This is a genomic window from Mycobacterium sp. 852002-51163_SCH5372311 (assembly GCF_001667115.1).
Classification (GTDB): domain Bacteria; phylum Actinomycetota; class Actinomycetes; order Mycobacteriales; family Mycobacteriaceae; genus Mycobacterium.
In genome coordinates this window covers 57672-115342 of sequence record NZ_LZIJ01000090.1, presented here as the reverse complement: position 1 = coordinate 115342, position 57671 = coordinate 57672, and the positions used below count along the sequence as shown (strand labels likewise).

General features: G+C 65.5%; 55 protein-coding genes and 1 tRNA gene (2 of these 56 cut by a window edge). 37 read left to right on the top strand and 19 right to left on the bottom strand.

Annotation, left to right across the window (positions count from 1 at the left end):
• The 10 genes from A5791_RS12790 to xerD all read left to right on the top strand — a co-directional run.
• Positions 1-712 carry the 3' portion of an HAD-IIA family hydrolase gene (locus tag A5791_RS12790; protein ID WP_067236612.1) on the top strand. 290 nt of this gene lie to the left of the window's left edge, so the window shows 712 of its 1002 coding nt (coding positions 291-1002); its start codon lies beyond the left edge, outside the window; the stop codon is at positions 710-712.
• A 23-nt stretch (positions 713-735) separates the two neighbouring features.
• Positions 736-921 carry a hypothetical protein gene (locus tag A5791_RS12785; RefSeq protein ID WP_067236609.1) on the top strand — a complete coding sequence of 62 codons (186 nt, stop codon included), beginning with the start codon at positions 736-738 and terminating at the stop codon, positions 919-921.
• Positions 922-929: 8 nt separating this feature from the next.
• Positions 930-1739: a TlyA family RNA methyltransferase gene (locus A5791_RS12780; protein WP_067236605.1), complete on the top strand. Its 810-nt coding sequence runs from the start codon at positions 930-932 to the stop codon at positions 1737-1739.
• Positions 1736-2656, top strand: coding sequence for an NAD kinase (locus A5791_RS12775; protein ID WP_067236600.1), 921 nt, complete (start codon positions 1736-1738; stop codon positions 2654-2656). Before A5791_RS12780 ends, A5791_RS12775 begins: the two co-directional genes overlap by 4 nt.
• Positions 2657-4414 carry a DNA repair protein RecN gene (gene recN / locus A5791_RS12770; RefSeq protein ID WP_067236597.1) on the top strand — a complete coding sequence of 586 codons (1758 nt, stop codon included), beginning with the start codon at positions 2657-2659 and terminating at the stop codon, positions 4412-4414.
• 175 nt (positions 4415-4589) lie between these two features.
• Positions 4590-5771: a putative cytokinetic ring protein SteA gene (gene steA, locus A5791_RS12765; RefSeq protein WP_067236594.1), complete on the top strand. Its 1182-nt coding sequence runs from the start codon at positions 4590-4592 to the stop codon at positions 5769-5771.
• 20 nt (positions 5772-5791) lie between these two features.
• Positions 5792-6736: a copper transporter gene (locus tag A5791_RS12760; RefSeq protein ID WP_067236590.1), complete on the top strand. Its 945-nt coding sequence runs from the start codon at positions 5792-5794 to the stop codon at positions 6734-6736.
• A gap of 170 nt (positions 6737-6906) precedes the next feature.
• The gene (locus A5791_RS12755) at positions 6907-8667 is read left to right on the top strand and encodes a CTP synthase (RefSeq protein WP_067236587.1); all 1761 of its coding nucleotides are present in this window, start codon (positions 6907-6909) and stop codon (positions 8665-8667) included.
• A complete protein-coding gene (locus tag A5791_RS12750) occupies positions 8660-9283 on the top strand; it encodes an NUDIX hydrolase (protein ID WP_067236584.1) in 624 nt (207 codons plus the stop codon). Before A5791_RS12755 ends, A5791_RS12750 begins: the two co-directional genes overlap by 8 nt.
• Positions 9235-10230 (top strand): site-specific tyrosine recombinase XerD, encoded by a 996-nt coding sequence (xerD, locus tag A5791_RS12745; protein ID WP_067236581.1) that lies wholly within the window; start codon positions 9235-9237, stop codon positions 10228-10230. The genes A5791_RS12750 and xerD overlap by 49 nt, the downstream gene beginning before the upstream one ends.
• 21 nt (positions 10231-10251) lie before the next feature.
• Here the strand turns inward: xerD and A5791_RS12740 are convergent, their stop codons facing one another.
• Positions 10252-11004 carry an O-methyltransferase gene (locus A5791_RS12740; RefSeq protein WP_067236576.1) on the bottom strand — a complete coding sequence of 251 codons (753 nt, stop codon included), beginning with the start codon at positions 11002-11004 and terminating at the stop codon, positions 10252-10254.
• Between the two features lie 87 nt (positions 11005-11091).
• Between A5791_RS12740 and A5791_RS12735 the strand changes: the two genes are divergently transcribed.
• The 9 genes from A5791_RS12735 to A5791_RS12695 all read left to right on the top strand — a co-directional run bounded on the left by A5791_RS12735 (position 11092) and on the right by A5791_RS12695 (position 18884).
• Positions 11092-12159, top strand: coding sequence for a PrpF domain-containing protein (locus A5791_RS12735; protein ID WP_231995882.1), 1068 nt, complete (start codon positions 11092-11094; stop codon positions 12157-12159).
• Positions 12160-13257 (top strand): AbrB family transcriptional regulator, encoded by a 1098-nt coding sequence (locus tag A5791_RS12730; protein WP_067236568.1) that lies wholly within the window; start codon positions 12160-12162, stop codon positions 13255-13257.
• A gap of 84 nt (positions 13258-13341) precedes the next feature.
• Positions 13342-14205, top strand: a complete 864-nt coding sequence (locus A5791_RS12725) for a ParA family protein (protein ID WP_067236565.1) — start codon at positions 13342-13344, stop codon at positions 14203-14205.
• Positions 14202-15008 (top strand): segregation/condensation protein A, encoded by an 807-nt coding sequence (locus A5791_RS12720; protein ID WP_067236562.1) that lies wholly within the window; start codon positions 14202-14204, stop codon positions 15006-15008. Before A5791_RS12725 ends, A5791_RS12720 begins: the two co-directional genes overlap by 4 nt.
• Positions 15005-15691 (top strand): SMC-Scp complex subunit ScpB, encoded by a 687-nt coding sequence (gene scpB, locus A5791_RS12715; RefSeq protein WP_067236557.1) that lies wholly within the window; start codon positions 15005-15007, stop codon positions 15689-15691. The genes A5791_RS12720 and scpB overlap by 4 nt, the downstream gene beginning before the upstream one ends.
• Positions 15691-16452 (top strand): pseudouridine synthase, encoded by a 762-nt coding sequence (locus A5791_RS12710; RefSeq protein WP_067236553.1) that lies wholly within the window; start codon positions 15691-15693, stop codon positions 16450-16452. Before scpB ends, A5791_RS12710 begins: the two co-directional genes overlap by 1 nt.
• Before the next feature lie 116 nt (positions 16453-16568).
• Positions 16569-17252, top strand: a complete 684-nt coding sequence (cmk, locus tag A5791_RS12705) for a (d)CMP kinase (protein WP_067236549.1) — start codon at positions 16569-16571, stop codon at positions 17250-17252.
• Positions 17249-18640: a ribosome biogenesis GTPase Der gene (gene der / locus A5791_RS12700; protein WP_067236748.1), complete on the top strand. Its 1392-nt coding sequence runs from the start codon at positions 17249-17251 to the stop codon at positions 18638-18640. Before cmk ends, der begins: the two co-directional genes overlap by 4 nt.
• Positions 18641-18810: 170 nt before the next feature.
• Positions 18811-18884 (top strand) — tRNA-Pro (locus tag A5791_RS12695).
• Positions 18885-19340: 456 nt separating this feature from the next.
• On the opposite strand, the gene A5791_RS12690 is transcribed toward A5791_RS12695, so the two are convergent.
• On the bottom strand, positions 19341-21722 hold the full coding sequence (locus tag A5791_RS12690; protein WP_067236547.1) for an arylsulfatase: 2382 nt from the start codon (positions 21720-21722) through the stop codon (positions 19341-19343).
• 767 nt (positions 21723-22489) lie between these two features.
• On the opposite strand from A5791_RS12690, the gene A5791_RS12685 reads away from it, so the two are divergent.
• From A5791_RS12685 to A5791_RS12675, 3 genes are all read left to right on the top strand, one after another.
• Positions 22490-22741 carry a hypothetical protein gene (locus tag A5791_RS12685; RefSeq protein WP_067236744.1) on the top strand — a complete coding sequence of 84 codons (252 nt, stop codon included), beginning with the start codon at positions 22490-22492 and terminating at the stop codon, positions 22739-22741.
• Positions 22742-23025: 284 nt separating this feature from the next.
• Positions 23026-24342, top strand: a complete 1317-nt coding sequence (locus tag A5791_RS12680) for a phosphatase PAP2 family protein (RefSeq protein WP_082966889.1) — start codon at positions 23026-23028, stop codon at positions 24340-24342.
• Positions 24343-24567: 225 nt separating this feature from the next.
• Positions 24568-24927: a hypothetical protein gene (locus tag A5791_RS12675; RefSeq protein ID WP_067236544.1), complete on the top strand. Its 360-nt coding sequence runs from the start codon at positions 24568-24570 to the stop codon at positions 24925-24927.
• Positions 24928-24997: 70 nt separating this feature from the next.
• Here the strand turns inward: A5791_RS12675 and A5791_RS12670 are convergent, their stop codons facing one another.
• Positions 24998-25459 carry a DUF4383 domain-containing protein gene (locus tag A5791_RS12670; RefSeq protein WP_067236540.1) on the bottom strand — a complete coding sequence of 154 codons (462 nt, stop codon included), beginning with the start codon at positions 25457-25459 and terminating at the stop codon, positions 24998-25000.
• A 137-nt stretch (positions 25460-25596) separates the two neighbouring features.
• A complete protein-coding gene (locus tag A5791_RS12665; protein WP_231995881.1) occupies positions 25597-26571 on the bottom strand; it encodes a GlxA family transcriptional regulator in 975 nt (324 codons plus the stop codon).
• Between the two features lie 105 nt (positions 26572-26676).
• Between A5791_RS12665 and A5791_RS12660 the strand changes: the two genes are divergently transcribed.
• Entirely contained in the window at positions 26677-27327 is a 651-nt protein-coding gene (locus A5791_RS12660; RefSeq protein WP_067236537.1) for an HD domain-containing protein, read from the top strand.
• Positions 27328-27352: 25 nt separating this feature from the next.
• Here A5791_RS12660 and A5791_RS12655 read toward each other — a convergent pair whose 3' ends face one another.
• The 9 genes from A5791_RS12655 to A5791_RS12615 all read right to left on the bottom strand — a co-directional run bounded on the left by A5791_RS12655 (position 27353) and on the right by A5791_RS12615 (position 39579).
• Positions 27353-28909 (bottom strand): succinic semialdehyde dehydrogenase, encoded by a 1557-nt coding sequence (locus A5791_RS12655; RefSeq protein WP_067236533.1) that lies wholly within the window; start codon positions 28907-28909, stop codon positions 27353-27355.
• An 85-nt stretch (positions 28910-28994) separates the two neighbouring features.
• Positions 28995-29693 (bottom strand): glycoside hydrolase, encoded by a 699-nt coding sequence (locus tag A5791_RS12650; RefSeq protein ID WP_156661200.1) that lies wholly within the window; start codon positions 29691-29693, stop codon positions 28995-28997.
• A gap of 82 nt (positions 29694-29775) precedes the next feature.
• Positions 29776-30039: a YdeI/OmpD-associated family protein gene (locus A5791_RS12645; RefSeq protein ID WP_067236526.1), complete on the bottom strand. Its 264-nt coding sequence runs from the start codon at positions 30037-30039 to the stop codon at positions 29776-29778.
• 23 nt (positions 30040-30062) lie between these two features.
• Entirely contained in the window at positions 30063-30740 is a 678-nt protein-coding gene (locus A5791_RS26760) for a peptidoglycan recognition family protein (protein ID WP_231995880.1), read from the bottom strand.
• A gap of 127 nt (positions 30741-30867) precedes the next feature.
• Positions 30868-31944 carry a PDR/VanB family oxidoreductase gene (locus A5791_RS12635; protein WP_067236520.1) on the bottom strand — a complete coding sequence of 359 codons (1077 nt, stop codon included), beginning with the start codon at positions 31942-31944 and terminating at the stop codon, positions 30868-30870.
• An 11-nt stretch (positions 31945-31955) separates the two neighbouring features.
• Positions 31956-33659, bottom strand: coding sequence for an SDR family oxidoreductase (locus tag A5791_RS12630; protein ID WP_067236518.1), 1704 nt, complete (start codon positions 33657-33659; stop codon positions 31956-31958).
• An 18-nt stretch (positions 33660-33677) separates the two neighbouring features.
• A complete protein-coding gene (locus A5791_RS12625) occupies positions 33678-34586 on the bottom strand; it encodes a metal-dependent hydrolase (protein WP_067236514.1) in 909 nt (302 codons plus the stop codon).
• A 45-nt stretch (positions 34587-34631) separates the two neighbouring features.
• Positions 34632-37883 (bottom strand): thioester reductase domain-containing protein, encoded by a 3252-nt coding sequence (locus A5791_RS12620; RefSeq protein WP_067236511.1) that lies wholly within the window; start codon positions 37881-37883, stop codon positions 34632-34634.
• 676 nt (positions 37884-38559) lie between these two features.
• Positions 38560-39579 (bottom strand): diacylglycerol kinase family protein, encoded by a 1020-nt coding sequence (locus tag A5791_RS12615; protein WP_067236508.1) that lies wholly within the window; start codon positions 39577-39579, stop codon positions 38560-38562.
• 210 nt (positions 39580-39789) lie between these two features.
• On the opposite strand from A5791_RS12615, the gene A5791_RS12610 reads away from it, so the two are divergent.
• From A5791_RS12610 to A5791_RS12595, 4 genes are all read left to right on the top strand, one after another.
• Positions 39790-40659, top strand: a complete 870-nt coding sequence (locus A5791_RS12610; RefSeq protein ID WP_067236504.1) for an oxidoreductase — start codon at positions 39790-39792, stop codon at positions 40657-40659.
• A 181-nt stretch (positions 40660-40840) separates the two neighbouring features.
• Complete coding sequence (locus tag A5791_RS12605; protein ID WP_369828063.1) at positions 40841-41773, top strand: DMT family transporter; 933 nt, start codon at positions 40841-40843, stop codon at positions 41771-41773.
• 345 nt (positions 41774-42118) lie between these two features.
• Positions 42119-42979, top strand: a complete 861-nt coding sequence (locus A5791_RS12600; RefSeq protein WP_231995879.1) for a CDP-alcohol phosphatidyltransferase family protein — start codon at positions 42119-42121, stop codon at positions 42977-42979.
• Positions 42976-43614, top strand: coding sequence for a lysophospholipid acyltransferase family protein (locus tag A5791_RS12595; protein ID WP_067236498.1), 639 nt, complete (start codon positions 42976-42978; stop codon positions 43612-43614). Before A5791_RS12600 ends, A5791_RS12595 begins: the two co-directional genes overlap by 4 nt.
• A gap of 7 nt (positions 43615-43621) precedes the next feature.
• Here the strand turns inward: A5791_RS12595 and A5791_RS12590 are convergent, their stop codons facing one another.
• The 3 genes from A5791_RS12590 to A5791_RS12580 all read right to left on the bottom strand — a co-directional run bounded on the left by A5791_RS12590 (position 43622) and on the right by A5791_RS12580 (position 45818).
• Positions 43622-44215, bottom strand: a complete 594-nt coding sequence (locus tag A5791_RS12590) for a hypothetical protein (protein ID WP_156661198.1) — start codon at positions 44213-44215, stop codon at positions 43622-43624.
• Between the two features lie 10 nt (positions 44216-44225).
• Complete coding sequence (locus A5791_RS12585; RefSeq protein ID WP_067236490.1) at positions 44226-45131, bottom strand: phosphatidate cytidylyltransferase; 906 nt, start codon at positions 45129-45131, stop codon at positions 44226-44228.
• Positions 45132-45254: 123 nt separating this feature from the next.
• Positions 45255-45818: a hypothetical protein gene (locus A5791_RS12580; protein ID WP_156661195.1), complete on the bottom strand. Its 564-nt coding sequence runs from the start codon at positions 45816-45818 to the stop codon at positions 45255-45257.
• A gap of 184 nt (positions 45819-46002) precedes the next feature.
• On the opposite strand from A5791_RS12580, the gene A5791_RS26480 reads away from it, so the two are divergent.
• The 7 genes from A5791_RS26480 (at position 46003) to A5791_RS12550 (ending at position 52933) form a co-directional block, all read left to right on the top strand.
• The gene (locus A5791_RS26480; RefSeq protein WP_156661193.1) at positions 46003-46161 is read left to right on the top strand and encodes a hypothetical protein; all 159 of its coding nucleotides are present in this window, start codon (positions 46003-46005) and stop codon (positions 46159-46161) included.
• A 94-nt stretch (positions 46162-46255) separates the two neighbouring features.
• Complete coding sequence (locus tag A5791_RS12575; protein ID WP_231995878.1) at positions 46256-48190, top strand: serine/threonine-protein kinase; 1935 nt, start codon at positions 46256-46258, stop codon at positions 48188-48190.
• Positions 48191-48244: 54 nt separating this feature from the next.
• On the top strand, positions 48245-48736 hold the full coding sequence (locus A5791_RS12570) for a nuclear transport factor 2 family protein (protein WP_231995877.1): 492 nt from the start codon (positions 48245-48247) through the stop codon (positions 48734-48736).
• The gene (locus A5791_RS12565; protein ID WP_067236478.1) at positions 48733-49665 is read left to right on the top strand and encodes a TIGR03619 family F420-dependent LLM class oxidoreductase; all 933 of its coding nucleotides are present in this window, start codon (positions 48733-48735) and stop codon (positions 49663-49665) included. The genes A5791_RS12570 and A5791_RS12565 overlap by 4 nt, the downstream gene beginning before the upstream one ends.
• A gap of 190 nt (positions 49666-49855) precedes the next feature.
• Entirely contained in the window at positions 49856-50653 is a 798-nt protein-coding gene (locus A5791_RS12560) for a thioesterase family protein (protein ID WP_067236725.1), read from the top strand.
• A complete protein-coding gene (locus A5791_RS12555) occupies positions 50650-52221 on the top strand; it encodes an AMP-binding protein (protein ID WP_067236475.1) in 1572 nt (523 codons plus the stop codon). The genes A5791_RS12560 and A5791_RS12555 overlap by 4 nt, the downstream gene beginning before the upstream one ends.
• A 151-nt stretch (positions 52222-52372) precedes the next feature.
• Positions 52373-52933 carry a TetR-like C-terminal domain-containing protein gene (locus A5791_RS12550; RefSeq protein WP_231995876.1) on the top strand — a complete coding sequence of 187 codons (561 nt, stop codon included), beginning with the start codon at positions 52373-52375 and terminating at the stop codon, positions 52931-52933.
• A 15-nt stretch (positions 52934-52948) separates the two neighbouring features.
• Here the strand turns inward: A5791_RS12550 and A5791_RS12545 are convergent, their stop codons facing one another.
• Both A5791_RS12545 and A5791_RS12540 read right to left on the bottom strand, forming a co-directional pair.
• Positions 52949-53431, bottom strand: a complete 483-nt coding sequence (locus A5791_RS12545) for an SRPBCC family protein (protein WP_067236467.1) — start codon at positions 53429-53431, stop codon at positions 52949-52951.
• Between the two features lie 25 nt (positions 53432-53456).
• The gene (locus A5791_RS12540; RefSeq protein WP_156661190.1) at positions 53457-54275 is read right to left on the bottom strand and encodes a hypothetical protein; all 819 of its coding nucleotides are present in this window, start codon (positions 54273-54275) and stop codon (positions 53457-53459) included.
• A 229-nt stretch (positions 54276-54504) separates the two neighbouring features.
• Between A5791_RS12540 and A5791_RS12535 the strand changes: the two genes are divergently transcribed.
• Both A5791_RS12535 and A5791_RS12530 read left to right on the top strand, forming a co-directional pair.
• Complete coding sequence (locus A5791_RS12535) at positions 54505-55416, top strand: Rieske 2Fe-2S domain-containing protein (protein WP_067236461.1); 912 nt, start codon at positions 54505-54507, stop codon at positions 55414-55416.
• Positions 55413-55892: a hemerythrin domain-containing protein gene (locus A5791_RS12530; RefSeq protein ID WP_067236457.1), complete on the top strand. Its 480-nt coding sequence runs from the start codon at positions 55413-55415 to the stop codon at positions 55890-55892. Before A5791_RS12535 ends, A5791_RS12530 begins: the two co-directional genes overlap by 4 nt.
• A 23-nt stretch (positions 55893-55915) precedes the next feature.
• Here A5791_RS12530 and A5791_RS12525 read toward each other — a convergent pair whose 3' ends face one another.
• Positions 55916-57040 (bottom strand): FAD-dependent oxidoreductase, encoded by a 1125-nt coding sequence (locus A5791_RS12525; RefSeq protein ID WP_067236453.1) that lies wholly within the window; start codon positions 57038-57040, stop codon positions 55916-55918.
• Positions 57041-57137: 97 nt separating this feature from the next.
• On the opposite strand from A5791_RS12525, the gene A5791_RS12520 reads away from it, so the two are divergent.
• Positions 57138-57671, top strand: the 5' portion of a protein-coding gene (locus tag A5791_RS12520) for a hypothetical protein (RefSeq protein ID WP_231995875.1). Its footprint extends 348 nt past the window's final position; 534 of the gene's 882 nt are visible here — the first part of the coding sequence; it begins with the start codon at positions 57138-57140; the stop codon falls past the right edge of the window.

Sequence of the window (57671 nt, the reverse complement as noted above, 5' to 3'; positions counted from 1 at the left end):
GGCGTTGGCCGACGAGATCGCCGCCGTCGGTCTTTGCCCGGTGCGTCGCTGGGACGACGAGCCGGTGGCCGTCGTACAGGGCCTTTCCACCGCCATCGGCTGGGCCGAGCTGGCCGAAGCGGCACTGGCGATCCGGGCCGGCGCCGTGTGGGTGGCGGCCAACGTCGACCCGACTCTGCCCACCGAGCGCGGCTTGCTGCCCGGTAACGGGTCCCTGGTGGCCGCGCTACGAACCGCCACCGGTGCCGAACCGCAGGTAGCGGGCAAGCCGGGGACACAACTGATGACCGACGCGGTGGGTCGGGGCGACTTCCGTGCGCCGCTGGTGGTCGGGGACAGATTGGATACCGACATTGAAGGGGCCAACGCGGCGGGGCTGCCCAGCTTGATGGTGCTGACCGGGGTCAACAACGCACGGGACGCGGTCTACGCCGAGCCGGCGCACCGGCCCACCTATATCGGCCAGGACCTGCGCTGTCTACACAAGCAGGCCAAGCAGCTCGCGGTAGGTCCGCAGCCCGGCTGGCACGTCGACGTCAGCGACCACGCGGTGACGGTCAGCGCGGCCGGCGACCAGGACGGTGACGGCTTGTCGATCGTGCGTGCCGTCGCCGGCGCGGTGTGGGAAGCGGACCGATCGGTGCAGATCGAGGCCGGTGACGACCGCGCTCGTGATGCGCTGCTCCGCTGGTCCCTGGTGCAGACCGACTAGCCGGTGACTAGCGTAGGAGCGCAATGACTATCGACCCCGACCAAATCCGCGCCGAAATCGAGGCCCTGATGGCTCAGCTGCCGGATCCCGCCCATCCGGCCGACAACGAGAACGGGCCGTCGCTCGCCGAGCTCGAAGAGATCGCGCGTCGTCTTTCCGAGGCGCACGATGTGCTGCTGCGGGCGCTGGAGTCGGCGGAGAAGGGCTGAGTGCGCGCGTGCCTCGGCGTGCCCGCGTCGACGCCGAACTGGTCCGGCGTGGCCTGGCGCGGTCCCGTCAGCAGGCCGCGGAGTTGATCGGGGCCGGCAAGGTGAGCATTGACGGCCTGCCCGCGGTCAAGCCGGGTACCGCCGTCGCGGTCACGGCGGCGTTGACGGTCGCGGACGACGGCGAACGCGCCTGGGTGTCGCGGGGAGCGCACAAACTCATCGGCGCACTGGATGCTTTCGGCATTTCCGTCGACGGCCGGCGCTGCCTGGATGCCGGCGCGTCGACGGGCGGGTTCACCGACGTGTTGCTGGACCGCGGTGCCGCGGAGGTGGTTGCCGTCGACGTCGGGTACGGCCAGCTGGCCTGGTCGCTGCGCAGCGATCCGCGGGTGACCGTCGTCGAGCGCACCAACGCCCGCGATCTGACATCCGAGGCGATCGGCGGCCAGGTTGACCTGGTGGTGGCAGACCTCTCGTTCATCTCGCTGGCCACCGTGTTGCCCGCGCTGGCTGGATGCGCTTTGCCTACCGCGGATATCGTTCCCATGGTGAAGCCGCAGTTTGAGGTGGGGAAGGGCCTGGTCGGTTCCGGCGGGGTGGTCCATGACGCGCAATTGCGAGCCGACTCGGTGCTGGCCGTCGCGCGGCGGGCCGGGGAGCTGGGTTGGCACACCGTCGGTGTCACGGCCAGCCCGCTGCCGGGGCCGTCGGGCAATGTCGAGTACTTCTTGTGGCTGCGCGCCCGAACCGATCGCGCGCTGGTTGGCGACGGGTTGGTGGCTGCGGTCGAGCGTGCGGTCGAGGAGGGCCCGCGATGAGCGAGCGTACCGTCCTGCTCATCGTGCACACCGGACGTGACGAAGCCACCGATACCGCGCGACGTGTCGAGAAAGTCTTGGACGACAAAGGAATTGGGCTGCGCGTGTTATCCGCCGAAGCGGTAGACCGGGGATCGCTGCACCTGGCCCCCGACGATATGCGCGCACTGGGCGTCGACATCCAGGTGGTCGACGCCGACCCGCATGCCGCCGAGGGCTGCGAGCTGGTGATGGTGCTCGGCGGAGACGGCACCTTCCTGCGCGCGGCCGAGCTGGCCCGCAACGGGGGCATTCCGGTGCTGGGCGTCAACCTGGGCCGGATCGGGTTCCTGGCCGAGGCCGAGGCCGAGAATATCGACCGGGTCCTCGAACACGTCGTCGCGCGCGACTATCGGGTGGAGGAGCGCCTGACGCTCGACGTCGTGGTGCGCCACGAGGGACGCGTCATCGAACAGGGCTGGGCGCTGAACGAGGCCAGCCTGGAGAAGGGGCCGCGCTGGGGCGTGCTGGGGGTGGTCGTCGAAATCGACGGCCGTCCGGTGTCTACGTTCGGCTGCGACGGGGTGCTGATATCCACGCCGACCGGATCCACCGCCTACGCGTTCTCGGCGGGCGGCCCCGTGTTGTGGCCCGACCTGGAAGCGATCCTGGTGGTACCCAACAACGCTCACGCGCTGTTCGGCAGGCCGATGGTCACCAGTCCCGACGCCTGCATCGCGATCGAGACCGAAGCGACCGGGCACGATGCCCTGGTGTTCTGCGACGGTCGGCGAGAAATGGTGATACCGGCTGGCGGCCGACTCGAGGTGACCCGCTGCGGCACCCCGGTCAAATGGGCACGCCTGGACAGCGCGCCGTTCACCGACCGCCTGGTGCGCAAGTTCCGGTTGCCGGTGACCGGCTGGCGCGGAAAGTAAATGCTCACTGAGATCCGCATCGAGTCGCTGGGCGCAATCAGCGTCGCGACCGCCGAGTTCGACCGCGGCCTGACCGTCCTGACCGGCGAGACCGGCACCGGCAAGACGATGGTGGTGACCGGGCTGCACCTGCTCGGCGGCGCCCGCGCGGACGCCACGCGGGTTCGCTCGAGCGCCGACCGCGCCGTTGTCGAAGGTCGTTTCACCACAACCGATCTCGACGATGCCGTGACGGCGCAGCTGGACCGGATCCTGGACTCGTCGGGGGCCGAGCGGGACGAGGACGGCAGCGTGATCGCGCTGCGCTCGGTCAGCCGTGACGGGCCGTCGCGCGCCTATCTGGGCGGCCGAAGCGTGCCGGCCAAGTCGCTGAGCGGCTTCACCACCGAACTGCTGACTCTGCACGGGCAGAACGACCAGCTGCGGTTGATGCGGCCCGAGGAGCAACGGGGTGCATTGGACCGTTTCGCGGGCGCAGGTCCGGCGGTAGAGCGCTATCGCAAGCTGCGCGACGCCTGGCTGACGGCGCGACGCGATCTCACCGACCGTCGCAGCCGGACGCGGGAACTCGCGCAGGAGGCCGACCGGCTGAAGTTCGCGCTCAACGAGATCGACACCGTCGACCCGGAAGCCGGCGAGGACGACGCGCTGGTCGCCGACATCGTCCGGCTCTCCGAACTGGACACGCTGCGCGAGGCCGCAAACGCGGCGAGACAGGCCCTGTCCGGACTGCCCGACGAGGCGGACGGTTCCGGAGGTGCGGAGAGCCTTGGACGGGCAAGGGCCGCGCTGGAATCGACCGATGACACGACGCTGCGGGCGCTGGCCGAACAGATCGGCGAGGCGCTGACGGTGATTGTCGAGGCGAACCGCGAACTCGGGGAATATCTGGAAGCGCTTCCGGCGGATGCCAGCGCGCTCGAGTCCAAGCTGGCCCGTCAAGCCGAGCTGCGCTCGTTGACCCGCAAATACGCCGCGGACATCGACGGCGTGCTGCGGTGGGCAACGGAGTCGCGGGAACGGCTCGCCCAACTCGACGTGTCCGAAGAGGGGTTGGCGGTACTGGAACGTCGCGTCGACGAGCTGGCGCGCGAATTAGCCAGAGCCGCAGACGATCTGAGCAAGATGCGCCGCAAAGCCGCCAAGCGGCTGGCCAAAGAGGTGACGGCGGAGCTATCCGCGCTGGCGATGGGAGACGCCGAATTCACCATTGCCGTCACCACCGATCCGGTTGGTCCCGACGACCAGGCCGCCCTGATGTTGAGCTCCGGCGAGATGGCCCGGGCCGGCGGCGACGGGGTGGACCAAGTCGAGTTCGGCTTCGCCGCGCACCGCGGCATGACCGTGCTGCCGCTGGCCAAGAGCGCGTCCGGCGGCGAGCTGTCCCGGGTGATGCTGGCGTTGGAGGTCGTGCTGGCCACCTCCCGGATAAACGCGGCAGGGACCACGATGGTGTTCGACGAGGTCGACGCCGGCGTCGGCGGCCGGGCGGCGGTGCAGATCGGGAGGCGTCTGGCGCGGCTTGCCCGCACGCATCAGGTCATCGTGGTCACGCACTTGCCGCAGGTCGCGGCCTATGCCGACGTGCACCTTGTCGTGCACGCCGGGCCCAAGGGTGCCAGCGGCGTGCAGCGAGTGGCCGACGACGACCGCGTGGCCGAGCTGGCTCGCATGATGGCCGGGCTCGGCGAGTCCGACAGCGGCCGCGCGCATGCCCGCGAACTTCTCGACGCCGCCCAGAACGACTTGCTTGCTTAGCCGCGAGCGTGCACATTTGCACGCCGCAACCCAGTCAAACGCGTACATTTGCGCACCTTCGTCATCATTGAGATGACGTCGAACTGTTACAGATGTGACACTAGATAACTTCTGGGACAGATGTTACGGCGCGCCTCCCCGCTAGCGTCGCGCTTCACCGACAGAATCGCACCCCATGAGGATGTCCACACTTCTGACTCGTAACACCACCCGGCCGGGCCTCGTCGGTACGGCTCGGGTGGACAGGAACATCGACCGATTGCTGCGCAGAGTGTGCCCCGGCGACATCGTGGTCCTCGACATCCTGGACCTGGACCGCATCACCGCCGACGCGCTCGTCGAAGCCGACATCGCCGCCGTCGTCAATGCGTCGCCCTCGGTTTCGGGCCGCTATCCCAACCTGGGTCCGGAGGTACTGGTCAACAACGGCGTCACCCTGATCGACGAGACCGGTCCGGAGGTCTTCAAGAAAGTCAAGGACGGCGCCAAGATCCGCCTGTATGAAGGCGGGGTCTATGCCGGCGACCGCCGCCTGGTCCGCGGCACGCAGCGCACCGACCATGACATCGCCGACCTGATGCGAGAGGCCAAGGGTGGACTGGCCGCCCATTTGGAGGCGTTCGCCGGCAACACGATCGAGTTCATCAAGAGCGAAAGCCCGCTGCTGATCGACGGCATCGGCATCCCTGACATCGATGTGGACCTGCGCCGCCGCCACGTGGTGGTCGTCGCCGACGAGCCCTCCGCCGCCGACGACCTCAGAGCCCTCAAGCCGTTCATCAAGGAGTACCAACCGGTGCTTGTCGGCGTCGGAACCGGTGCGGACGTATTGCGGAAGGCGGGTTATCGCCCGCAAATCATTGTCGGCGACCCCGACCAGATCAGCACCGACGCCCTGAAGTCCGGTGCGCAGGTGGTGTTGCCCGCCGACGCCGACGGCCACGCGCCCGGCCTGGAGCGAATTCAGGACCTGGGTGTCGGAGCGATGACGTTCCCGGCCGCCGGCTCGGCAGTTGACCTGGCCTTACTGCTGGCCGACCATCACGGCGCCGCGCTGCTGGTCACCGCCGGTCACACGGCCAACATCGAGACGTTTTTCGACCGGACGCGGACCCAGAGCAACCCGTCGACCTTCCTCACCAGGCTGCGGGTAGGGGAGAAGCTGGTGGATGCCAAGGCCGTTGCCACCCTGTATCGCAACCACATGTCCGGCGGCGCCATCGCGCTGCTGGCGCTGACGATGCTGATCGCCGTCATCGTCGCCCTGTGGGTGTCACGCGCCGATGCCACCGTGCTGCATTGGGTTGTCGACTACTGGAACCGCTTCTCCCTCTGGGTCCAGCACTTGGTGTCTTAGGGTTCCGGGCGGTTGCATTCATGATCTCGTTACGCCAACATGCGATCTCGCTGGCCGCGGTCTTCCTGGCGCTGGCCATCGGGGTGGTGCTGGGTTCCGGCTTCCTGTCGGACACGCTGTTGTCCAGCCTGCGTGACGAGAAGCGGGACCTGCACACACAAATCAACGGGCTCAACGACCAGAAGAATGCGCTGACCCAAAAGCTCAGTGCGGCAAACAACTTCGATCGCCAGCTGGCCGGCCGGATGATGCGCGACGCGCTGGCGGGCAAGTCCATAGTCCTCTTCCGCACCCCGGACGCAAGAGACGACGACATCGCCGCGGTGTCGAGAAACGTCACCCAGGCGGGCGGAACGGTGGTCGGGACGGTGTCGCTGACCCAGGAGTTCGTGGAGGCCAACTCGGCGGAGAAACTGTTGACCGTGGTGAACTCGTCGATCCTGCCGGCCGGCACGCAGTTGAGCACCAAGCTTGTCGACCAGGGTTCGCAAGCCGGAGACCTGTTGGGCATTGCGCTGTTGATCAATGCCAACCCGTCCGCGCCGGCGATCGACGAGACCCAGCGTGCGACCGTCCTCGCGGCGCTACGCGACACCGGTTTCATCACCTATCAGCCCAGCGACCACTTCGGGGCGGCAAACGCCGCGATCGTCATCACCGGGGGCGGTCTTCCCGCGGATGCCGGCAATCAGGGCGCCAGCGTGGCCCGATTTGCCGCCGCGCTTGCGCCACACGGGTCTGGCACGCTCCTCGCCGGCCGAGACGGTTCGGCGACGGGGACCGCCGCGGTCGCGGTGACCCGCGCCGACGGCGGCATGGCTGGCACCATCAGCACCGTCGACGACGTCGATTCCGAGGCGGGGCGGATCACCGCAATCCTGGGCCTGCACGAACTGATCAACGGCGGCCATACCGGGCAGTACGGCACCGGCCATGCGGCCACGTCGATCACCGTGCCGAATTAGGGCGGCTTAAGCGCCGCAAGAGGGGCCAGCCGGCGGCGCGTTGCCCGTTGCCGGGCGTGTACGCCGCAGCGTGCCGTCGCGGGTGTTAGGGTGGGATTCCGTGGTCGGCAGGCCCAGCTGGTATGTCCCCAGGCAAACCAAAGCCCTGCCCGTCTTCACGGAGGTCGCCTGTGCGGAAGCACCCGCAAACCACCACCAAACACCTCTTCGTCAGCGGTGGGGTAGCTTCCTCGCTCGGCAAGGGTCTGACCGCCAGTAGCCTCGGCCAGTTGCTGACTGCCCGCGGCTTGCATGTGACGATGCAGAAGCTCGACCCGTACCTCAACGTCGACCCGGGCACCATGAACCCGTTCCAGCACGGCGAGGTCTTCGTCACCGAGGACGGTGCCGAAACCGACCTCGACGTCGGACACTATGAGCGGTTCCTGGATCGCGATCTGTCCGGTTCGGCGAATGTCACTACCGGGCAAGTGTATTCGACGGTCATCGCCAAGGAACGTCGTGGTGAATACCTCGGCGACACCGTCCAGGTCATTCCCCACATCACCGACGAGATCAAGCGGCGCATCCTGGCGATGGCCGAACCGGATGCCGACGGCAACCGGCCCGACGTCGTCATCACCGAAATCGGCGGCACCGTAGGCGATATCGAATCGCAGCCCTTTCTTGAGGCGGCGCGGCAGGTCCGGCACGACCTCGGCCGGGAGAACGTTTTCTTCCTACATGTGTCGCTGGTGCCCTTCCTGGCTCCGTCGGGCGAACTCAAGACCAAGCCCACCCAACATTCGGTGGCGGCGTTGCGCAGCATCGGTATCACACCGGATGCGCTCATCCTGCGCAGCGACCGAAACGTTCCTGAAGCGCTGAAGGACAAGATTGCCCTGATGTGCGACGTTGACATCGACGGCGTCATCTCCACCCCGGATGCACCGTCGATCTATGACATCCCCAAGGTGCTGCATCGCGAAGAACTGGACGCCTATGTGGTGCGAAGACTCATGCTGCCGTTCCGCGACGTGGACTGGACCGAATGGGACGACCTGCTGAGGCGCGTTCACGAGCCGCATGACAACGTCCGAATTGCCTTGGTAGGCAAATATGTCGAGCTTTCCGACGCCTACCTGTCGGTCACCGAGGCTTTGCGCGCCGGCGGGTTCAAACACCACGCGAAAGTCGAGATGCACTGGGTGGCCTCCGACGACTGCGAGACGCCCAGTGATGCCGCGGCGGCGCTGGGCGACGTGCACGGTGTGTTGGTCCCCGGCGGATTCGGCATCCGGGGAATCGAGGGCAAGATCGGCGCCATTCGGTATGCCCGAACGCACGGGCTGCCCGTGCTGGGGCTGTGCCTGGGCCTGCAGTGCATCGTCATCGAGGCCGCTCGCGCGATCGGGCTCGCGGAGGCCAACTCGGCCGAATTCGAGCCCGCCACACCAGATCCCGTGATCTCGACGATGGCCGATCAGACGCAGATCGTGGCGGGCGAAGCGGATCTGGGCGGCACGATGCGGCTGGGATCCTATCCGGCCGTGCTGGAACCGGATTCGATTGTGGCGCAAGCCTATGGGGCGACTCAGGTTTCCGAGCGGCATCGGCACCGCTACGAGGTCAACAACGCCTACCGCGACCGGATCGCCGAAGGCGGCCTGAGGATTTCGGGTACGTCGCCCGACGGGCATCTGGTCGAGTTCGTCGAATACTCGCCGGACGTGCATCCGTTCATCGTCGGCACGCAGGCGCACCCCGAGCTGAAGAGCCGGCCCACCCGGCCGCACCCGTTGTTCGTCGCGTTCGTCGCGGCGGCCATCGAATACAAGAACGCCGAACTTCTGCCCGTCGATATCCCAGAGGTCCCGGAGCAAACGTCCAACGGCAACCAGCATCGAGACGGTGTCGCACAGCAGTTACCCGAACCAGCCACCCGTGGCTGAGCACGTTTTCGAGACGACATCGTCCGAAACCCTGCACACTGGAAAGATATTCGCGTTACGCCGGGACCGGGTTCGGATGCCTGGCGGCAAGATTGTCACCAGGGAGGTCGTCGAGCACTTCGGCGCCGTGGCGGTGGTGGCGCTGGATGACGACGGCAACATCCCAATGATCTACCAATACCGGCATGCGTTCGGCCGCCGGCTGTGGGAGTTGCCGGCCGGCCTGCTCGACGTGCACGGTGAGGCACCGCATCTCACCGCCGCCCGGGAGCTCAGGGAAGAGGCCGGCTTGGAGGCCGCCACCTGGAGGGTGCTTGTCGATCTCGACTCGACACCCGGGTTCAGCGACGAGTCGGTGCGGGTCTACCTGGCCACCGGGCTCACCCAGGTCGAGCGGCCCGAAGCGCATGACGAAGAAGCCGACATGACGTTGCAGTGGTATGCCCTTGCCGATGCGGCGCGCAAGGTGCTCAGCGGCGAAGTCGTCAATGCCATTGCGGTTGCGGGAATTTTGGCCGCGTATGCCGTGACGACCGGCTTCGCTGAGGCGCGTCCGCTGGACAGCCCATGGACCGACAAGCCAACGACGTTCGCGTCGCGGCAGGCCACGCCGTGACGACGGGGACGACGCTGCCGCTCGAGTCGCAGGTGCAGGGCTATCTCGACCATCTGACCATCGAGCGGGGCGTGGCGGCCAACACGCTGAGCTCGTATCGTCGGGACCTGCGTCGTTACTCGAAGCATTTGGCGGAGCGCGGCATTCACGATCTGGCCAAGGTCGGCGAGACCGATGTCAGCGAATTCCTGATGGCATTGCGCCGGGGGGATCCCGATTCCGGGACCGTGGCGCTGTCCGCGGTGTCGGCGGCCCGGGCGCTGGTCGCGGTGCGCGGGTTGCATCGGTTCGCCGCCGCCGAAGGGCTGACCGAACTGGACGTGGCGCGCGCAGTCCGGCCGCCGACACCGGGCCGTCGGCTGCCCAAGAGCCTCACCATCGACGAGGTGCTGGCGCTGCTGGAAGGCGCGGGCGGAGACAGCCCAGCCGACGGTCCGCTGGCGTTGCGCAACAGGGCGCTGCTCGAGCTGCTGTACTCCACCGGAGCGCGGATCTCGGAGGCCGTCGGCCTCGACGTCGACGACATCGATACCGAGGCCCGATCCGTGCTGTTGCACGGCAAGGGCGGCAAACAACGGTTGGTGCCGGTGGGACGTCCCGCCGTGCAGGCGCTGGACGCCTATCTGGTGCGAGGGCGTCCGGAGTTGGCGCGCCGTGGACGTGGAACTCCGGCGATCTTCCTCAATGCGCGCGGAGGCCGGTTGTCGCGGCAAAGCGCATGGCAGGTTCTGCAGGAAGCCGCCGAGCATGCCGGGATCACCTCGGGTGTCTCGCCACACATGCTGCGTCACTCCTTCGCAACCCACCTGCTCGAGGGCGGCGCCGACGTGCGCGTGGTACAGGAGCTCCTCGGGCACGCGTCGGTGACGACCACGCAGATCTACACCCTGGTGACCGTGCACGCGCTGCGCGAAGTGTGGGCCGGGGCCCACCCGCGGGCTCAGTAGCGAGCGCCGGGCAGTCCGCGACTAGCCCAGGTACTCCGACTCGAGGACCAGGTCGGAGACCAGACTCTGGTACTCCATATGTGTCTTGTGCTCGATGGTCTGCCAATGATCGCCCTGCTGCTGACGCATGTATTCCCGGTACTTGGGCGCGCCAGGCACCCGGACATTGTCGGCAACCACGATCGAGCCCGCATGCAACCAGCCACGGTCGAGGATGCTGAGCAAGTCGGTCAAATAGGCGTCTTTGTCGTGGTCGAGGAACACGAAATCCAGTGCCTCAGTGGTAAATCCGTAATCATTAGCAAGCACGTCCAAGGTTCGCCCGCCGTCGCCTACCGTGCCGACCACACACGTGACCCGGTCCCCGACCCCGGCATGCTCCCAGATTCGGCGGGCATTGGCCGCATTGGCTGCGGCAAGTTCCACCGAGTACACCTGGGCGTTCGGCGCGGCGCGGGCGATCCGAAGCGCACCGTAACCGCAGTAGGTGCCCAGCTCGAGTGCCAGCTTCGGGGCGGCTTTGCGTACGGCGGCGTCGAGCAGCAGGCCCTTTTCGTCACCGATGTTGATCAGCATCGACTCTTCGTAGGCGAACTTGTCCAGGGTGGACAGGACGTCATCGATGTCGCCGGCGGCGGCGTTCTGCAGGACGTAGTCGACCGCGGCTGCTTCGCGTCCGTCGCCGATCTGGCCGGTGATGTTGATGTTGCGGATACCGGGGGCCATCCGCCACACCGACCAGCGGAGTAGGGGGATCCGTCGCTTCAGACTCATAGAACCCAACGATAGGCGTTGCGGCATTTGTCAAGTCGTGTGGATCGGTGAATGCACGCTGCGTGCTGCGCCCCGTAGAGAGATGTAGTGATTTCCTTGCGCGCCATGATGATGCGTGGCGGTACGTCCAAAGGGGTTTACCTGCTGAAGTCCGATCTGGATGGAACGGGCTTGCATCCGGATGTGCTGCTTCCGGCCCTCATGGGTTCGCCGGACCTCCGGCAGATCGACGGGCTCGGCGGCGGCAGCTCGACGACCAGCAAGGTCGCGGTCGTCGGCCCGTCGAGCCGCCCGGATTGCGACGTCGACTATCTGTTCGCTCAGGTTGCGATCTCGACATCGCGGGTGGACTGGACGCCGACTTGTGGAAATCTGCTCACCGGGGTCGGACCGTTCGCGATCGAACGCGGCCTGGTCGCACCCGCCGACGGGCACACCGCGATGCGGCTATATCTGGTCAATACCGGTGCGGCAGTAGATATTTCGGTGTCGACGCCCGACGGGTGCATCAGCTATGCGGGTGGCTGGGAGATCAGCGGCGTGACCGGGCACGCCGCGCCGATAGACATGGTCTTCAGCGACTTCTGCGGTGGGCGGACCGGAACACTGTTCCCCACCGGAAGCCCCGTCGATCACGTCGAAGGAGTGAGGATTACGGCGATCGACGCGGGAGTGTGCGCGGTGATCGCCGGGGCCGGCGAGTTCGGGATCGCCGGTGACGAACCACCGCACCAGCTCAACAGCGATGGAGCACTGCTGGAGCGGCTGGAATACGTGCGTCAGCGCGCGGCGTTGGCGATGGGCCTGGGCGATGCACGAGGATGCGTGGTGCCGAAGGTCATGCTGGTGTCCAAATCGGTTCGCGGGCATATTCGTTCACGGTATTTCATGCCGGACAGCTGCCATCCCGCCCACGCGGTGTCCGGGGCCATCTGTCTGGCGACAGCGGCCACCGTCGACGATACGGTGGTCGCCAGACTGCTCGAACAGCCCTTCCGGTCCGGGCAATTTGTGATCGAACATCCTGCGGGCCTGATGAGTATCGAAATCATCCGTCCCGATGAAGGTTTCGGACTGCGGGCGGGAGTGCGCAGCACCGCACGAAAGTTGTTCGACGGCTACGTGTTTGCCGACCTGAGCCGCAGGACGGGTTGAATGCGGGCCGGGGCATGCACGCTCCTACTGACGGCTGGGCTGGGCTGGCTCTTCTGCGCGCTGCGGGTGCCGTCGGGATGGCTGATCGCCGCGCTGATAAGCGCCGGGGCAGTGGCGGTGCTGAGGGGCCGTCAGCTGATCCCAGCCCGCACACTGCTCCGGCCGGCACAGGGCTGCATCGGGTTGCTGGCCACCGAGCCGCTCGCCGAAGAGGCCGCGTCGACGACGGTTCGCTATCTGGGTATCGCGGCGGTGTGTTCGGGTTTCACGCTGGTCGTCTGCTTGTTGTGCACCCTGATTCTGGTTCGGGTCGCCAAGACGCTGACGCCGGCGACCGCGCTGCTGTCCACCCTGGCCGGCGGCGCCAGCGGAATATCGACGATGGCGCCCGATTTGCCGGTGGACCACCGGTACGTGGCGCTATCGCAATACCTGCGCCTGGTCGTCGTCACATTGACCCTTCCCGTTGTCCTCGCTGTCGTCGGGACCCCACCCGTTGTGCCGCAGACAGCATGGGGCGGTGTCTCGGTGTTCACCTCGGCGTCGGCGGCAGCGGTCATCGCCGGCGCGGGGTACGCCGCGCTGAAACTGCACTGGCCCGCACCGTTCCTGCTGGGCCCCATGGTCGCCGGGCTGCCGATCGCTTCAATTGCCTCTGCTGCCCAGCACCACCTCGTCCTCGGAATGCCGCCCCTGATCAACACCGCCGCCTACGTCGTGATCGGCTGGCAAGCCGGCGGCTCGTTCACCCGGGGCGCCATCCGCCGATTTCTCGAGCTGATGCCGCTGACCTGTACTTTCATCGGCATGACGATTGGCGGATGTGTCGGCTTGGCCGTGCTGCTGGCGCATTGGACCAGATTGTCGTTTTCGCAGGCGTACCTGGCGACCACTCCCGGTGGGATCTACGCGGTTCTGGCAACGGCGGCGGACTCGAGAGCGGGCCCGATGGTGGTGACGATGCAGATATTTCGTCTGCTGGTGATGTATCTCGTCGCTGTGATCGGAACCAAACTGCTGCGCACCCCCACGGAGTCGACGCGTGCGGCCAAGAAGCTGTCCCCGTCGCGCACCTCCTCGCGAGTATTCGCTGGTTGAATTGCCTGCGGGTCGCCCGGCGCAGGCGTGCGGACCCGTTAGACTTCCTGCGATGTTCACGCGTTGGACCACGAGCGACAGGGCATGACCGACCAACCCGACAGCGCTCCCGAGATCGGCCTGACCGGGCGGCCGCCGCGGGCGATCCCGGAACCCGAGCCGCGCACCTCGCACGGCCCGGCCAAGGTCGTGGCGATGTGCAATCAAAAGGGCGGCGTCGGGAAAACCACCTCGACCATCAACCTGGGCGCTGCCATCGCGGAGTACGGCCGCCGGGTGCTGCTGGTGGATCTGGACCCGCAGGGCGCACTCTCGGCGGGCCTGGGTGTGCCGCATTACGAACTGGACCAGACCATCCATAACCTGCTGGTGGAGCCGCGGGTGTCGATCGACAACGTGCTGATCCACACCCGGGTCAAGAACATGGACCTGGTGCCGAGCAATATCGATTTGTCGGCCGCCGAAATCCAGCTGGTCAACGAGGTGGGCCGGGAGCAGACGCTGGCCCGCGCGCTGCACCCGGTGCTGGACCGCTACGACTATGTCCTGATCGACTGCCAACCGTCACTGGGCCTGCTCACCGTCAACGGCCTGGCCTGCTCTGACGGCGTGGTCATCCCCACCGAGTGCGAGTTCTTCTCGCTGCGCGGTCTGGCGCTGCTCACCGACACCGTCGACAAGGTGCGCGACCGGCTCAACCCGAAGCTGGACATCAGCGGCATCCTGATCACCCGCTACGACCCGCGCACGGTGAATTCGCGCGAGGTCATGGCCCGCGTCGTGGAGCGGTTCGGTGACCTGGTGTTCGACACGGTGATCACCCGCACGGTGCGCTTCCCCGAGACCAGCGTCGCCGGCGAACCCATCACGACCTGGGCGCCGAAGTCGGGCGGGGCTATCGCCTACCGTTCGCTGGCCCGCGAGTTCATCCACCGATTCGGCGCGTGAACGCTGTCGAGAACGGCGAGGCGGCACAGCAGAGCGGCTTCCAGGTCCGGCTGACCAACTTCGAGGGACCGTTCGATCTGCTGCTGCAGCTGATCTTCGCCCACCGCCTCGACGTCACCGAGGTCGCGCTGCACCAGGTCACCGACGACTTCATCGCCTACACCCGCCAGATCGGCTCCCAGCTGGGTTTGGAGGAGACCACCGCCTTCCTGGTGGTCGCGGCCACCCTGCTCGATCTCAAAGCCGCCCGGTTGCTGCCGGCCGGCCAGATCGACGACGAAGAGGATCTCGCGCTGCTCGAAGTGCGCGATCTGCTCTTCGCGCGGCTGTTGCAATACCGGGCGTTCAAGCACGTCGCGCAGATGTTCGCCGAGCTGGAGGCCGCCGCACTGCGCAGCTATCCGCGCGCGGTGTCGCTGGAAGACCGGTTCGCCGACTTACTTCCCGAGGTAATGCTCGGCGTCGACGCCGAACGGTTCGCCCAGATCGCGGCGATCGCGTTCGTCCCGCGCCCGGTCCCGACGGTGGGCACCGAACATCTGCATGAGGTGAAGATCTCGGTTGCCGAACAGGCCCAGCACTTGCTGCGGATGCTGCAATCGCGGGGCAGCGGCCATTGGGCGTCGTTTTCCGAGCTGGTCGCGGACTGCGGGGCGCCGATCGAGGTCGTCGGGCGGTTTTTGGCGCTGCTCGAGTTGTATCGATCCAGGGCGGTAGCATTCGAGCAGTCCGAGCCGCTTGGCTTGCTCCAGGTTTCATGGACCGGGGAACGGCCGACCAGCGAAGTGCGAGACGAATCATGACCGACCAGCCACCTGATCTGGAACTGGGCCTCCCGGAGATCGCCGAGCCGGCGGAGCTCGATCCCGAGGAGCTTGCCTCGGTGCTGGAAGCGTTGCTGCTGGTGGTGGACACTCCGGTGACCGCAGAGGCGTTGGCCGCGGCCACCGAGCAGCCCGTCTACCGGATCGCCGCCAAGCTGCAACAGATGGCCGACGAGCTCACCGACCGCGACAGTGGCATCGACTTGCGGAAAACCGGCGAGGGCTGGCGGATGTACACGCGCGCCCGATTTGCCCCATACGTGGAGAAGCTGCTGCTGGACGGGGCGCGGTCCAAACTGACCCGGGCTGCGCTGGAGACGTTGGCCGTCGTCGCCTACCGCCAGCCCGTGACACGCGCGCGGGTGAGCGCCGTTCGTGGTGTCAATGTGGACGCCGTCATGCGGACGCTGCTGGCCCGCGGCCTGATCACCGAAGCGGGTTCAGACGCCGATACCGGAGCGGCGACGTTCGTGACGACCGAACTTTTTCTGGAACGCCTGGGGTTGTCGTCGCTGACCGAGCTGCCCGACATCGCACCGCTGCTTCCCGACGTCGACACCATCGATGATTTGAGCGAATCCCTGGACAGCGAGCCACGTTTCATCAAACTCAACGGTGGGCAGGCGCCAGAGCCAATAGCGTTCGACGTGGACCAGGATTGATGGCCGAGAGCTGCGACGCGGGGGACGTCAGGGGAGTCCGCCTGCAAAAAGTGTTGTCCCAGGCCGGGATTGCGTCACGGCGGGCAGCCGAGAAGCTGATCGCCGACGGTCGCGTCGAGGTGGACGGTCAGCTGGTGACCGAGCTGGGTACTCGGGTCGATCCTGATATGTCGGTGATCCGCGTCGACGGGGCCAGAGTGGTGGTCGACGAGTCGCTGGTGTACCTCGCGCTCAACAAGCCGCGCGGCATGCACTCGACCATGTCGGATGACCGCGGCCGGCCGTGCATCGGCGACCTGGTCGAGCGCCGGGTGCGCGGCACCAAGAAGCTGTTTCACGTCGGGCGGCTGGACGCCGACACCGAGGGGCTGATCCTACTGACCAATGACGGTGAGCTGGCACACCGATTGATGCATCCCTCCCATGAGGTACCCAAAACGTATCTGGCGACGGTCGCGGGATCGGTACCACGCGGGCTGGGCAAGAAATTGCGGGCGGGCATCGACTTGGACGACGGCCCGGCGCGCGTCGACGATTTCGCGGTGGTGGACGCCATTCCGGGAAAGACTTTGGTGCGCTTGACGTTGCACGAGGGACGCAATCGCATTGTGCGGCGGCTGTTGGCGGCGGCGGGCTTTCCGGTGGAGTCGCTGGTGCGCACCGAAATCGGCGCGGTTTCATTGGGCAAGCAGCGTCCGGGCAGCATCCGGGCTCTGCGTCATGACGAGATCGGGCAACTTTACAAAGCGGTTGGCCTGTGAGCGGAACGAGCGGAACGAACGCAGTGAGTGACGGGAGTGCAGCGAACCATCAGCCTGTGAGCGGAACGAGCGGAACGAACGCGGTGAGCGACGGGAGTGCAGCGAACCATCAGCCCGTGAATGACGTGGTAGTGGCCATCGACGGACCGGCGGGAACCGGAAAGTCCTCTGTGTCGCGAGGATTGGCGCGTGCATTGGGAGCGCGTTACCTGGATACCGGGGCGATGTACCGGATCGTTACTCTGGCAGTGCTGCGCGCCGGCATCGACCCAGCCGACGCCGAGGCGGTTGGAGAGCGTGTCGAGGATGTGCCGCTGTCGCTCGATCGCGAGCCCGACGGGGACCGCTGTTACCTTGCCGGAGAAGATGTTTCGTCGGAAATCCGCGGCGACGACGTCACCAGGGCGGTTTCAGCGGTGTCCTCGGTGCCCGCAGTGCGCAGTCGGCTGGTCGAGTTGCAGCGCCAGCTGACCGAAGGCGCGGGCAGCGTGGTGGTTGAGGGCCGCGACATTGGAACCGTCGTGCTGCCCGATGCGCCGGTGAAGATCTTTCTGACCGCGTCGGCCGAAACGCGGGCCCGGCGCCGCAATGACCAGAACGTCGCTGCGGGGCTTGCCGACGACTACGACGGCGTGCTGGCCGATGTGCGTCGCCGCGACCATCTGGATTCCACCCGAGCGGTGTCGCCGCTGCGGGCTGCTTCCGACGCAGTGATCGTCGACACCAGCGATATGACCGAGGCTGAGGTGATCGATCATCTGGTGGAGCTGGTGACGCAGCGGTGCGGAGTGGTGCGATGAGTCAGGACGGCACCTGGTCTGACGAAAGCGACTGGCAACTAAGCGATTCCGAGGACGTCCAGGTCGGTCCCGCTCCGGTGGTGGCGGTAGTGGGTAGGCCCAACGTCGGCAAGTCGACTCTGGTGAACCGGATCCTGGGCCGCCGTGAGGCGGTGGTGCAGGATGTTCCCGGCGTGACCCGGGATCGGGTGTCCTACGACGCGTTGTGGACCGGGCGCCGGTTCGTCGTCCAGGACACCGGCGGCTGGGAGCCAGACGCCAAGGGCTTACAACGGCTGGTGGCCGAACAGGCATCGGTGGCGATGCGGACCGCCGACGCGGTGATCCTGGTGGTCGATGCCACCGTCGGGGCTACCGCCGCCGACGAGGACGCGGCCCGCATTCTGCTCCGCTCGGGCAAGCCAGTTTTCTTGGCTGCCAACAAGGTTGACAGCGAGAAAGGCGAAGCCGACGCGGCGGCCTTGTGGTCGTTGGGACTGGGTGAGCCGCATGCGATCAGTGCGATGCATGGTCGCGGCGTTGCTGACCTGCTCGACAAGGTGCTGGCCGTGTTGCCGGAGCTGGCCGAATCGGCGGCGGGTGGCGGCGGTCCGCGGCGGGTGGCACTGGTCGGCAAGCCCAACGTGGGCAAAAGTTCTTTGCTGAACAAACTGGCCGGTGACCAGCGTTCGGTGGTGCACGAAGTAGCGGGGACGACGGTCGATCCGGTGGATTCGTTGATCGAATTGGGCGGCAAGGTTTGGCGATTCGTCGACACCGCCGGCCTGCGCCGCAAGGTGGGTCAGGCCAGCGGACACGAGTTCTACGCATCCGTGCGTACACACGGGGCAATCGATCTGGCCGAGGTGGTGATCGTGCTGATCGACGCGTCGCAGCCGATTACCGAGCAGGATCTGCGAGTGCTGTCCATGGTCATCGAGGCCGGACGGGCGCTGGTGCTCGCGTACAACAAGTGGGATCTGGTCGACGAGGACCGGCGCGATCTGCTGGAACGCGAGATCGACCGCGAACTCGTCCAGGTGCGCTGGGCGCAGCGCGTCAACGTTTCCGCCAAGACGGGAAGGGCGGTGCAAAAACTGGTGCCCGCCATGGAGAGTGCGCTGGCGTCGTGGGACACCAGGATTGCGACGGGCCCCCTCAACACATGGATCAAAGAAGTGGTGGCGGCCACGCCACCACCGGTGCGCGGCGGCAAGCAGCCGCGCGTTCTGTTCGCCACCCAGGCCACCGCCCGGCCGCCGACGTTTGTGCTGTTCAGCAGCGGCTTCTTGGAGGCGGGCTATCGCCGGTTCCTGGAACGGCGGCTGCGTGAGACGTTCGGCTTCGAGGGCAGCCCGATCCGGATCAACGTGCGGGTGCGCGAGAAGCGATCGGCCAAACGCCGGTAGGTCGTGGCCTTCGGATCTGCCGCCGAGCGTGCTCTGGCTGCGAAAATCTGGCCTCTTTTTCACCCTGAGAGCACGTTCGGCGAGCGGCATTGCCCGCTGGTGGGTCGTGGTCGTATGACGGGTGCGCTGCGGTAGGCTGTCGACCTGCCGCCGGTGATCGAGGCGGCGACCGGGCTGTGGCGCAGTTTGGTAGCGCACTTGACTGGGGGTCAAGTGGTCGCAGGTTCAAATCCTGTCAGCCCGACCGGTGTCATGTCTCAGGACATTGTCGACGGGTGTCCCGAGGCATGGTTTACACCTCAAGCTCGGTTTTCGGTGAGTTTCCGCATTTGACGCCGCGGGGTTGGTAGTTGCGGGTCGGGTGTGAGTTTGCGGATCAGGGTTCCGGTGCGTTGGTCGAGGACGCGGATGTCGAGGTAGTTGATCAGCACACCAGCCCGACTGCAACACCGGGCTGACCGTCGCTCACGACGTCCTGGTGCACTCCGTCGGCCACATGCACATCGTGTCGATGGCCGACATCGAGCGCCGTGCCCGCGCGGGCCGGGTGTCGCCGCCGCCCGCATGGATGCGCCGCCGGATCGGCGGCTGAAGAACACAAACAAGTGCGCGGTCCAGCGGTGTCCACTACGACGCTGGCAATCTGTACGGGTGACCCTGACCGGACCGCGGGTTCGGGTCATGCACTGGGCGACGAAAGTTAGTGGATGGCTATGGCGGCGCGCAGTACGTGGTCTGGATTGGCGACGAGGTGGTGTTCGGCGTCGCCGCCGGTGTCGAGCCGGGCCCAATGCACGGTGCCGGTGAAGGTGTTGTTTCCGGCGCTGTAGTCGTCGCTCACGTTGGAGCCGGTGTCTCGTCCGACGGTGGTGGCCTCGTCTGCCGAGTACATGAACGCGATGGACTCGTTGATGTGACCTGAGCCTACGTGCTCGCCGTCGACGAACAGGTCGATGGTGCCGCCCTTGCCCAGTTCAGTTCCTTCGTAGCTGAACTCCATCCGGACCTGGTGTTGTCCGGGAGTCAGGGGGTCGTCGGCGACGACTTTGGTGCGGTACACCGCAAGCATGTTGTAACAGTAGGTAAGTCGGTCCTGGTGGGTGTACAGACTCCAGCCGCCGAAGCGTCCGCCTTGGGCGATGATCACGCCGGATGCGCCGCCTTCTGGCACGTCGATGAGTGCCGACACCGAGTGTGACTTGTTCTTGAGGGTCAGGACGGCGTTTTCCGGTAGGGGCTGCATTGAGGGCAGGATGACTTGCTGGGTTCCCTGAATGAGGGTGGGGCGTCCGGCGATTTCGGGGACCAGGCGTTCGAAGCTGCGGTCGTCGAGGGGCAGAACATTGTGTCGAGCGGCTTCGATGAGGAACAGTTGTTTGAGTTCTTCAAGTTTCTCGGGCTGCTCGGCGGCCAAGTCGTGGGCCTGGGTCCAGTCGGTGGTGCCGTCGTAGAGTTCCCACGTGTCGTCGTCCAGGCTGTGGGTCAGGTTGCCCTTTTCGCTGTCGGGATAGCGGTGCATGGTGACCGCCGACCAACCGTTGTGATAGATCCCGCGGTTACACATGAGTTCGAAGTATTGGGTGGTGTGTCGTTCCGGTTCGTCGGCGTCGTCGAACGCGTAGTTCATCGGTGTGCCTTCCATCGGTGTCTGGGTGACCCCGTGCACGGTGGACGGCTCGGGCAAGCCCACCGCGGTCAGGATCGTGGGGGCGACGTCGATGATGTGGCAGAACTGGTGGCGGGTCTCGCTTTTGGCGTTGATTCCTGCTGGCCAGTGAACGACCAGGCCGTTGCGGGTACCGCCCCAGTGGGAGGCCACCACCTTGGTCCACTGGTAGGGCGTGGACATGGCGTGCGCCCACCCCAGCGAGTAGTGGTTGTACGCCTCGGGCGTCCCGAGGACTGAGGTTTTCGACGCCGCGTACTCCGGGGTTTCTATGTCGTAGCGGTCGTTGGTGCCGCGCAGCCAGTTGAAGGCGCCCTGCATCGCACCCTCGGGTGACGGCCCGTTGTCGCCGATCATGTAGTAGATGATCGTGTCGTCGATGATGCCGAGTTCGTCGAGCGCGTCGAACAAGCGGCCGATGTGGTAGTCGGAGTATTCGAGGAATCCGGCGTAGACCTCCATCTGCCGAATGAGGAACGGTTTGATCTCGTCGGGCATGTCGTCCCAGGCATCGATCAGATCGGGTCGGGCGGTCAGCTCGGCGTCGGCGCCCACTACGCCGAGTTCCTTCTGGCGGGCGAATGTTTCTTCCCGCAGTTGGTCCCACCCGCCGTCGAACTTGCCGCGGTACTTGTCGGCGTACTCGAGGGGGACTTGGTGCGGAGCATGGGTCGCGCCCGGAGCGAAGTACATGAAGAACGGCTTGTCGGGCGTCAAGGCTTTCTGCGACTGGACCCAACCGATCGCCCGGTCGGTCATGTCCTCCATGAAGTGGTAGCCCTCGTCGGGGGATTTGGCCGGTTGGACGGCGACACCGTTCTCAACCAGGTTGGGGTAGTACTGATTGGTGAACGCCCCCAGGAAGCCCCAGAAGTACTCGAATCCGCCACCCCCGGACGGCCACCGCTCAAACGGGCCCTGTTGGGAGGTCTCCCACGGAGGCACCTCGTGACACTTGCCGAACTGCGCGGTGGAATAGCCGTTGAGTTTGAGGATTTCGGCCAGCGGTGCGCATGTGTTGGGTCGGATCCCGGTGTAGCCGGGCGCACTGGTCGCGATCTCGGTGATCGCCCCCATGGACACCGTGTGGTGGTTGCGCCCGGTGAGCAACGCCTGTCGGCTTGGTGCGCACATCGCGGTTGTGTGGAACCGGGTGAACTTGAGCCCGTTGGCGGCCAGCCGCTCGGCCGAAGCCACCTGTGCCGGGCCACCGAACACGCTTGACGCACCGAACCCCACGTCGTCGAGCAATACAAACAGCACATTCGGCGATCCTGGCGGCGGACGCAGCGGCGTGATCGGCGGAAACGACGACCCGGGATCTGCGGCGTCGAACGTTGTCGGGACGTCCTTGGGCCGGTCTGGGATAGGCAGCACCGAACGTTGAATTTGCTCGGCTGGTCGTGCATCAGACATATGGTGCAACCCTTCCCTTGGCCGACCACATCGACGGGTTTGTGCCGGTCGAACAAATCCGCTATCCGCACCCTGGGTCCCGGAAATTCGCGCCCTGACCGGCGGCTAAATCTGTGCCCATTTTAAAGCGCTGCTCCGCCGTCGGCGGCTGGATTGGCCAGTAGGCGTTTGATGCCGAACGGTCCGCCGATGAGTAGGTCGCCGTTGTCGAGGCGTGACTAATGCGGTTTTCTGCAGCAGCAAGCGGTTGTACGCAGTTCGGATTGCTTCGATGTCGCGACCAGCGCAAATTTCACGAAAAGCACGTCACTTTTCGACACCAGGAATAGCCTCAATCTAGGTTTGGGTGCCCCACTTCCGAGACCGATCCAGGAAGGAATTATCGAGAACTGTCCCAATGGCGGGGATGACCCTAACTGAAAGAGCGGCCCGTGTAGGGCTGCGATCACACAAGGGAACATCATGACCATTGCCTGTCACCTCGATCAGACCACCCGGCTCAAGCTGACAAAATTGACCGCCAGAACCGTTCTCGCCGCTGGGTTGGGGATGGCTGTTATGGGGCTGGCGGCCGCCACAGGCCACGCAGACCCGTCTAACCCTCCCAACCCAACACCAACCCATAATCCGCACTCAGAATCAGGCCTCTGTAATCAGACCTCAGGTCAGCCGCCCCCTCCGGGGTTCTGCGGGCCGGGATAACACCACCACAGAGGCTACTTCCCGATTGCTGCTCAGGGGATGGCGAGCGGGCATAGACTCACTTGATGTTCAAAGTCATCCTGGTAGGCGCTTTGCTGGCATTCGCTGCGGTGTTGTCGCCGGCACCGGCGGCGCAGGCCGATGTGTGCGGCGACGTCGGTGGCCGCCATGTCTCAGTTGGCGGATGCACTGACCCGGCGGCGAGGGTAGCCGTCGCCGCCGACGATGAGGCGGCCGCACAGGCAGCCGCCGGCCAGCCGCCCTGCTACACGGTGGAAGGCGTGCCCTACTACACGCCGGACGGCGACCCCTGCTAGCGCAGGGCATGACCAATAGCGCTGTTGTACAAGGCGATTCACGTTGGCGATTCATGCCGCCAAGTGATGCCGAAGCGCGCCGGTTTGGGTCCCGCTAGCCCCCGGGTCCGCGATGTTTGCGCGAAAACGAAACTTCTGTCGACAAACCGTGACGTGCGTCCTGAGGGTTTAACGCCTGTGACATCGATCCGGCACCTAAAATTTTGCGGGTGTTCATCGGCGATGTGCGACGAGGGCAGGTGCGTGTTCAGCTGACCCGTAGCTGGCCTACGATCGCCGCCGCAATGATGGTCCTATTGCTTGTCATGTCGCAGTTCACGGCGAACAGTTCCGGATTTCAGGGTCCGCTGCACAGCCTGATCAGTGATTACGTCGCCACTCCGAAGTCGGCCACGGTGCCCTGGGTCGGGTTCGGCATGGCCATGGCCGGATTGCTCAACCGGTGGCGGATCATCGCACTGTCGTTGGCCGTGCTTCTTGACATTGCTTTCGCTGCGGAGAGATTGCTGCGTGGCGGTGCGTTGGCCTTCGGCAACGGGCCGCTGATCGTGCTCACCGGATTGGCCCTGGTGGCATTGCGGCGCCGGGGGACCGTCGAAATCAACCCTGCGTTGCCCGGAATCGCTTTCGGCCTTTTGGTGATCGTCGCGACAAAAGTCGGCGATAGCTGGTTGCGGATCACCGCGATCGTTCGGCCAAAGGTCTTCGACGAATATGCGCTACTCGCCGATCACGCGCTCGCACAACCCTCCTGGATGTTCGGTCGGCTCGTCCACGCAGCCGGCCCGGTTCTCGGCGCCGGGCTGCACTGGGTGTACATCGAACTGCCCGTCGCGGCAATGCTGGTTACGGTCTACCAGCTGCGCAACGTCCGCACCGGCGGTTGGCCGCGGCATTTCCTGGTGCCGACGTTCCTGCTGCTCGCACTGATCGGGCCGGTGATTTACGTGTTGTTTCCCGTAGTCGGTCCGGAGTTTGCGTTCGGCGACGCGGGCGGGGGCTTTCAAGTCGGCGACTACTGGCCACACTCATTGCCGCCCGTTGATCTGTCGCCGCGAGCCGTGGCCTTCGACGGCCAAACGCCACGTAACTGCATGCCCTCGATGCACACGGCGTGGGCGCTGGCCGTTTTCATCCACTCCCGTCATGGACCGCGCTGGCTGCGCGTGGGCGGCACGGTGTGGCTGGTATGCACCGTCGCAGCGACACTTGGCTTCGGCTACCACTACGGCGTCGACCTGGTGGCCGGCGCGGTGTTGTGCCTGACCGTGGAGTCGGCATTGCGCGAACCGTTACGCGGCCGGATCTGGTCGCGGATGGGATTGGTCGCCTTCGGTGCGACGTTCTTGGCAGTCCTGCTGCTGTGTTGCCGCTACCTGGCAGAGCCCATGGCGCGCCACCCGTTGCTCTTCGGCCCGCTCATCGTCGGAGCAATGGTGATTTTCAGCGCCGCCTTCCACGCCGCCTTCTTTGCCCGGCCAGGCGCGCCTATGGAAGCCAGGACTCTATCCGTTCATAGCAGCTTCGCCTCGGTCATGACGGCAGGGGAGGCCTCTCTCTGCGCCGAGACCGGGCCAGTCGGGCTTAGCGGCGGAGTTTGAACTTACTCGGAATTGGTTATGCAGCGCGGCTCGAAACGCGGGGTTCGCGCTTCATGGCAGACGACCAGAAACGCCGGCTACAGCCGACGCGGCGACAGCTGCGTCGCGGACGAACACCCGCGAAATCATGGCCATTGCCCCACACCAGAAGTGGGTAAACCACTCACTAGCGCCGGCGGGCGCCTCATGGTTGGGATCGGTCACTAGTTGGAAGGCGGGCATCGAATGGTTAGCGAGGAGGGCGGCCGCTGGGAGGTCGGCGCCAAGGGCAATGCGGTTTACCTGGAGCGAATCTCTGAGAGCGACAAGAGGGTGTTCGACGACTTGTTGACACCTGAGGAGGCCCGTGATCTAGCTGGGCTCCTGACGAAGTACGCAGACAAAGCCGACGAGTCCGAAGAATCTGAGAGATCCGACAAGTCCGAGAAGTCTGAGGATTCGAAGGACTCTGACAAGTCTGACAAGTCCGACGAGTCGGATGACTCAGACGAGTCCGACAAGTCCGACGGGTCAGATGATTCCGACGACTCCGACGACTCCGACAAGTCCGACGAGTCCGAAGACTCCGACAAGTCATCGGATTAGATTCGGGTCCCGTTCCCCGCGTGGCTTTTGACGATCGTCTGCGCGAAATGAAACGGACCCGGGTCGAGGCCTAGCTAGCGTGCGACTTGTCAGATTGGCGCGGCGTTTTGCGCAGGTCGGCGAGCGAGTTGCGAAGTCCGCCGTCCAAGCGGATCTGTACGGTTGCCACCGCGATCATCACCGCCGCGGTCACCAAGTGCACCACCGCATCGGTGGTGTTGTTGGGAAAGGTGAGGACGACGGCCACCTGATGCGAGAAGGAGGCCCAAATACCCGGTAGCGCACCGGCTATCGCGGCGAGGATGAGGTACAACACCGCCCACGACTTGCGCAGCGCGAACACCAGGCCCGGGCCGAATAACGCCAGACCGGCGATGGCGTGCCAACCGTTGTAGTCCATACCGAGCAGTTGGACGGTCGGCGCGCCGGGGCCCGTGGCGAAGCTGGGTTCCAAGATGAAGCCGACGACTGCCTGGATGACGTGCAGAACACAAATGATGAGCAGGCCGACCTGGGCGAAACTCCACCTCACGTGGCACCTCCTTGTGCGCGGTGGGATAGAGCACATACTACGCAATGTAGTAGGACGTGGCAATTGTGTCCTGTATCTGTCGAATCGCCTTGTCGCCCACCGGAATAAGGTGGTCGGGAGTGTCCGACCTTTCGAAATCAGCTGCGGACGGCGGTGCGAAATCTGTCCCGGTAGGCCTTCGGCGACACCCCGAGGTGGTCGACGAACGCCCGTCGGAGGGTTTCGGTGCTGCCGAAGCCCACGAGGCACGCGGTGTCGCTGACGCTGCGGCCGGCGTCGAGCGCGGCACGGGCCGCGTCGATCCGGACCATCTCGACGTAACCGGCCGGGGTGGTACCGAGCTCGGCTCGAAACAGCCGCGTCAACTGACGCGTACTCAACGATGCGCGGGCGGCAAGGTTCTTGACGCTGTGGTCGGCCCCCGGATCCGCTGCAATCGCATCGGTGACAACCCGGAGCGCAGACTGCGGCGGTGGATCGGCCTCGACCAGCACCGAAAATTGCGACTGCCCACCCGCGCGTTTGAGGTAGACCACCAACCAGCGGGCCACGTCGCGGACGAGCTCGGTGCCGCAGTCCTGTTCGACCAAAGCGAGCGCTAGGTCGATCCCCGACGAGATCCCGGCCGAGGTGAAGACATCGCCGTCGCGGACGAAAAGCGCGTCGGGCTCGACGGTGATATCGGGGAAGGCCCGGGCAAGTGACCGGCTCTCTCGCCAATGTGTGGTGGCGCGCCGGCCGCTCAGCAGGCCGGCCTGCGCAATGATGAATGACCCCGTACAAATGGATCCCAGACGCCGGGTCCGACCCGCTACCGATTTGACGGCCGCGACGAGCGCGGGGTCGATCGCCCGCGACGGCAAGCTGTCACTGCCGGCGACCAGGACGGTGTCGGCGGACGCTATCGACGAAATGCTGTCGGTGACACCCAACCGCGTACCGATCGAGGTCGTCACATCGCGGCCATCCACCGAGGCGATCTTGATTTGATAGTTTGCGCCGAATCGGTTGGCTTCGGAAAAGACCTCGGCCGGCCCTGCGACATCCAGCAACGTCACCTCGTCGAAGACGACGATCACTACCACCCGGGAACGCGCATCGGCTTGCACCACAGAGCCATTGTGTCGCTTTTTGTGGACAAGAGGGCTCAATCACCGTGCGTCGAAATCGCGCCACCGGCGCAGAGTTGTTGGAGTTCACAACCAAGGAGAGTTGTCATGGCCACACAGTCAATTCAAACCATCGCCGACGTGGCAATCCCCGACACCGCGCTGGTACGCGAGGCAACCGACTTCATCCGCGACGCCGAAGACGACTTGCTGTTCGATCATTCCCGCCGAGTGTTTCTGTTCGGCGCGCTGCGCGGTCGTCGCCTGGGCCTGCAACCAGACCTCGAGCTGCTCTACGTCGCGGCGATGTTCCACGACCTGGGCCTCACCGAACGCTACCGCACGTCGAACCTGCGATTCGAAGTCGACGGCGCCAACGCGGCGCGAGACTTCCTGTTGCAGCGCGGCGTCGATGCGGCCGACGCCCGCAAGGTATGGCTGAGCATCGCATTGCACACCACCCCGGGCGTGCCGCAATTCCTGGAACCCGAAATCGCCTTGGTCAACGCCGGCGTCGAGACGGACGTGGTCGGCATCGACCGCGAAGAGCTCTCTTCAGAAGCTCTCGCAGCCGTCACCACTGCTCACCCGCGCCCAGACTTCAAACGTCGCATCCTGGCCGCCTTCAATGACGGCATGAAGCACCGTCCTCACACCACCTTCGGCACCATGAACGCCGACGTACTTGCGCACTACGACCCCACATTCGTGCGCGACGACTTCGTCGACATGATCCTCAACAATGCTTGGCCTGAATAGCAGGCCGGTACCCGGGAGCCTTAGGTCACGTCCTGCCAGGAAGCTTCATCACTGTCCGCACGATGGGCAACAGCGATTTCTGCCAGACAGTCGTCGGGATCCCAAAGGGCGCATCGAGATTGAACACGCGCGCGGTCGCGATCGTCTGCGATTCGGTGTATTTCAACAGGCCCTCGGGGCCGTGTCTGCGGCCGACGCCCGATATGCCCATGCCGCCCATCGGCGCGCTGAGGCTGCCCCATGCGAACGCGTAACCCTCGTTAACGTTCACCGTTCCCGACCGCAATCTGGCTGCGATCTTCTCGCCCTCCGCGGTGGAGGCGGCCCACACGCTGGCGTTGAGCCCGTACTCGGTGTCGTTGGCCTTCTCCACGGCCTCGTCCACGTCGGCGACCGGATAGATCGAGACGAGCGGCCCGAACGTTTCCTTGGCGGCGCACTCCATTTCCGGGGTGACGTCGGTCAGCACGGTGGGCTCGTAGAACAGCGGGCCGATGTCCGGCCGGGCTTTGCCGCCCGCAATGACCTTGGCGCCCTTGGCCGTTGCGTCGTCGACATGTTCCGACACGGCTTTGAGCTGCCCTTGGGAAATCAAACTGCCCATGTCCACGGAGAAGTCATAAGCGGTGCCCAGCTTCATGTTTCGCACAGCATCGCCGAATCTGCGCGCGAAATCGTCGGCGACGTCCTTCTCGACATAGATCCGCTCGATGGAGATGCACAGCTGGCCGGCGTTCGAAAAGCACGCGCGGGTAGCCGCTTTGGCGACCTTGCCCAGGTTGGCTCCGCGCGTCACGATCATCGCATTCTTGCCGCCGAGTTCGGCCGAAAAACCGATCAGCCGACGTCCACACTGCTCCGCGAGATGGCTGCCAGTGGCCGACGAGCCGGTGAACATCAAATAGTCGCAGTTTTCGGTGATTGCGGTGCCGACCACCGAACCCGGGCCGGGCACGATCGCGTAGAGCGCTCGCGGCAGCCCGGCCCGGTACAACAGTTCGGCACACGCGAGCGCACAGTATGGCGTCTGGCTGTCCGGTTTGAGCACCACCGCGTTGCCCGCGAGCAGTGCAGGCACCGAGTCGGACGCCGTGAGCGTCATCGGGTAGTTCCACGGCGAGATCACTCCGACCACGCCTTTGGGCTGATAGCCCACCGTGGTCTTGCCGATCGCCGGCAGCAGTGGCTGCACCTTACGCGGCTTGAGCAGGTCGGCGGCAACGCGTACGTAGTAGTTCGCGTTGGCCATCAGATCGACGATCTCCTCCTGCGCCGCCCACCGGGCCTTGCCCGCTTCGGCCTGCAGCAGGTCCATCAGGAACTCGCGGTTCTCGACGACCAGGTCGCGATAGCGGCGCACGACCTCAATCCGCTCGGTGACCGGGCGTTTGGCCCAGTCGATCTGGGCCGCGCGGGCTTCGGCGAATGCGGCCTCGACGTCGTCGGCGGTGCCGACCGGGATCGTGGTCAGCGGCTTGCCGGTGAAGACCTCATCGATTGTCTTGGAAGGGCGCGCGCCGATGTCTTTGATGGCGGACAACTGACGCAGGCGGTCAAAGACGTCGGCTGACGGTACAGGCATGTCGTTACCTTCCCAAGAAGCACAAGCTTCGGAAGCACCAGCCTATAGGCCTGCGGTGCCGAGCAGGGCGGCGTCGATCATTCGGTTAGTTCGGCGGGGCAAGCCGCATCGAATTGATGTAGTAGACCTCGTGCCCGGATGGGTATCCGCCGCCGTCGGTGGCGATATGTACGTGGTCGTAGTGGTTGGCGGTTTCGTTGCCGTAGTCGGCCGTCCAACTTCCCGCGCCGACACCCGGATAGATTTTCTGCCGCCAGATGACGTGGTTGACGCCCCATCGCTTGGCATTCGCCAGGGCGTACCCGGCGATTTGGTTGCCGAGTTCAATGCCCTCGGGGCTGCCATGGTTCGGGATCATCACGTCGATCGCCAGCCCGTTGGGATGCCACGGCAGGGGATCCTGCCGGAAGCCGCCGATGGTGGAGATCTGCGGAAACAGCACGCTGATCACCCGCGCCGCCCAGATGGTGTGGATCTGCAACCCACCCTCCGGTGCGCGGCCGGCGGGCAAGGCGAACTGGAAGTCCGTGGCACTGGTGGGAGCGGTCGCCGCCAACGCGGCCAGCGCTTGCACCTCTTCGGGGCTGGCGGTGTGCGGCCCACCCGCCGGTGCGCCGGCCGGCCCAGCTGCCGGGCTAGCCTGGCTTGGCGGTGCTGCCGCCGGAGCCTGACCGCAGCAGGCAGGCTTTGCGTCCTGGGCGTAGATCATGCCGGCAGAGACGACGAGCGACGCCGCGATGGCCAGCCATCGGCCCCGCCCATTGCCCAACAAGTCTCTGCGCACGAACAGTACTTTAGTGTCCTGTGGGGCGCGTGGGGCAATGTTTGTTATCTCTGGGTTGCATTGTTATTTCCGAGTTGCACTTTTAGCGGCCGGTGCGCTCGCGGTGCTTGCATCCCGGCCAGCAGCAGGGCCGGCGCTTGCCTTCTTCGAGCTCCTCCTGGGTACGGCGGATGCGGCGCGCTCGGGTCGTCTCTTGCCTGGCATCCTCGACCCAGCAGATGAACTCATTGCGCGCCAACGGCGTGATGTCCTTCCAGGCGGTAAGTGCCGTGGTGTTGGCGATCAGCGCCTTGCGCAGGTCTGTTGGCAGCTTGTGTACCACCCCGCCGGGGACACGCTCGGTCACCGGATCAGGGTAGCTCGGTCCCGTCAGCGGCCTGCTTCGATATCAGCAACGACGGCCGACGCGTCGGGGCCACAGATTTTTTGCAGGCTCACGCTGCCTGCGGCCAGCAGGGCGTCGATGCGGTGTTTGAGATCCCCGGACGTGAGATGGGAATAGAGGTTCGCCCCCGGGCAAGAGGTGGTCGGCGCGACGTCGCGGTGGCCGGCCAGGGTGTCGCTCGCCAGGCCGAATGTTTGTGCGGCCCAAGCGAATACCAAAGCTGCTCCGTTGAGTTGGGCTTCGGTCACCTCTTCTACGTCGAAATCCCCTTCGCAGAGCACGAGGAAGTGGCCGGTTGTGTCGTAGTCGGTTGCGGTGTCGCCGGCTAACGTCGGGGTGCGCAACTCGTAGATGTCGCCGTTGCGGTCGACGCTCACGTGGTAGGCAATGTCGATCCAGCCGAGCTGGTCTTGGTGATAACGCTGGTGCTGGCGCAGGCGGCCCGGCGCCTTGCGGTTGTCGCCCAGAACGACCCCCGAGTGGTGGATGGTCATCCGGGTGAGGGTGTGCGGCTTGCCACCGGCCCGGGCGGGACGGGCTCCCCAGGAATCGCGGCACAGCAGCACGCCCGCGCTGCTTGTGGTGGGGGAGACACGAGTCGGGCTTGGCGCCGAGCCGACGGTACTGGGCGCAGCGGTTACCGGATTGGGGCTAGAGGTCACGCTCGGCGCGGTGCCGGGTTTCGTTGTCGCACAGCCGCCGACAACGGCCGCCAGGCCCGCGCCGCCTGCCAGTTGCAATGCTCGGCGACGGCTGACGATGGCCGGAATTTGACGACGCATGGGTCGATCAGGCGTCGATCACCACACGACCATTTTTCGCCCGGGACACGCAGACCAGCATTTCGTCCCGATCTTCCGCTGCGCGCCCGCGGCGATCGACTTCCCCGCCCACCACCTTGACCTTGCAGGTTCCGCAGAAGCCTTGCTGGCACGAATACGGGGTGGTCGGGTCGCCGTCGAGCATCACGCCCAGCGCCGACCGGTTCGCCGGCACGCTGAGTACCCGCTTCGAGCGCGCGAGTTCCAGCTCGAACGGCACACCGTCGACGACCGGCGGCGGGCCGAACCGTTCATAGTGCAGCGGCGCGTCGGCTTGCTCATCGCGGGCTGTGCGCACCGACTCCAGCATGGCGGTCGGGCCGCACACGTACACCGCCGTCGCCGGCCCGGCATCGGCAAGCAGATCCGCCGCCGTGGGCATCCGGCCGCGCTCGTCGTCGGCCCAAACGGAGACCCGGTCCGGCGCCACCGCCACCACTTCGTCCAGCAGCGGCATGTACTGGCGGCTCCGGCCGGCATACACTGCACGCCATTGCATTCCGCGCTGCTGAGCCAGTCGCATCATGGGCAGGATCGGGGTCACCCCGATGCCGCCGATCACGAACAACAGCTCCTGCTCGTCCGTGACGAGATAAAACGCGTTGCGGGGGCCTTCGAACACCAGCGTGTCGCCCGCGTCGAAGCTGTCATGCATCTCGATGGAGCCGCCGCCGCCATCGGCGATCCGGCGCACGGCGATGCGGTAGTCGGTGCGCCGGCCGGGTGAACCGCACAACGAGTACTGCCGGCGGCGGCCCGAAGGCAGTCGAACATCGATGTGGGCGCCGGGGGTCCAAGACGGCAGCAATGCGCCGTCGGGGTCTGCCAGCGTCAAGGCGACCACGTCGGGGGCGACCAGTTCGCGTTTGGTGACCACGGCGATGTTGTTCCGCTGTACCGGCACTATCCGCGACGGATTCCATCGCGACAACGACGCGAAGCTGCCGAAGAGGGTGCCGGCGCCGGTCAACGCGGTGAGAAAACGGTCGCGGGAGCGCCGGCCGTACAAGTCGGCGGGTCTACTACCCCAAATGGTCTGTGACACAGGAGTTCTCGCTATCTCTGTCTAATGTCTAATCGCGCGAACCGGCGAATGGACGACGGACTGATGCGGCGTGCCGCATAGCCGACCCAGGACTTGGGCGTGACCGGCAACACCGCTGGGCCGGTTCGGACTGCTTTGACAATCGCCTTGGCGGTCATACCCGGATAGATCATGCTTTTGGCGAAGTTCGTGTTGACGAATCCGGGGCATACCGCCGTGACCGTGATGCCCTCGTCGGCGAGATCTGCACGCAACGATTCGCTGAACGCGAGCACCGCAGCCTTCGTCGTGACGTACGCGACGGCGGATTTGAACGGCACATACGCCGCGGCCGACGACAAATTGATGATCGCCCCGCCTTGGCCCCGTTCGACCATCTGCGCACCGAACGCCCGACTGGCGTGGATGACGCCGCGCACGTTGACGTCCATGATCGCGTCCCACTGCTCCGGCGTGGTTTCAAAGAACCGGCCCGCTAGCCCCATGCCTGCGTTGTTCACCAGGATGTCGACCACGCCGTGCTTGTCGAGCACTTGTGCCGCAAGGGTATTCATCGCCGTTTCGTCGCTGACGTCGACCTGGTAGACCGCGGCCTCGGCCCCCGCGGAGCGGACGGCATCGGCGGTGCCTTCGGCGCCGGCCAGATCACGGTCGACCACCAGGACGGTGGCGGCACCCTGGCGGGCCAGCTCCATCGCGGTGGCCCGGCCGATCCCGGCGCCCGACCCGGTGACCAAGGCCAATTTGCCCCGCACGTCACGACGGCCGGTGGCGACGACCGACTCGGCCACCGTAGCCCCGCCCTCGATGACGAGGTCGATCCACTCGGCGGTCAACCGGGCGATGACGTCGGGACGCGAGGCCACCACCCAGTGCCCGCCTTCGATCGGGAGGACCCTGCTGCGGGCCGGGATCGAACCGGTGAACCGCTGCAGGGCCGGCGAGACGAAGTAGTCCTGTCGGGCTGCCAGTACCTGCACCGGGACGGTGGTCTGCGGGAGCCGTGCCGGCGGCTTCAGCATCGGCGCGGGCATGTTGGCGCGATACAGGTTGAGCCCGTTGAGGTAGTCACGGGTCGATCTGTAGTCCGCACGTCGCTGAGTGCGTGTGCTTGTCTGGCCGATATGCTCAACTGTCTCAAAGATTTTCGCGCCTACCCCGGAGCGGGCCGCCAGCTCGGGAACGACCGGGCTCAGGATGAACCAGATGTACGACGAGGCGAAAAATTGCTTCACCACGTCGGCAACGGCACGCGGGGTACGGGCTGACCGCAGAAACTTGCCGGCGTAGTTCAGGTGCGGCCCGGAGATCGACGTGAACGATGCGACCCTGCCCATCACCGAGTCGTCGGTGACCGCTGCCCAGGCCTGGATGGAGCCCCAGTCGTGGGCGAGCAGGTGCACCGCGTCGACGCCGAGGCTGTCGATCACCGCGCCGATATCGGCGACCAGCTGGGGGAGCCGATAGCCGGATCTTTCTGCCGGCGTTGACGATTCGCCGGCCCCGCGCACGTCGAAGGCAACGAAGTTGTACTTGCCGTCGTGGCGCCGGCTGAGTTCCCGGGCGACCCCGTCCCAGACGTGGTGGTTGTCCGGGTAGCCGTGGACGGCAAGGATGGTCGGTCGCCGGTTGTCGATTTCGGTGTAGGCGTGAACCGCCAGGTTCACGCCGTCCGATGCGGGCACGGTGGTAGAAGCGGCCTGGATGGTGGTCATGTGTCGTCCGCGGAGCGTTCAGTGAGATGCGCGCGCTGCGGGCGATCGCGCCAGGTAGTCGACCGCGCGTCCCACCCCGCCCAGCTGGGACGGGTGAAAACCGGGCTTGTAGTAGGCGCTGATGACCGGCAGGAACTGCGTCGGTCCGGGCAGCAAGCCCCGGCGTGCCGCGGACAGGTAGTCACGCCAGCGCGCCTTGGTCCCCGGTGGCAAGTGCGGGTCGACCGAATACATGAAGCGCACGCCGCGGATCCACAACAGTGCCAGCGCCGGCGTTATCAGCAGCTGGGTGCGCACCTGCCGCCAGTACCCGGCGCGCAGATGCTTCATGGTGTCGAAAGCGACCGCCTTGTGCTCGACTTCTTCGGCACCGTGCCAGCGCAGCAGGTCCAGCATCACCGGGTCGGCGCCGGCGGCGTCGAGTTGCGGTGTGTCGAGAATCCACTCACCCAGGATGGCGGTGTAGTGCTCGAGGGCCGCCACCATCGACACCCGCTCCAGCAACCAGCTCTGCCGTCGCCGCCGGCTCCAGCGGGGCCGGTCGCCGAGCAGCTTCTGGAACATCCAGGTGACCTGGTCGACGAACGGCGTCAGGTCGATTCCCCTGGCGGCGAAGTGGTCCAGCACCCCTGAGTGCGCCTGGGAGTGCATGGCTTCCTGGGCAATGAAGCCCTGGACGTCGAGCCGCAGCTGATCGTCCTGGATCAGCGGCAACGCCTCTTTGAATATCGCTGCGATGAACTCCTCGCCCGCAGGCAGCAGCAGGTGCAGGACATTGCAGAAATGCGTGGCCATGACCTCGTTGGGCACATAGTGGAAAGGCAGCTTGGCCCAATCGAAGTCGACGTCGCGCGCCTGCAGGACAAGTCGCTCGTGGTCGAGCGACTCGTCATGCCGGCCAGTTGCCTGGTCATCGACGGTGAACATGGTGAACCCTTTCGCAGAATATCGCTTTACGACACCGCAGTGTGCCTAGGCACTGCATCGGGTCTCGGTCTCCGCCTCGCTGATCAGACCTTCGCTCCGAACGAACCGAAGCAGGTCGTCGACAGTGTGTCCCAGGGACGGCTCGCTGAGACGGACCTTGGCCAGCGAGCGTGCACGCCGGTACTGGGTGTTGTCGTAGCGCTTGTCCCGCATTGCCGTGATCTTGCTGGCCGAACGGGTGAGGAAATCGACCAGCGGATACAGCGGATCGCCAGGCCCGGCCAACCGGTTCACCTGCTCGGTGAAGGACGGGATGTCGTGGTACTCGAAGTGGTAGCCGTGCCGTTCGGACAACAGCCGGGTGACATCCATCAGGCCGTAGTAGTCGTCGGCGGTGATGTTGAAGACGGTGCCCACCTCAGCCGGGAGCTCCGTTTCCATCAACTCGACGATGTGATCGGCGACCAGGTCCGCAGGCAGCAGGCTGATCTGGTTGAACGCCTCGACGGCCACGCCGTGCTGAATCATGAACGCCGTCAGGCGGACCAGGATGTCCTCGCTGCTCCCGAAGCCCGCGCTGGTGGGGGAGATGAGCGAGGGCCGGTAGATCCGCACGTCGAGTCCTTGACGCTGGGCTTCCAGCACCAGCTGCTCGGCGACCCACTTGGTCTGGGAGTAGCCGAAGTCCAGGCCGCTCATCGCTTCGTTCGCATCCCACTCACCGACCACCGGCAATGTGCTCCACCCGTAGATGAAGGTGCTCGAGACCAGGTGGAAAGCCTTGCGGTGGGCGGTCATGGCCAGGCGCAGCAGCTCCCAGGTACCGCCCACATTGGCGGGCCGCAGGGCGTCGTAGGTCCGCACGTAGTTGACCAGGGCGCCGTTGTGGACGATGGCGTCGATGTTCTCCGCCAGATGCTGGAACGCTGCTTCTCCGATGCCGAGGTGAGGCTCGGCCAGATCGCCGCAGATCACCCGCACCCGCGCCCGGACTTCGGCTTCCAACTCCGGTGACCAGAGCTGAGCCCGCCGCAGCGAGGCGACTATGCGGTCCAGACCGTGGTCTGGGTCCGTGGCGCGCATCAGCGTGTGCAGGGTGTAGGACGTCTGCGTGAGCAGGCTGCTCAGCAGGAACGGTCCCAGGAACCCGGTGACGCCGGTGACCAGGACGTCGCGCACCACCTCCGGCCGTGCTTCAGGAAGCGCCGGCAGCGGCAGTTGGGCATCGGCGCGCATCTGCCTGATCTCGTACGCCTCGTACTCCGCCGAAATCTGGGCCAGCGCCTGCCGCACGGTCTCGAGCGGTTGCCCGTCCTGATCGCCGAATTGGCTTACCAGCCGGAAGAACTCGGCGACCGTCAGCCGCTGGAGCAGCCGCGTGTTGACCTCTTCGGCCAGCTCTGCCGCGCCGTGCTCTTCGAGCAGGGCCTGCAGGTCGTTGCGCAGCTCGGCCAGGCTCAGTGAGTCGATGCCGAGATCGGCGAAGGAGCAGTCCTCCTGACCGGTCAGGTCGTAGCTGTCGATGAGGTGGCGGAAGCGTTCCATCGGTCCCGCGTTGGCATCCAGCGCTTCGTTGGCGGTCCGTTGACCAACCCAGGTCGCCACCGCGGAGAGTTTGCCGTCCAGCCAGAGCTGACGGGTTTCCCGGCGCCTGATCTTCCCCGACGTGGTCTTGGGGATGCTGCGCGCCGGCAGCAACGCAATGGTGTGCGGTTCGATGTGGCAGTGCTTGCGGATCGCCCGCGCCAGGGTTTTGGTGTCCGGGAGCGTGTTGTCGTCACGCACCTCGGCGACCACAACCAGCGCCTCCTGCTCCTCGTTCTCGACCGAGAAGGCGGCGACGCAGCCGTGCCGGATTTCCGGCGCCGCTCGTTCCACGACGGCCTCGATGTCCGCGGGGTAGCAGTTGACACCGCGCACGATGATCAGGTCCTTGGTCCGGCCGCAGACGAACAGCTCACCCTCGTACATGAAACCGAGGTCGCCGGTGCGCAGATAAGTGCGCTCTTCGTCGCCGGCGATGCGGGCGCCGAACAACTCGGCGGTGGCGTCCGGGCGCTGCCAGTAGCCGTCTGCCTTGGACGGTCCGTCCACCCAAACCTCACCGACCTGGCCCTCGTTCAGAGCCTGCCGCGTTTCGGGATCGACAATCCGGACGATGTTCTCGGGGAGGGGCTTGCCTGAGCTCACCAGCAGAGCCTGGTTGTTGTTCTCCGGCAGTGTCTTCTCCACTCGCGCGACGTTCTGTTGCAGCGCTCGTTTGTTGACCGCCAGAATCTGGCGTCCCCGCAGGGTGACGATCAGCGTGTTTTCCGCCAGGCCGTAGGCACCGGTCACCGCCTCAGGCTTCAGTCCGTAGGGAGCGAAGCGCTCACGGAAGCGCATGAAGGTCTTGGCGCGCAGGGGTTCCGCCCCGGTGACGAACGAGTCGAGGCTACTCAGGTCGATGTCGACCAATTCGGACGTGGGCAGCTTGTCCTCGCGCAGGCAGTACTCGAGTGCGAAGTTCGGGCACGGTGAGTGCGTCGCGCGGACCTCGCCGATGAGCCGGAGCCAGGTCGCCGGCTTCTTGAGGAAGTCCTCCGGTGACATGCCGTGATTCGTCCCGCCGGTCACCAGGATGAAGAAGTAGGCGGAGATCAGGCCCATGTCGTGGTGCTGGGGGAGCCAGCTGACGCTCACCTCGCCGCCGGTGAAGGCGCGGCCGTTGGCGATGATGTTGGCGTGGGTCACCATCACGCCCTTGGGGTCGCTGGTGGAGCCGGAAGTGTACTGCAGGAACAGGATCGGTCCGGGTGTGTCCGCCACGAGTGGCCCGCCGAACTCCCGGGTGGCGTCGGTCGCGAACCAGGGGAGGTCCGGAAGGCGCTGGGCATCTGACCAAGCTGGCACGCCGTCGAGGTGACCCACCATCAGCCGGTAGTTGTACTCGAGTTCCTTGGTCGACAACACGGCCCTGGCCTGGCTGTCCCGTGCGATGAAGCTGAGCTTGGCAAGACCGGCTTCGAACGCCATGGGAAGGGGAGGACTGACCGGTACCGCGACGACCCCGATGCGTGCGCAAGCGATCAGCGCCGCCACCATTTCCAGGCCCGGCGGGTAGACGAGCAGCGCACGCTCTCCGGGCTTGAGGCCGACCTCGGTCGACAAGTAGGCCGCCAGTTCGCGGGTCCTCTCGGCGAAGCTCTGGTAGGTGTACTGCTCGAGCTCTCGTCCGTCGACATCGACGAACCGATAAAGGACTTTGTCGGGTTGCTGCTTTTCCCACAGGTGCAGGTAGTCAATAAGAGTCTCCATTGGAGTCACTCCGTTTCAAGTCGGTGGCCGGCTCTCAGACCGCGATCACTGAGCACTTCCCCCGTCGCAAGTGCTGTTGCTGACCGATACTAGCCCCCGAGGGGGCTCAAGCAAAGATATCGGAAGAATTTTTTTGCGCCACATACGAATTTCACAGCTAACCAAACTAAACGAGTAATCACTCGCTATTTTTATCTAGCCGGACCGTGTTCGCAAACGTCGACTCAGTTTTTCAGTAGGCGCTATTGTCAGTATCTCAGTACTCAGCTGACAGCATGTTTTTCCTGGTAAAAGCCGCTGACTGCGGAGATACTGACATACGAGTCTCCGTATCTCAGTATTTAATGAGAGTGGAGGCTCGGTGGCCGCACAAACGATGTCCGGCCATTTTGGTCGCTAGCGGCAGGCGAGAACTGGCAAACACGAACTGCGGGGTATAGACGCTTGATAGCTGGTTGCAGGACGGGGCCGTAGCAACGAGAGCCGAACTTGCACGTCCAGCCCTCCGGACGGCCCGGTACGGGTCCGCCGCGGTGCCGCTGCAGCGTCTCAGCGGGCCGGATTGCGGTACTGAACTACTGACGTACTGACGCCAAGGGGTGCCGAGTTCAGGGGTGCTGACCTGCGACAGTTCCGGCGACCGCGCGGGTAGATGCGATCTTTCCGGCTCGTCGCTCTACGCCAAGGCGGCGACCGACGGTTCCACGCGCGCGACGCGGATGAGTGGCCCGGCGCGCGCGACCAGCCGCACGATGTCGAAAAAGCGCTCGCCGTCGACGATCGGCGACAGTGGCTCGTCGTCGCCCTCGATCTCGATGATCATCTCCCGGCCGTTGACGTCGCGTAACTCGAAACCACCGCGGATCTTGCCGCTGCGTAGGGCTCTGGGCATCTGCGCGATGATCCTCGAGGGCCGCAGGTTCCCGGCCTGGAAGTGCAGCAGTCCAGGCTCGGCCGCCTTCGGGAAAAGCCGGAACCCGCCACCGATCACCAGATCGATCGCGCCCGCGTTCAGAAACCTGTGTTCCCGGGTGGGGACCTCGTCGCCGTCGATGATCACGCGGGCCTGCGTCGGTATGAACAGCCTGGACGCATAGTTGGGTGTGATCGCGTGGCTGGGTTGGATCTTGTTTTGCACGTAGTCGCGGGCCGAGCGTGCGATCACCTTGACGACATCTGCCCGGCCATGAGTGTGGTTGTCGTAATACCTGTCGTAGAAGCGGTTGCCGACACCTCCGGCCGCGAGCCCGAAGCAGAGGCGATGGAACTTCTCCCCGTCCTTGGTTTCACCCTCGAGTGTCAGGGTGTCGAGGCGCATTTCCGGTGGAGGCCGATCCGCCTGCGCGGCCAGCGCCAGTTCGCGCAGGATCTCCTTGGGCCGCCCCTTTACCCCCGCCTTACGTCCGATGGCGTTGACGCTGCCGCCCATGCTGGGTACGAACGTCGGCCAGTCGTGCGAATCGGCGATGCAGTGCTCGGTGTCATTGACCAGCCAGTTCAACGATCCGTCGCCGCCGTCGCTCACCAAATGGGTGATCCGCGGTAACAGCTCCCCCAAGACCTTGCGGACGTCATCGGCGGAGTGGGTTTCGTGCACTTCGCCGTACTTGCCGAGAATGTTTTGCAGCTCGCGGCTGCGCCCAGGCGCAGCAATATTCCTGCGGGCGTGCGGATTGAAGATGACGCCTATGTACATCCGCGGTCACCCACGTTCAGGACGGCTTGCAGGGAGGGTAGATCGCGTCCCAATTGAGTTCTCCTCGAGAAAAGACTTTGGGTGTCCAGGTGGGCTTCCGCGGCATTTCCAGCACCCTACCGCGACGTCCGCAGGATAAGGGGCAACTCTTGGATCTGCTCGAGGACATATCCCGTCGAACATTTCGAGGCTCCCACTACTGTGACTGCCATGCCTGATTGGACTGCGGCAGACCTGCCCTCGTTCGCCGGACGCACGGCCATCATCACCGGTGCCAACGGGGGACTGGGCGAGGTGACCGCACGCGAGCTGGCCAGAGTCGGCGCTCACGTGGTCCTCGCCGTGCGCGATACCGGAAAGGGCGAGGCCGCCGCCGAACGCATGAACGGGGACGTCGAGGTGCGCCAGCTCGATCTGCAGGACCTGTCCTCGGTGCGGCGCTTCGCCGACGGCATCGACGGGGTCGACGTCCTGGTCAACAACGCCGGCATCATGGCCGTCCCGCATGCCCTCACCGCCGACGGCTTCGAAAGTCACATGGGGACCAATCATCTCGGTCATTTCGCGCTGACCAACTTGCTGCTGCCCAGGCTGACCGACCGGGTGGTGACGGTGTCTTCACTGCTGCACATGATCGGCTACATCAGCTTCAAGGACTTGCACTGGCAGTCCCGGCCCTACTCGGGATTTTTGGCCTATGGCCAATCGAAGCTGGCCAATCTGCTGTTCACCACCGAGTTGCAACGTCGCCTGGATAGCGCCGGTTCACCGCTGCGCGCCCTGGCCGCCCACCCTGGCTGGTCGCACACGAACCTGCAGGGCCGCTCCGGCAGCAGGCTGCGGGACGGCCTGGTATTGGCCGTTGATCGCGTCGTTTCCAGTGACGCCGACTTCGGCGCTCGCCAGACGTTGTTTGCGGTGTCGCAGGATCTTCCGGGCAATACGTTTGTCGGTCCGCGGTTCGGACTGTGGGGCCGCAGCCGGCCGGTCTGGCGGACGTGGTTGGCAAAGCGCACATCCACCGCCGCAAAACTTTGGGAGCGGTCCGAGCAGCTGACGGGAACCAAATTTCCGCTCTGAGGGTTGGGTCCGGCTGATTGACCGGCCGACCCCGCGCCGATTGCTGAACCAGGTTTGGAGACTTTCGGCGGAAGCCCTCTTGACGGTCTCTCGGAGACTAGAGTCATCGCAAAAGAAACCGCTGGTAAGCGGCGGGGTGTACTGCGCCACGTCAGGGGCCTCGGCGAGGAGGGCAACCATGTTGAAGCAGGAGATCATCCCTGGAATCTTGGCCTTGCTGGCCGCCCTGTCGGCCGCGATCGGAAGCGTGGTCCGCCAGCGGTCCGCTCATACGGTCACCGAAGGAGAAGTTGGCCACCTGACGCTGTTCAGCATGCTGGTGCGCAACCGCCGCTGGTGGATGGGGGGTCTCGGGGACGTAGCCAGCTACATATTCATTGCTATAGCCCTGGACTATGGCTCGGTCATGCTGGTCACCTGCCTGCAGGTGACGGTGTTGCTGTTCGCCATGCCCATCTACGCGCGGGTGACCAACCATCCCATTACCCGCTCGGAGTGGGTGTGGGCGGTAGTGCTGGCCGCGGCGCTGGCGCTGCTCATCAAGGTGGGCGATCCCACGGCCGGCGAGAAGCGGGGCGCGGTGGGCGACTGGCTCATCGTCGCCATGGTGATGGGTCCGGCGTTGGTGCTGTGTGTGCTGGGTGCCCGGATCTTGAAAGGCCGTCCCGCCTCGGCAGTGTTGCTGGGGGCGGTATCCGGGTCGTCGCTGGCGTTGTTCGTCGTACTCACCAAGGGCATTACGCAAGTGATCCACCACGGTGGCCACCATTTGCTGCATACCTGGGAGTTCCCGGTCTGGATCCTCGCCGGCGTCTCCGGGATGATCTTCCAGCAATCAGCCTTCCGCGCCGGTTCGCTGACCGCCTCCCTGCCGACGATCACCGTCGCAAAGCCCATAGTGGCCGTGATATTGGGTATCGCCGTCCTCAAGGAGTCGTTGCAACTCGAAAGTGGCCCGGAGTGGGCTTTGCTGCTAGCGATTACGGTGCTGGTGATCGTCTCCACGGTGATGCTGGCGCGTGGTGAGGCCGCCACCATTGTGGAGGACGAGGAACATGCCGCGCCTGTCACAGACGAACCCGACAAGGTGCCGTCGGAACCTGTGAGCGACTGAGGCGCGTCACCTGAGCGGCCCGACGACGGCGGCGTCGTCCCCGGATTGATCGCCCGAACCGGGCAAGACGCGTAGTCCTACTCATCCGCAGCGGCCCGCGGGTCCCGCATGCTGATCGCATGCCTTTCGCCATTCCCCGCCGTCTGAGCGGCGGTCATGCCGCAAGAATTTCGCAAGAGTTTCGCGAGCATGCGGCAAGCCAGGCATCGCAATCTATCTGCGCTGGGACACAGCATGTGACTCGCCCCCAGCTACGCGGTCCGAAAGTTGGGACCGGTAGCAGCAGGCACGCGGTCCACTTGCCCACAGACAACCCAACCGGGCTCGATGTCGAAAGGAATCACAGTGAGCGCCACCCGCGACAGCGTCCTGACGCTTTACAAGCCGAGCCTGCACATGCCGGCCGTAGCCGAGGCTCGCTTCGTACAGCGGGGCTGCTTGACGACGGGGTTCCGCGCGCTCACCACAACCGGTACCTCGACGCTTCCCCGAATCAGCGCCGTCTCCGAGGTAGCGACACTGCCGGTCGCGCCGCGCTCCCCGCGGAAGTGGTTGGGCCTGTACGCGCTCAAGCCGTGGTACACCCGGCGACTCACACCGATCGTCAACGCCGCAGTGGCACATCAAGTTTCACCAGATGTCTTCACCGTCGCCGGGGCGGCGGCGGCGGGCGCGGCTGGGGTGGCCGTAGCCCTGGGATGGTGGCCGCTGGCGGCGCTTTTTCTTGCGCTGCGCCTGGCCGGCGCCAATCTGGACGGCGCGGTTGCCCGGGCGCGCGGGGTCAGCCGGCCGTGGGGATTTGTAGTCAATGAGATCGGAGATCGCGCATCGGACTTCCTGACCTTTGCCGGACTCGCGGTCTGGGCAGCCCGGCAGCAAGGCCCGGACCTGCACTTCTTGTCCTGGCCGGTGCTCATGGTGATGGTTGCCGCACTGGCCGCGACGCTGCCCACCTTCGCCTCGCTGGCCGCGGCCGGCGCCGGCGCACAACGGCGCAACGGCGGCCCGCTGGGCAAGACCGAGCGTTGCCTTTTCGTATTGATAGCCACCGCATTTCCCGTCGTTCTGCCGGTGGTCTGCACACAACTGGTGAACGGTTCGCTCATCACCACCGTGCTGCGACTGCGCGCCGCGCGCCGCGAGCTGGCCGCGCAGCAGTCGCAACAGGAGACTGCCGACCCGTTGGCCGAGGTGCTCGCATCATGACCGCGACCAGGATCTCGAGCGTGCTGCGGCATTGGCTGTGGCGGTCGGTGGCCGCCGTTTCGGGCGGACTGACCGTGACCGGGCGTTGGCGCGCGAGCGGTGGCTGCGTGGTGGTGGCCAACCACTCCTCGCATGCCGACACCGCGGCGCTGCTGGCCGCCTTGCCGCCGGCTGCGCAGCCGGTGTTCGCGGCAGCGGCGGACTACTGGTTCGACGTTCCGGTGCGCCGTTTCATAGCGTCCACGGTGGCCGGCGTGCTCCCGGTGCGGCGGTCCGGCGGTGGTACATATGCCGAATTGTTGGCTGCGGCACGCCCGGCGCTGCGGGCCGGACGCGCTGTCGTCATCTACCCGGAGGGGACCCGCTCGAAGGACGGCGGCGTCGGTGAGTTCCGTTCCGGCGCATTGCGATTGGCGCGCGACTGCGGTGTGCCGATCGTTCCGGTTGCCGTGCTGGGCACCGCCGACGTGCTGCCAAAGGGCACCAACTTCATCTCACCCGCCCCGATGCAGGTTCACATCGGCGAGCCCGTCGACCCGAACGGCGTCTCGGCATCACAGTTGCGCGAACAGGTCATGGTATTGCGCGGAGATCACCTGCCGCAGCCTTCTCATCGATACGCACTGGCGGCGTGAGAGCCGGCTACGACCAGGCGGCGATCACTGCGGAGAGCGCGGCGGTGAAAACAACGCCGGTGATGATCAGGTAGGCGCCGTAAAACCGACGCAACCAGCGGTGAAAGACGCTGGCGAGCAGCCACAGCACCAGTCCCACCGTCGAAATTCGCAGGCCGCGCTCCAGCAGCGTCCAGCCGGCCAGCCGCCACAGCTCGACGCCGTGTTGACCGGCGGCCCGGGCATACACCTTGACAGGTATGCCCGACAACGCCTGATGCATTATCGCGCCGGGCCCTTCGGCGAACTGCCCAAAAGCCGTCGCCGCCATCCGCCCGGTCGTCAGGGGTGCGGGCAATAGGACACCGCGGGAGGTCAGGTACGCATTGGTGAGCACGCCCAGCACAGAACCCGCGATCACCGCCGCGGCCAACGGCATCACGCGCCGCGGCACGGCGACCGCAAACAGCGCCAACGCCATCTCGGCGACGACGAACCAGCTCAGCGCCTCGGCGTATCCCCAGAGAAATGCCAACGGCAGGCCGTACGGACCGGAGACGAGACCGGCGAGCGCCGTCCAGAAACGTGATGGGCGCTGCTGGGAACCGGATTCATCAGGCATGTCGATCATGTCAACCGAGGAGATACGCCAGCGGAAGGACAAGCAGCAGCGAGTCGATCCGGTCGAGCAGACCTCCGAAACCCGACAGCCACGATCCGGCGTCCTTGACCTGGGCCTGCCGCTTGACCATCGATTCGACGAGGTCGCCCAGCACACCGCCGAACCCGACCGCGATGAGCAAACCGACCGAAATGGTGCCCAGCAACGTGAGCACCAGAAACGCCCCGATGATCGCGCCGATCAACCCGCCGACAGTCTTGTTGGGACTCAACGGCGACAACGGATGGCGAGCCCAGCCCAAGCGGCGCAACCCTTTTCCGCCACACCAGGCCGCGACGTCGGCGGCGGCCGCCGCGAAGCACACCAGATACGCCTCCGACCACAACACCACCAGGTGCGCCAAAGACCAGCAGATCCAGACCGATCCGAACGCGGTGAACGTCGTGCGCCGGCCACCGTGCTCGACGTCACCGCTGATCACCGAGGGCAGTGCACACGCCAGCACGACGATCGGGGCCAGACTCAGCAAGGATGGACGCAGCCAGGCCGCAAGCGGGTACAGCACCGCCAGGCCAAGCAGCAAGCCGAGGTCCACCCTGCCGAGCTTCACCAGGCGCTCGTACTCGGTCACCGCCACCACCGCAAGCGCGGCGGCTAGCACGGCAGTGGTGCCGTGGCCCAACCAGATTGGGATCCCGACAGCCGGTGCGATCATCATCCAGCTCGTCCACCGCTGGATCAATTCGCGTTTGCGTGAGATCAGCACCGCAATGCCGGCGATCGCCAAAATCGCCACTGTGACCCACATGAAAAACACGGATCGGGAGTAGAGGTGGATGTGCACCGGACCCAGGTCGACGTTGAGCGGCAACCGCCGATCGAAGTGCAGGATCCGCAGGTAATGGTCGACCAGCATCACCGTCCCAGACCTCCGACATGTTGCGCGAGCAGACGCAAAAGCACCGGTTTGCGTGCGCAAAACGGTGCTTTTGCGTCTGCTCGGCACACTAAACCATGGTGTGGCCGGTGCCGGGTGAAATCAGGTATCGCGCTCGCGGCTGCCGATCGTCGGCGGGACGTAGCGCGCCGTGCACGGTCCGGGCTTGCCGTTGCACGGCGATATCACCCAGCGGCAGTTGCCTTTCAGGCTCAGGCTGGCCATCTCGGGCGACAGTTTGAAACCGAAGTACTGCCCGACGTTGTTCGTCTTGATCTCGGATGGCCGCCCGTCGGAGAATGACTGTTCCGCAACGCATATCGCGTCCGTCGTCGACCCGACGCCGTCCCACCAGTCGCCCAGGTTGACGTCGCCCGGGTACAGCGTTTCGGTCGGGCCATACGTGTAGAAGCTGTGCACCGGTCGCTGCAATCGGTCGATCCGCTGCCAGCGCCGGCCTTGAAACCCGACACACAGCAGGACCTCGGGCTCTGCCGTACCGGATCGAGGCTTTGCAAACGTTTGCGAATCCGGGTCGGCCGCATCACACGGGGCACCGTCCTTCGGCTGGACAGCCGGGTCTGCTGAGCCGACCGGCGCGACCAACAGCGTCGCGACCACCGTGGCGGCGAACGTGGCCATTGCGCGCGCGGAACCACGCCTCATGGTGCATAACGCTAAGCCCGCGACGTCCTGCACGGGACCGCTTTGGACGAATCGGTCTTACCACGCGAGACGCAAGAATTTCGCATGAATTCCGCGACGATGTGGCAAGCGTTGTGCGGCAGCGTATCTGTTGTCGGTCACCGTGATCGGCCCCGGCAGGGATGTACTCGGCAAAGGACTCAAGGTGAGCACAATGCACGGCCTCAAGCAGATCATCGCCGGGGCGCTGCTGGCAGTCGGTGTGCTGGCGGCAGGACTTGGCGCCGGCACCGGGCAACCGTCTGCCGTATACGGGACTGGGGGCTGTCCCGTCGGACAGTATTGCGGTCTGTTAGGGCGCTGATCGCCGGCAGGATCCGCTGGCATGCACCTCGTTCGACGTGGATTCTGCTGTGTTGGACAGCAATTCGGATCGGCCACGGGAGGAAGGATTTTTCGTGCCTGATACCTCCAACGACGGGATTCACGGGTCAGCCGCGTCACTAGAGGTCGGCCGCGTGTTCGCCGGTTACCGGATCTCGAGGGCGTTGGGCACGGGCGGGATGGGTGCGGTGTATTTGGCTACGCACCCGCGGTTGCCGCGTGAGGAAGCGCTGAAGGTGCTACCGGCGCATCTGACCGCCGATTCGGAATTTCGGGGACGTTTTGAGCGCGAGGCCGAACTGGCGGCCGGGTTGTCGCATCCGCACATCGTAAGAATTCACGATCGCGGCGAAGCCGACGGCAAGTTTTGGATCTCCATGGATTACGTGGAGGGCACCGACGCCGCGCGACTGTTGAGTGAGCACTACCCCGCGGGGATGCCATTGACTGAAGCGCTGCCGATCATCACCGCGATAGGCTCGGCACTCGACTATGCCCACTACCGCGGGCTCCTGCACCGAGATGTCAAGCCGGCCAACATCTTATTGACCGATCCCGACGGACATGGCCGGCAAGTGTATCTGGCCGACTTCGGTATCGCGCGGCTCGTCGACGACACCGCAGGGTTGACCGAGACGAATATCACGGTGGGCACGGTGTGCTACGCGGCCCCGGAGCAGCTGAGGGGCGAGGCGATCGACGGTCGGGCTGACCAATATGCGTTGGCGGGGACTGCCTTTCACCTGCTGACCGGGGTTCCACCCTACGGTGACGCCAACCCTGCGGTGGTGATCAGCCGCCACGTGAATGCGCCGGTGCCTTCCATCGGTAACTATCGGCCCGAACTGGCCGCGCTCGACCCGGTGTTCGCCACCGCGATGGCCAAGGAGCGTTCGGCTCGGTTCGGCAGCTGCCGAGAATTCACCGAGCAACTCAACCGATACCTGCACCCCAATTTCGCTTATGCCGACCAGATTCCGTTCCGCGCCAAAGCCACGAATCCACGATTGGGCGTGACCGCGCCCGCCGTGCCGCCACCGGACCGGCGGCGGGCGCCGCGACGGGGTCTGTTGGCAGGTGCGATGGCCGCGGTGCTCGTCACCGGCGGCGTGTTCGCGGGTACACAGCTGAGCCGCCAACACAATCCGGCCAGTGTCACAGAGCCCGACAGGTCCACCGCGCCGCCCACGACCGCGCCCAACACCGGTCCGTTCACCGGAATCTACCGGCTGGACTTCGGCTCAGTCAGCAACGTGGAAGGTGAGCCCGCCAAAGGCGCGGCGCCGACGACGGAAACCTGGGCTGTCCGCTCGGTGTGCGGCAACGCCGGGTGCATCGCGACGGCGTCGCGCCTGGACGGGGAAACCATGCAGGTGCCAGCGATTGTGCTGGATCAGGTCGGCGGAGATTGGCTGGCCGTCAGCGTGGGATCCAGTACCTGCGGCCCACTCGAAGGCGAAGTCTGGGAGGCCTTCGCACTGCAGCCACATCCTGACGGCATCTTTGTCGGCGAAGCCACCCAGACGATGACGAAGGGCTGTGCGAACAAGCGCACGGTGACCTTCACCCGCACCGGGGATGTGGATGTCACCACCCTCCCGAGCCCAAGCACTCTGCCGGCGCGGGTGGTATCGCCCGCAGAAGCCCTGCACGGCCGCTATCACCAATCCAGCGTGCAGCCCAACGGCTTCAGAGAACAGAACGACTATGCCGTGGAAACGACCTGTCTGCGCGCTGGCGATCGGTGCATGAGTCTTTTCCACAGACCTCCGGCTGCTGCGATGGCGATGGTGTTCGGCGCCGGAAACTGGTTCTACGACCGCGAGTTCGACGCCCCGTGCGCAAAAGGTGGCATGACGCACGTGAGAATCGTCGTCCCGTTCCCGTTGCCGCAACCGCTCCAGAACCCGGTCGCTCTGATCAGCGGGCACGGTCACGAGGAGCTGACGGGGGCAGCGGGCTGCGGTAGCACCGATGTCGACGTGAAATTCGTGCGCATCGGGGATTAGCACAGACCTGGGCGTCTCACCCGAACCCACCGAAGCGGGGAGTCGACAGGCGGTATGGTCGACGGGTCTTTGATCGGCCGGCAGTGGAAGCACATGGATCTCTCGTTGGCAGTCCCCCATAGCGAACTCGAGGCGCTGTCCCGCCGGTACGCGGCAGCGGTCGATCGCCGGGACCGCGCGGCGCTGCTGGCGGTGTTCACCCCGGACGCGACCTTGCGAGTGGAACGACCCGGGCGGGAACCGTCGGTGATGACCGGTCACGACGAAATCGAGCGGGTCATCGCCATAGTCTCGCGCTGGCCGCGTACGGCGCACCTGGTCGCGCAAGGGCTGTTCGTCGTCGAGGGCGCGTCGGCTGTCGGCGAAGTGTATTGCACGGCAAACCATTTCGGTGGCGGTGAGACACAGCCGGGACGCAATCACGTCATGCATATCCGTTACCTCGACCGGTATCTGCTGGGCGGTGACGGGCGCTGGCGGATAGTGCAACGCACCGTCGCCGTCGATGCAACCGAGGACCGGCCGGTCGGCGAGAGGATCCGGTGACCGCGATGCAGCTTTCGATGGGGATTCCCTCGTTTTCCGCCGAGGCGCCGCCCAACTGGGATCACCTGACGGAGTGGGCGCAACTCTTGGAAGGCTGCGGCTTTGACCGCGTTTTGGTGTCGGAGCACATCGCCTTCGGAATGAACATGGATGCCTACGCGGACCCCAAGACCGGAGGAACCAAGGGCGGTCGCCAGCCCACCGGGCCCGACGGTCACTGGCTGGAACCGCTGACCACGCTGACCTACCTCGCAGCCAGGACCGAACGCATCCGGTTGGGGACGAACATTCTGCTGGCTGCCCTGCGGCCTGCGGCGGTACTGGCCAAAATCCTGGCCACGATGGATGTTCTGTCGGGGGGACGGGTCGATATCGGGGTCGGCGTCGGCTGGCAGCGTGAGGAATACGACGCGGCCGGGGTCGACTTCGACAGCCGTGGCGCCGTTCTGGATCAAACGCTCGAGGTGTGCCAGCGACTCTGGCGGGAGAACGAGGTCAGCTACGCCTCAGCCGGACTGAGCTTCGAACGCATACACCAAATGCCGAAACCCGTGCAACCGGGCGGAGTGCCCATCTGGGTGAGCGGGACCGCGAACCGGGCTGTCGCACGCCGGCTGGCCCGCTTCGGAACGGGCTGGATACCTTGGGGCGACGATGCGCGCGACGTAGCCGGCGGGATCGCCAGGATGCGGGCGGCGGTCGAGCGTGCCGGCGGCGACCCAAAGGGCTTCGATGTCAGCGGCACGCTGCGCCTCCGCGCCACCGCGGATGGGCGGCCCGATCTGGCTGACGCCGCCGCAACTGCGGCCTCATTCGCGAAGACCGGCGTCACCGACCTCAGGATGACGCATTGGCCGCTACCTGTCGGCGACCGGGAACGTGACATCGCCGCACTCGTCGAAGCCGTGCGCGAGGCAACCGCTAGCTGACCAGACCGCGTCCTTCCGGGCGGGTGAGATCGCGCGACCAAAAGGCGAACTGTAATGTCTACTGTTGATCACCTCAAAGGAGACATCCCATGAAGGTTGGCCTGCGCGTTTGCGGCTGCGACGGCTTGGCGGGTACGGAGTGACCGAGGCGAACATTGCCGCAGATATCGATCTGCCAGCCATCCCGCCGATGCCGTACTTCGTGCGCGACGAAAACCGTTACGTGCCAAATAAAATCGCCCGTGGCGGCTGGGGTCCGTCGATCAGCGGCCACGTTGTCGGAGGGCTGTTGGCCTGGGCAGTCGAATGCGCGGTCGACGATCCAGGACTGCAGCCTGCGCGGCTGACGGTCGACTTACCCCGGCCCACCGCACTGGAACCGATCGAGGTGCGCACCCGGGTGCAACACGACCGGCGGCGACTGCGCCTCGTCGAGGCTGTTCTCACCCAGCATGACGTCCCGGTGGCGCAGGCAAGCGCGCTGTTCCTGCGGCGCGGACACCAGCCCGACGGCGACGTGTGGACAGCGCCGGTGCGAATGCCGCCCATACCACTCGGGCAGGACGGGGCTCACCCCTCGATCTTCATGCGCACCTACGGCTGGGGCGCCGATGTCCAGAATCCAGATCCTGACTGGCCCGACGGTTCGGGGCGCAAATACACCTGGCTGCATGAAACGCGCCCCTTGATCGACGCCGAACCGCTGAGCCCTTTCACCCGGGCGGCGATGGCCGGCGACGTCACCGCCTCGCTCGCCAACTGGGGGACCAACGGCCTGCAGTTCATCAACGCCGACTACACGCTCACCCTGAGCAGGCTCCCCGAAGGCCCTCACATCGGGCTGGCCTCGCTGACCCACTACAGCAACGACGGAGTCGCCACCGGCTCAGCAGTCCTCGTGGACCACAAAGGGCCGGTAGGCAGTGGTGTGTCCGTTTCGATAGCCCACTCCGGATTCCTTCCGCCGACGGCGACCCCGCCCAGATGACGACGGAGGACGCCGTCCACAGCCAACCGGGTGGTCGGTCGTTCTGGACGTTGATCGCCGAAGCTGCTGCGCGCCAACCAAACCGGGCGCTGCTGGACGACGATCACGGCCGCAGCCTGACCACCCGCCAGTTTCACGACGCCGCATGCGAGACGGCTGCCGCATTTGCCCTCCGCGGAGTCGGCGCTGCGACGTTGGTGTCCTGGCAGCTGCCCACCACCTTGGAGACCATGGTTGTCATGGCTGCGCTCACGCGACTGGGCGTTGTCCAGAACCCGATAATCCCGATACTGCGAGAACATGAGGTCAGCTTCATCACTGGCCAGCTCGCCACCGAATTCCTTGTGGTACCGAATTTTTGGCGTGGATTCGACCACGGCGGGCTGGCGCGGGCGTTGTCCCGTGAGAGAGGTTTCGAGGTTATCGGTATCGACCTCACCACGCCTCCGGTCGGTAATCGGCTTCGCTTGCCACGCGCGAGCGTCGATGCCCTGGGAGGCCCGCCGGGCCGCGACGGCGATGCCCGTTGGGTGTACTACTCGTCGGGAACCACCGCAGCGCCCAAGGGGATTCGCCATAGCGACGCATCGGTGATCGCCGGCTCGGCAGGCGTGGTAGGCATGATCGGGGCAACCAGCAGGGATGTGAATCCGATTGCGTTTCCGATCGCGCACATCGGCGGAGCAGCGATGCTGGCCGCCGCTTTGCTGACCGGCATGCGGCTGGTGCTGTTCGACACCTTCGAACCGGCAACCACACCGCTGCGGGTCGCGGCCCACAACCCGACGTTCCTCGGTACCGCGACACCGTTTTTCGTGGCATACCTGGAGGCTCAACGTGCCCATGGCGAAGCGCCGCTTTTCCCGTCCCTGCGCGGCTGCCTGGCGGGCGGCGCGCCCATCACCGCCGACCTGGGGCGTCAGATGCGCGAAACCTTATCGGTTGCCGGCATAGCCAACGCCTGGGGGCTTACCGAGTTCCCGGTCGCGACTTCGCCGTCCCTCAGTGCCGCGCCGGAGGTGCTCGACCACACAGTGGGTGCGCCGGTGTCAGGGGTCCAGGTCCGTGTCGTGGACGAACGGGAAGCCGAAGTTCCCGTCGGGCAGGAAGGTGAATTGTGGCTCAAAGGACCGCAATGCTTCCTCGGCTATGCGGATGCAACGCTTGACGCCGAAGCATTTGACAGCGAAGGCTGGTTGCGCACCGGCGATCTCGGGCTGATCGACGCGGATGGCAATGTCCGCGTCACGGGCCGCATCAAAGATGCCATCATCCGCAACGCGGAGAACGTCTCGGCTTTGGAGGTCGAGAATGTTCTCGCCACCCATCCCGCGGTCGCCGACGTCGCGGTCATCGGCGTGCCCGACCGCGACAGCGGCGAGCGGGTATGCGCCGTGGTGGTACCTCAATCGGCCGATGGGGTGTCGTTGGAATCCCTGGCGGAACACTGCCGTTCGCGCGGGCTGAGCCGCTACAAATTCCCTGAGCGGCTCGTGGTGGTCGACGACCTACCGCGCAACCAGTTCGGAAAAGTGATCAAGAAAGACCTTCGCGACGCCTTCGGCTGACGAGTGTTGTCGATGCCGCACAACATGTTTGAGTCCGCGTGCGCCGGTGCCGCTCGCAAACGCAGCCTGGGCGGCCACGCCACACGATTAATTCGAAAACGGTTCGGGTAAAGACACATGCATGCAACCGCCGCAACGACCCAATGACTCGGTGCGATCCATTCCCGCGGATGTCCGGGCGCGGGTGATGCCGGCAGTATTCGACGAGTTGGCCCGCTGGGGTGTCGAACGGTTCAGCGTCGAGGCAATGGCGGAGCGGCACCACCTCGATACCGCGACGGTGTACCGCTACTGGGGCGATCGGCAGCGCCTGATTGTCGATGCCGCGCTCGGTGACAACGAGACGTTGCGTTCGGTGACCGACACGGGCTCGCTGCGTGGCGACCTGCTGGCACTGGCTCGCAGCGCGACCGATCAGGTCAACACCGAAGTCGGGCGGACATTGGTCCGTGCGCTGGTCATGGATGGTCGGGGGCGTCACGACGAGGGCACTCGAATGATCTTCTGGCGGCGGCGTTTCGCCGTCTTGCGTGCGATCGTGGATCGGGCGAGGGAACGCGGCGAATTGCGCGCCGGAGTGCACCCCGTGGCCGCCGTGCAAATCGTGATGGCACCGATGTATGTTCGCGCGCTCTACTCGAACGACGTCATCGACGACGAATACTGCGCCGCCATCGCCGATTTGGCTTGGCATGCGCTGGCGCGCAAATAAGCGGTTGTCGGGAGATCATCTTGGATAGCCGCGCCGCACGGTACGGTCGAGGATGCCCAGGGTCGCCCGCAGCGCACCCTCGGACAGGACGGGAAAGATTCCGGCGTCGCGCCACTTCGGGTCGATGTTCGTCCAGTCGTAGAACGAGGTGACGACAGTGGCGGCACCGTCGTCGGTGGGTTGCAGCCGGTAGCCGTAGACGTGCCCGATCTGGGGCCGGATCTGGCCGAGGATCGTCCACGCGATCAGCCGATCCGGTTCGAAGTCGGTGATCTCGACGGTGACGTCATACTTGCCCAATTGCGGGAAGTCGTTGAGCGCCTCGCGATCCATGTGGACGACGAAGCTGTCGCCTACGGCACGTACGGGGTCGCCTTCCGCGTCCTGCAGCATCCCCGACGAGTCGATCGCGACATGGCCCTGCGGGTCGCACAGCACAGTGAAGATCTCGGCGGCGGGCGCCGCGATGGTGCGTTGAGTCTCGATACGCTCGGTCATGTAACCACCTGACTTGCAAAGGATTTCAGCGAGTTTGCATCCTGCGCCGGATCTGGCGAACGACGACCACCACGCCGCACAGAATGATCGCGGCAAGAAGGGACTGCAACCCGATGATCACGAACGCATTGACGTCGTACCAGCCCGCTGCACTGATGCAACGATAGTTCACGCTGGTGCCCGACTGACCGGGTTTGTAGCTGTAGCTCGAGGTGTTGGCGACCAGCTGGTAGGGGCTACGGCACACGACGTCGCTCATCCAGAGTGCTGTCGACGGGAATATGGCCGTCAACGCCGCCGCGCCCCCGACACACAGGCCGAGCGCTCCGCCGATAATTCCGACGACCGCCCCGAACCGATCGGCTCCGGTGAATCTGCTTCGCGGCCGCCGAGAGCCCACCCGGTCCTGCTGGCCAAATGTCTGTCGGTAGCCGGATGGGGAACCGCCGTCGGTGGTGGCACCGAAGCGCTGTTGGCCGCCTTGGCCCGAATACACCACGGAATGGCCCGTTTTGATCGTCACGCGCCCGTTTTGCAGTACGTCATTGATCTGTGTCTGCGACATGCCCGCTTCGGCCGCGGCACGCATGAAGGCCTCTCGAAGCTGCGCTATCTCGGGACCAAAAGGCGCGTCCGGTCCCGAAGGCGAACCGGTGCGCAAGCCTTCCCACAGGGCTTCTGCGTGCCGGCGAGCGCGTTCGCCGGCACCGACCTCGACGCCGGACTGTGCGTCGGTGGACTGGGGTGGCGGCTCGGCAGGGTGATGCTCACGAAGCGCCGCCTTCACCTCGGCCAGCTGACGTTCCAACTCGGCGATGCGTTTCTCCGCGTCGTCTTCGGTCACCACCAGATAGTCGCACGTCGGAGGCCGCCGGTGCAGGTAATCGTCGGTTTAGCGCAGAGCATCGGTTCGCTCTTTTACGAGCTCGGTGGCGCCCGCCTCGGCATGATCGCCGGCGATTGAACCGAGTCCGCCGCCGCCTCGTGCAACCTATATGGCTTGGCGGCGACCGCGTCGGCCCGTGGTGGCGCAGATCCGCCATGAAGTCGGTGACTCCACGAGAGAGTGAACTGTGGCTAAGCTATCGAACGCCGAGAATCCGGTCCGAAAGGCCGGATCACGGGTGGTAGACACCCTAGGAAGCCAAACATGGCTGGATCGGCCGAGCTATCGCCTTGAACACGTCCTGACGCTGACGTTCGCATGTCTGGGGAGGTACCGCGAGCGCGTCGGCAACGTGTTGCACGGCACCTGGCTCGGCCATCCGCTGCATCCGGTACTGGCCGCGTTGCCTGCTGGGGCGGCGGCGACCACCCTGGTGCTGGATGCCGCCAGTGCTTTGCCGAGCAGAAAAAAGTTATCGGACGCGTCGCAATATGCACTGGGTGTGGGCATCCTCGCGAGCCTGGGAGCACTGGTAACCGGCGTGGCGGATTGGCAGCACACGCACGAACAGTCACGGCGAATCGGCCTGGTCCACGGTGTGTCGAATCTAGTTGCCACAGCGCTGTATGCGAAGTCATTTTACGATCGGCGTCACGGCCGGCGCGCCCGTGGGATGGCCACAAGCACCGTCGGCTACGGGATCACGCTTGCCAGTGGCTATTTGGGCGGCGAGCTGGTGTACGGGTCGGGTGCCGGCGTCGACCGTTCGGGGCCGCGGCTGACCCTCGAAACCTGGACGCCGGTATTGCCGGTGACGGCGCTGGATGGACGACCACGGCGGGTGGAGGTGGACGGCATCGGTGTGGTTCTTTTCCGGAATGGCGGACAGATCATGGCGGTCGGTGCGCAGTGCCCGCATCTCGGGGCGCCGATGTGTGACGGCTGGATCGACCAGGGTCGAATCGTATGTCCTTGGCACGGTTCCCATTTCGCCTATAGATCGGGCATGGTGTTACGGGGACCGGCCACGGCGGCCCTGCCGTCCTATCCGACTCGTATCCGCAATGGATTGGTCGAAGTGCGCGGCGGTTCGTCATGAATGCCTATGACGTGCTGATCGAGCACCACGTGGTGCTGCGTGGATTGTGTAGGGACATCACCGCGCTGCCGCCTGCTTCGGACGAACGCAAACGGAAACTCGACGAGCTGTTGACGGAGTTGGACATCCACATGCGCATAGAAGATGACTTGTTCTATCCGGCTGTTTCCGCCGCGAGTGCACTGGTCGCGATCGCCCACGCCGAGCATCGCCAGGTGTGGGACCAGCTCGCGGTGGTGTTGCGGACGCCGCCGACAGCGCCGCTCTACCAGCACGAGTGGCATGCTTTCGTCACCGTGTTAGATGCGCACGCAGCAGAAGAAGAGCGTGACTTATGCCCTGCGCCAGTCGATTTGGACCGGAAGTTGCTCGAAGAGCTGGGTGACAGGATGCTCGAGCGGATGGAACGGTTGCGCCACTCCAAACTCGAGAAACTTCATGTCAAGGGCCGCGCCGCCATTCTTCGTGCGTTGTGATCGAGCACGCCAGACGGGCCCCGTCATCGCAGTGGATGGTTTTCGCGCACTCCGCGATACATGCCCCATCTGACGATCATCGGCATCACGACACGGTTGACCGACCAGGGCGGGAAGCGGAACGCGTGGCCGGTGGGCAGAAAGACCTCCAGCCCGTCGGCCTGGATGCCCAGCACTGAGCCCCACCGCCGCCCCGGCGCGCGATAAGTGCGCAGCTTCCGGCCGGCGAACTCGGCGCGAATGTTGTGCGCCAGCAGCGCATCCCCGCGGTTACGTGCGGAACTGCGCAGCGGGTCGGTCGCCGCCACGTCCCCGATTGCGAAGACGCCTCGGTGACCTGGCACCGTCAGCTCGGGAGTCACCCGAACGAACCCGCGCTCGTCAAGTAGTTCCGGTGGCAACCAACCGGTGTTGGGTTGCACCCGGCCTATCGCCCAAAGCACAGCGTCTGCGGCAGCCGGGGGTTGCCCGGTGCTCCACTTGACCGGTTGGCGGGTGATCTCGTCGCCGGCGAAGCCGTTGGCGATCACCGCGCGGTGGCCGGGGTGCAGGCCCACACCGAGATCCGTCAATCGGCCCTGGATGCGTTGCCAGATGCGCGGGTGATGCCCGGCGAGCGCATGATCTCCCGGGAAGTAGAGATCGATCTTCTTGTCCGGCCAAGTGATTGCCAGATTGGCGGCGCTGCTGACCGCGGCCGCGCCGCCGCCGACGACGATCACCGAAGTCGCGGCGGCCAGCCGGTCATGGGCAGCGTGCAGGTCGGCGCGAATTTCCGCCGCGGACTGTAGTGTCGGCCGGCGCCAGAAGCCGTTGCTGACTCCCGTCGAGATGACCAGCGCATCGTAGGGCTCGGCGATGGTAGCGCCGTCATCACGATTCCCGAAGACGGTCCGTCCCTTCAGGTCCAGTCCGGTCAGCGTGGCCTGAACCGTCCGGACTCGGTCCAAGCGACGGAACCTGTCGAACGCAATCCAGTTGTCGCGAGCCCAGTCGGCCGGGCGGGAGAGCCGGATTCCGAGTTCTTGGCCGCTGACCAACGCCGGCTTGACCGAGATCCCGACGACCTCAGCGTGCTTGGCCAGACGGATCGCGGTGAGAACTCCCGCGTCTCCCAGCCCCGCGATGACAACGCGTCTGTGGTTCAGGTCCCGATCCCGCGCCTACCGGGCTCGGGGCGCGGCGCAGAAACCACGTGCAGCACCAAGGTATGGTCGCACGCACCATCAGATCGCCGGGGAGCACATGTCCGAGTCCGAGACGCCAATGCACCAGCACCTGCGCGCGGCGGTGCGCGCCGGCGTGCGCGCGTCGTCCCCTCGTCCCGCCTCGGCCGAGCGTGCGGCCAAAGACTTGAAGAAGCCGCTGTGGCAGGCGGTGCGGGCAGAGATCCGCTGGGCCTTTCACCCGCCGCGTACCTGGCTGTCGGGAGTGGTGGCCAACTTGTTCCTCGCCGTGGCCTGGTTGGCGGTGCAGCCGTTGACCGCCGCCCATTCCCATCCCAGCCGCCACTTCCACCATCACCATCTGGATTGGGTCGTTCTGGTCGGCAGTTATTTCTCATCGTTCATCCTCGCCGACGTCACCACCACCAACACCCTGGGCGGCGATCACTACCGCGTGACCAAGGGTCTGTCAGACGGCGTACCAGTGTGGCGGGTGCTCCTGATCAAAAACCTGGCCCTGCTCGCCTTGGTCGGCCTGCCCACCCTTGCAGTGGCCGTCGCGCTGACGCTATGGCTGGAGACCCCGGCGCGCCTGGGCATCACCATCCCCGAC

Excerpts from the sequence above, each read along its gene's own strand:
- A5791_RS12785 (WP_067236609.1), top strand. The coding sequence starts at position 736 with ATGACTATCGACCCCGACCAAATCCGCGCCGAAATCGAGGCCCTGATG.
- A5791_RS12775 (WP_067236600.1), top strand. The coding sequence starts at position 1,736 with ATGAGCGAGCGTACCGTCCTGCTCATCGTGCACACCGGACGTGACGAA.
- recN (WP_067236597.1), top strand. The coding sequence starts at position 2,657 with ATGCTCACTGAGATCCGCATCGAGTCGCTGGGCGCAATCAGCGTCGCG.
- steA (WP_067236594.1), top strand. The coding sequence starts at position 4,590 with ATGAGGATGTCCACACTTCTGACTCGTAACACCACCCGGCCGGGCCTC.
- A5791_RS12760 (WP_067236590.1), top strand. The coding sequence starts at position 5,792 with ATGATCTCGTTACGCCAACATGCGATCTCGCTGGCCGCGGTCTTCCTG.
- xerD (WP_067236581.1), top strand. The coding sequence starts at position 9,235 with ATGGACCGACAAGCCAACGACGTTCGCGTCGCGGCAGGCCACGCCGTG.
- A5791_RS12740 (WP_067236576.1), bottom strand. The coding sequence starts at position 11,004 with ATGAGTCTGAAGCGACGGATCCCCCTACTCCGCTGGTCGGTGTGGCGG.
- A5791_RS12730 (WP_067236568.1), top strand. The coding sequence starts at position 12,160 with ATGCGGGCCGGGGCATGCACGCTCCTACTGACGGCTGGGCTGGGCTGG.
- A5791_RS12725 (WP_067236565.1), top strand. The coding sequence starts at position 13,342 with ATGACCGACCAACCCGACAGCGCTCCCGAGATCGGCCTGACCGGGCGG.
- scpB (WP_067236557.1), top strand. The coding sequence starts at position 15,005 with ATGACCGACCAGCCACCTGATCTGGAACTGGGCCTCCCGGAGATCGCC.
- A5791_RS12710 (WP_067236553.1), top strand. The coding sequence starts at position 15,691 with ATGGCCGAGAGCTGCGACGCGGGGGACGTCAGGGGAGTCCGCCTGCAA.
- der (WP_067236748.1), top strand. The coding sequence starts at position 17,249 with ATGAGTCAGGACGGCACCTGGTCTGACGAAAGCGACTGGCAACTAAGC.
- A5791_RS12690 (WP_067236547.1), bottom strand. The coding sequence starts at position 21,722 with ATGTCTGATGCACGACCAGCCGAGCAAATTCAACGTTCGGTGCTGCCT.
- A5791_RS12685 (WP_067236744.1), top strand. The coding sequence starts at position 22,490 with ATGTTCAAAGTCATCCTGGTAGGCGCTTTGCTGGCATTCGCTGCGGTG.
- A5791_RS12680 (WP_082966889.1), top strand. The coding sequence starts at position 23,026 with ATGATGGTCCTATTGCTTGTCATGTCGCAGTTCACGGCGAACAGTTCC.
- A5791_RS12675 (WP_067236544.1), top strand. The coding sequence starts at position 24,568 with ATGGTTAGCGAGGAGGGCGGCCGCTGGGAGGTCGGCGCCAAGGGCAAT.
- A5791_RS12660 (WP_067236537.1), top strand. The coding sequence starts at position 26,677 with ATGGCCACACAGTCAATTCAAACCATCGCCGACGTGGCAATCCCCGAC.
- A5791_RS12655 (WP_067236533.1), bottom strand. The coding sequence starts at position 28,909 with ATGCCTGTACCGTCAGCCGACGTCTTTGACCGCCTGCGTCAGTTGTCC.
- A5791_RS12630 (WP_067236518.1), bottom strand. The coding sequence starts at position 33,659 with ATGACCACCATCCAGGCCGCTTCTACCACCGTGCCCGCATCGGACGGC.
- A5791_RS12625 (WP_067236514.1), bottom strand. The coding sequence starts at position 34,586 with ATGTTCACCGTCGATGACCAGGCAACTGGCCGGCATGACGAGTCGCTC.
- A5791_RS12620 (WP_067236511.1), bottom strand. The coding sequence starts at position 37,883 with ATGGAGACTCTTATTGACTACCTGCACCTGTGGGAAAAGCAGCAACCC.
- A5791_RS12615 (WP_067236508.1), bottom strand. The coding sequence starts at position 39,579 with ATGTACATAGGCGTCATCTTCAATCCGCACGCCCGCAGGAATATTGCT.
- A5791_RS12610 (WP_067236504.1), top strand. The coding sequence starts at position 39,790 with ATGCCTGATTGGACTGCGGCAGACCTGCCCTCGTTCGCCGGACGCACG.
- A5791_RS12595 (WP_067236498.1), top strand. The coding sequence starts at position 42,976 with ATGACCGCGACCAGGATCTCGAGCGTGCTGCGGCATTGGCTGTGGCGG.
- A5791_RS12590 (WP_156661198.1), bottom strand. The coding sequence starts at position 44,215 with ATGCCTGATGAATCCGGTTCCCAGCAGCGCCCATCACGTTTCTGGACG.
- A5791_RS12585 (WP_067236490.1), bottom strand. The coding sequence starts at position 45,131 with ATGCTGGTCGACCATTACCTGCGGATCCTGCACTTCGATCGGCGGTTG.
- A5791_RS12580 (WP_156661195.1), bottom strand. The coding sequence starts at position 45,818 with ATGAGGCGTGGTTCCGCGCGCGCAATGGCCACGTTCGCCGCCACGGTG.
- A5791_RS12570 (WP_231995877.1), top strand. The coding sequence starts at position 48,245 with ATGGTCGACGGGTCTTTGATCGGCCGGCAGTGGAAGCACATGGATCTC.
- A5791_RS12560 (WP_067236725.1), top strand. The coding sequence starts at position 49,856 with ATGCCGTACTTCGTGCGCGACGAAAACCGTTACGTGCCAAATAAAATC.
- A5791_RS12555 (WP_067236475.1), top strand. The coding sequence starts at position 50,650 with ATGACGACGGAGGACGCCGTCCACAGCCAACCGGGTGGTCGGTCGTTC.
- A5791_RS12545 (WP_067236467.1), bottom strand. The coding sequence starts at position 53,431 with ATGACCGAGCGTATCGAGACTCAACGCACCATCGCGGCGCCCGCCGCC.
- A5791_RS12530 (WP_067236457.1), top strand. The coding sequence starts at position 55,413 with ATGAATGCCTATGACGTGCTGATCGAGCACCACGTGGTGCTGCGTGGA.